General features: G+C 65.1%; 56 protein-coding genes (1 of these 56 cut by a window edge). 25 read left to right on the top strand and 31 right to left on the bottom strand.

The annotated features are described in order from the left end of the window. Positions 1-163 precede the first annotated feature (163 nt). The 8 genes from DRB17_RS16165 to DRB17_RS16200 all read right to left on the bottom strand — a co-directional run bounded on the left by DRB17_RS16165 (position 164) and on the right by DRB17_RS16200 (position 7,024). Entirely contained in the window at positions 164-502 is a 339-nt protein-coding gene (locus tag DRB17_RS16165) for a HesB/IscA family protein (RefSeq protein ID WP_114583268.1), read from the bottom strand. Between the two features lie 64 nt (positions 503-566). After that, entirely contained in the window at positions 567-971 is a 405-nt protein-coding gene (locus DRB17_RS16170; RefSeq protein WP_114583269.1) for an SUF system Fe-S cluster assembly protein, read from the bottom strand. A 43-nt stretch (positions 972-1,014) separates the two neighbouring features. Continuing rightward, positions 1,015-1,479, bottom strand: coding sequence for a Fe-S cluster assembly sulfur transfer protein SufU (gene sufU, locus DRB17_RS16175; RefSeq protein ID WP_114583270.1), 465 nt, complete (start codon positions 1,477-1,479; stop codon positions 1,015-1,017). Continuing rightward, positions 1,479-2,765 carry an aminotransferase class V-fold PLP-dependent enzyme gene (locus DRB17_RS16180; protein WP_114583271.1) on the bottom strand — a complete coding sequence of 429 codons (1,287 nt, stop codon included), beginning with the start codon at positions 2,763-2,765 and terminating at the stop codon, positions 1,479-1,481. Before DRB17_RS16180 ends, sufU begins: the two co-directional genes overlap by 1 nt. A gap of 22 nt (positions 2,766-2,787) precedes the next feature. Beyond that, on the bottom strand, positions 2,788-4,119 hold the full coding sequence (sufD, locus tag DRB17_RS16185; RefSeq protein ID WP_114583272.1) for a Fe-S cluster assembly protein SufD: 1,332 nt from the start codon (positions 4,117-4,119) through the stop codon (positions 2,788-2,790). A gap of 49 nt (positions 4,120-4,168) precedes the next feature. Beyond that, on the bottom strand, positions 4,169-4,921 hold the full coding sequence (gene sufC, locus DRB17_RS16190; protein WP_114583330.1) for a Fe-S cluster assembly ATPase SufC: 753 nt from the start codon (positions 4,919-4,921) through the stop codon (positions 4,169-4,171). A 57-nt stretch (positions 4,922-4,978) separates the two neighbouring features. Then, positions 4,979-6,439, bottom strand: a complete 1,461-nt coding sequence (sufB, locus tag DRB17_RS16195) for a Fe-S cluster assembly protein SufB (RefSeq protein WP_114583273.1) — start codon at positions 6,437-6,439, stop codon at positions 4,979-4,981. Positions 6,440-6,553: 114 nt separating this feature from the next. Further along, complete coding sequence (locus tag DRB17_RS16200; RefSeq protein ID WP_114583274.1) at positions 6,554-7,024, bottom strand: SUF system Fe-S cluster assembly regulator; 471 nt, start codon at positions 7,022-7,024, stop codon at positions 6,554-6,556. A 271-nt stretch (positions 7,025-7,295) separates the two neighbouring features. On the opposite strand from DRB17_RS16200, the gene DRB17_RS16205 reads away from it, so the two are divergent. From DRB17_RS16205 to DRB17_RS16215, 3 genes are all read left to right on the top strand, one after another. Next, a complete protein-coding gene (locus DRB17_RS16205) occupies positions 7,296-7,685 on the top strand; it encodes a c-type cytochrome (RefSeq protein ID WP_114583275.1) in 390 nt (129 codons plus the stop codon). Positions 7,686-8,504: 819 nt separating this feature from the next. Beyond that, positions 8,505-8,987 (top strand): cytochrome P460 family protein, encoded by a 483-nt coding sequence (locus DRB17_RS20250; RefSeq protein ID WP_161958861.1) that lies wholly within the window; start codon positions 8,505-8,507, stop codon positions 8,985-8,987. A 68-nt stretch (positions 8,988-9,055) separates the two neighbouring features. Then, positions 9,056-9,550 carry a tetratricopeptide repeat protein gene (locus tag DRB17_RS16215; RefSeq protein ID WP_206607921.1) on the top strand — a complete coding sequence of 165 codons (495 nt, stop codon included), beginning with the start codon at positions 9,056-9,058 and terminating at the stop codon, positions 9,548-9,550. Here DRB17_RS16215 and DRB17_RS16220 read toward each other — a convergent pair. Next, positions 9,547-10,863 carry a uracil-xanthine permease family protein gene (locus tag DRB17_RS16220; protein ID WP_114583278.1) on the bottom strand — a complete coding sequence of 439 codons (1,317 nt, stop codon included), beginning with the start codon at positions 10,861-10,863 and terminating at the stop codon, positions 9,547-9,549. The two genes, DRB17_RS16215 and DRB17_RS16220, sit on opposite strands and share 4 nt — an antisense overlap. Positions 10,864-11,126: 263 nt before the next feature. Here DRB17_RS16220 and upp point away from each other — a divergent pair, with 263 nt between their 5' ends. Beyond that, the gene (upp, locus tag DRB17_RS16225) at positions 11,127-11,768 is read left to right on the top strand and encodes a uracil phosphoribosyltransferase (RefSeq protein WP_114583279.1); all 642 of its coding nucleotides are present in this window, start codon (positions 11,127-11,129) and stop codon (positions 11,766-11,768) included. Here upp and DRB17_RS16230 read toward each other — a convergent pair. From DRB17_RS16230 to deoC, 3 genes are read right to left on the bottom strand one after another with little or no spacing between them, the layout of a single operon-like run. Continuing rightward, positions 11,753-12,919: a 3-phenylpropionate MFS transporter gene (locus DRB17_RS16230; RefSeq protein ID WP_114583280.1), complete on the bottom strand. Its 1,167-nt coding sequence runs from the start codon at positions 12,917-12,919 to the stop codon at positions 11,753-11,755. The genes upp and DRB17_RS16230 overlap by 16 nt on opposite strands. After that, positions 12,916-14,253 (bottom strand): thymidine phosphorylase, encoded by a 1,338-nt coding sequence (deoA, locus tag DRB17_RS16235; RefSeq protein ID WP_114583281.1) that lies wholly within the window; start codon positions 14,251-14,253, stop codon positions 12,916-12,918. Before deoA ends, DRB17_RS16230 begins: the two co-directional genes overlap by 4 nt. Beyond that, positions 14,250-14,999, bottom strand: a complete 750-nt coding sequence (gene deoC / locus DRB17_RS16240) for a deoxyribose-phosphate aldolase (RefSeq protein WP_114583282.1) — start codon at positions 14,997-14,999, stop codon at positions 14,250-14,252. The genes deoA and deoC overlap by 4 nt, the downstream gene beginning before the upstream one ends. Before the next feature lie 111 nt (positions 15,000-15,110). On the opposite strand from deoC, the gene DRB17_RS16245 reads away from it, so the two are divergent. Next, complete coding sequence (locus tag DRB17_RS16245) at positions 15,111-15,578, top strand: DUF488 domain-containing protein (protein ID WP_421779115.1); 468 nt, start codon at positions 15,111-15,113, stop codon at positions 15,576-15,578. A 17-nt stretch (positions 15,579-15,595) separates the two neighbouring features. On the opposite strand, the gene DRB17_RS16250 is transcribed toward DRB17_RS16245, so the two are convergent. Both DRB17_RS16250 and DRB17_RS16255 read right to left on the bottom strand, forming a co-directional pair. Then, the gene (locus DRB17_RS16250) at positions 15,596-15,835 is read right to left on the bottom strand and encodes an Lrp/AsnC ligand binding domain-containing protein (RefSeq protein ID WP_114583332.1); all 240 of its coding nucleotides are present in this window, start codon (positions 15,833-15,835) and stop codon (positions 15,596-15,598) included. A gap of 143 nt (positions 15,836-15,978) precedes the next feature. Then, positions 15,979-17,490, bottom strand: a complete 1,512-nt coding sequence (locus tag DRB17_RS16255) for a DEAD/DEAH box helicase (protein WP_114583283.1) — start codon at positions 17,488-17,490, stop codon at positions 15,979-15,981. A gap of 209 nt (positions 17,491-17,699) precedes the next feature. Between DRB17_RS16255 and DRB17_RS16260 the strand changes: the two genes are divergently transcribed. Further along, complete coding sequence (locus DRB17_RS16260; RefSeq protein WP_114583284.1) at positions 17,700-18,242, top strand: isochorismatase family protein; 543 nt, start codon at positions 17,700-17,702, stop codon at positions 18,240-18,242. Positions 18,243-18,265: 23 nt separating this feature from the next. Here the strand turns inward: DRB17_RS16260 and DRB17_RS16265 are convergent, their stop codons facing one another. Next, the gene (locus DRB17_RS16265; RefSeq protein ID WP_114583285.1) at positions 18,266-18,835 is read right to left on the bottom strand and encodes a hypothetical protein; all 570 of its coding nucleotides are present in this window, start codon (positions 18,833-18,835) and stop codon (positions 18,266-18,268) included. Next, positions 18,832-19,065, bottom strand: coding sequence for an HP1242/YdcH family protein (locus DRB17_RS16270; RefSeq protein WP_114583286.1), 234 nt, complete (start codon positions 19,063-19,065; stop codon positions 18,832-18,834). Before DRB17_RS16270 ends, DRB17_RS16265 begins: the two co-directional genes overlap by 4 nt. A 321-nt stretch (positions 19,066-19,386) precedes the next feature. Here DRB17_RS16270 and DRB17_RS16275 point away from each other — a divergent pair, with 321 nt between their 5' ends. Then, a complete protein-coding gene (locus tag DRB17_RS16275) occupies positions 19,387-20,166 on the top strand; it encodes an alpha/beta fold hydrolase (protein WP_114583287.1) in 780 nt (259 codons plus the stop codon). 15 nt (positions 20,167-20,181) lie between these two features. On the opposite strand, the gene DRB17_RS16280 is transcribed toward DRB17_RS16275, so the two are convergent. Then, complete coding sequence (locus tag DRB17_RS16280) at positions 20,182-21,057, bottom strand: LysR family transcriptional regulator (protein WP_114583288.1); 876 nt, start codon at positions 21,055-21,057, stop codon at positions 20,182-20,184. A gap of 446 nt (positions 21,058-21,503) precedes the next feature. Between DRB17_RS16280 and DRB17_RS16285 the strand changes: the two genes are divergently transcribed. Together DRB17_RS16285 and DRB17_RS16290 are read left to right on the top strand one after the other, a co-directional pair. Beyond that, entirely contained in the window at positions 21,504-21,938 is a 435-nt protein-coding gene (locus DRB17_RS16285; RefSeq protein ID WP_241503871.1) for a carboxymuconolactone decarboxylase family protein, read from the top strand. A gap of 31 nt (positions 21,939-21,969) precedes the next feature. Then, on the top strand, positions 21,970-22,329 hold the full coding sequence (locus DRB17_RS16290; protein ID WP_114583289.1) for a hypothetical protein: 360 nt from the start codon (positions 21,970-21,972) through the stop codon (positions 22,327-22,329). A 150-nt stretch (positions 22,330-22,479) separates the two neighbouring features. On the opposite strand, the gene DRB17_RS16295 is transcribed toward DRB17_RS16290, so the two are convergent. Beyond that, positions 22,480-22,683 carry a cold-shock protein gene (locus DRB17_RS16295; RefSeq protein WP_114583334.1) on the bottom strand — a complete coding sequence of 68 codons (204 nt, stop codon included), beginning with the start codon at positions 22,681-22,683 and terminating at the stop codon, positions 22,480-22,482. Positions 22,684-22,992: 309 nt separating this feature from the next. Between DRB17_RS16295 and DRB17_RS16300 the strand changes: the two genes are divergently transcribed. The 4 genes from DRB17_RS16300 to DRB17_RS16315 are packed head-to-tail and all read left to right on the top strand — an operon-like array spanning position 22,993 to position 27,166. Next, on the top strand, positions 22,993-23,487 hold the full coding sequence (locus tag DRB17_RS16300; protein ID WP_114583290.1) for a hypothetical protein: 495 nt from the start codon (positions 22,993-22,995) through the stop codon (positions 23,485-23,487). A 24-nt stretch (positions 23,488-23,511) separates the two neighbouring features. Further along, the gene (locus DRB17_RS16305) at positions 23,512-25,224 is read left to right on the top strand and encodes a KAP family P-loop NTPase fold protein (RefSeq protein WP_114583291.1); all 1,713 of its coding nucleotides are present in this window, start codon (positions 23,512-23,514) and stop codon (positions 25,222-25,224) included. 23 nt (positions 25,225-25,247) lie between these two features. Next, a complete protein-coding gene (locus tag DRB17_RS16310) occupies positions 25,248-25,670 on the top strand; it encodes a hypothetical protein (protein WP_147274932.1) in 423 nt (140 codons plus the stop codon). Beyond that, a complete protein-coding gene (locus DRB17_RS16315; RefSeq protein WP_114583293.1) occupies positions 25,667-27,166 on the top strand; it encodes a GMC family oxidoreductase N-terminal domain-containing protein in 1,500 nt (499 codons plus the stop codon). Before DRB17_RS16310 ends, DRB17_RS16315 begins: the two co-directional genes overlap by 4 nt. 35 nt (positions 27,167-27,201) lie before the next feature. Here DRB17_RS16315 and DRB17_RS16320 read toward each other — a convergent pair whose 3' ends face one another. Genes DRB17_RS16320 through DRB17_RS16330 form a run of 3 tightly spaced genes read right to left on the bottom strand, consistent with a single transcriptional unit; the run spans position 27,202 to position 32,013 of the window. Continuing rightward, on the bottom strand, positions 27,202-28,218 hold the full coding sequence (locus DRB17_RS16320; RefSeq protein ID WP_114583294.1) for an FAD-dependent monooxygenase family protein: 1,017 nt from the start codon (positions 28,216-28,218) through the stop codon (positions 27,202-27,204). Positions 28,219-28,249: 31 nt separating this feature from the next. Further along, complete coding sequence (locus DRB17_RS16325; RefSeq protein ID WP_114583295.1) at positions 28,250-30,349, bottom strand: ferritin-like domain-containing protein; 2,100 nt, start codon at positions 30,347-30,349, stop codon at positions 28,250-28,252. A gap of 17 nt (positions 30,350-30,366) precedes the next feature. Further along, positions 30,367-32,013 (bottom strand): hypothetical protein, encoded by a 1,647-nt coding sequence (locus DRB17_RS16330; protein ID WP_114583296.1) that lies wholly within the window; start codon positions 32,011-32,013, stop codon positions 30,367-30,369. A 372-nt stretch (positions 32,014-32,385) separates the two neighbouring features. On the opposite strand from DRB17_RS16330, the gene DRB17_RS16335 reads away from it, so the two are divergent. The 3 genes from DRB17_RS16335 to DRB17_RS16345 all read left to right on the top strand — a co-directional run bounded on the left by DRB17_RS16335 (position 32,386) and on the right by DRB17_RS16345 (position 36,513). Continuing rightward, positions 32,386-33,483: an ATP-binding protein gene (locus DRB17_RS16335; protein ID WP_161958863.1), complete on the top strand. Its 1,098-nt coding sequence runs from the start codon at positions 32,386-32,388 to the stop codon at positions 33,481-33,483. 94 nt (positions 33,484-33,577) lie between these two features. Next, on the top strand, positions 33,578-35,161 hold the full coding sequence (locus DRB17_RS16340) for a GMC oxidoreductase (protein ID WP_114583298.1): 1,584 nt from the start codon (positions 33,578-33,580) through the stop codon (positions 35,159-35,161). Beyond that, positions 35,158-36,513, top strand: a complete 1,356-nt coding sequence (locus DRB17_RS16345) for a radical SAM/SPASM domain-containing protein (RefSeq protein WP_114583299.1) — start codon at positions 35,158-35,160, stop codon at positions 36,511-36,513. Before DRB17_RS16340 ends, DRB17_RS16345 begins: the two co-directional genes overlap by 4 nt. A 92-nt stretch (positions 36,514-36,605) precedes the next feature. Here the strand turns inward: DRB17_RS16345 and DRB17_RS16350 are convergent, their stop codons facing one another. The 3 genes from DRB17_RS16350 to parE all read right to left on the bottom strand — a co-directional run bounded on the left by DRB17_RS16350 (position 36,606) and on the right by parE (position 41,757). Beyond that, the gene (locus tag DRB17_RS16350) at positions 36,606-37,643 is read right to left on the bottom strand and encodes a S8/S53 family peptidase (RefSeq protein ID WP_114583300.1); all 1,038 of its coding nucleotides are present in this window, start codon (positions 37,641-37,643) and stop codon (positions 36,606-36,608) included. A 276-nt stretch (positions 37,644-37,919) separates the two neighbouring features. Beyond that, positions 37,920-39,524 carry an FAD-dependent oxidoreductase gene (locus DRB17_RS16355; protein WP_114583301.1) on the bottom strand — a complete coding sequence of 535 codons (1,605 nt, stop codon included), beginning with the start codon at positions 39,522-39,524 and terminating at the stop codon, positions 37,920-37,922. A gap of 235 nt (positions 39,525-39,759) precedes the next feature. Continuing rightward, the gene (gene parE, locus DRB17_RS16360; protein WP_114583302.1) at positions 39,760-41,757 is read right to left on the bottom strand and encodes a DNA topoisomerase IV subunit B; all 1,998 of its coding nucleotides are present in this window, start codon (positions 41,755-41,757) and stop codon (positions 39,760-39,762) included. A gap of 134 nt (positions 41,758-41,891) precedes the next feature. Here parE and DRB17_RS16365 point away from each other — a divergent pair, with 134 nt between their 5' ends. Beyond that, complete coding sequence (locus DRB17_RS16365) at positions 41,892-42,293, top strand: acyl-CoA thioesterase (protein ID WP_114583303.1); 402 nt, start codon at positions 41,892-41,894, stop codon at positions 42,291-42,293. A gap of 3 nt (positions 42,294-42,296) precedes the next feature. Here the strand turns inward: DRB17_RS16365 and DRB17_RS16370 are convergent, their stop codons facing one another. After that, positions 42,297-43,439 (bottom strand): M24 family metallopeptidase, encoded by a 1,143-nt coding sequence (locus DRB17_RS16370; protein WP_114583304.1) that lies wholly within the window; start codon positions 43,437-43,439, stop codon positions 42,297-42,299. Positions 43,440-43,703: 264 nt separating this feature from the next. Between DRB17_RS16370 and ehuB the strand changes: the two genes are divergently transcribed. From ehuB to ehuA, 4 genes are all read left to right on the top strand, one after another. After that, positions 43,704-44,561, top strand: a complete 858-nt coding sequence (gene ehuB, locus DRB17_RS16375) for an ectoine/hydroxyectoine ABC transporter substrate-binding protein EhuB (protein ID WP_114583305.1) — start codon at positions 43,704-43,706, stop codon at positions 44,559-44,561. A gap of 140 nt (positions 44,562-44,701) precedes the next feature. Beyond that, positions 44,702-45,352, top strand: a complete 651-nt coding sequence (gene ehuC / locus DRB17_RS16380; RefSeq protein WP_206607922.1) for an ectoine/hydroxyectoine ABC transporter permease subunit EhuC — start codon at positions 44,702-44,704, stop codon at positions 45,350-45,352. Then, entirely contained in the window at positions 45,349-46,020 is a 672-nt protein-coding gene (ehuD, locus tag DRB17_RS16385) for an ectoine/hydroxyectoine ABC transporter permease subunit EhuD (RefSeq protein ID WP_114583307.1), read from the top strand. The genes ehuC and ehuD overlap by 4 nt, the downstream gene beginning before the upstream one ends. 7 nt (positions 46,021-46,027) lie before the next feature. After that, the gene (gene ehuA / locus DRB17_RS16390; RefSeq protein ID WP_114583308.1) at positions 46,028-46,798 is read left to right on the top strand and encodes an ectoine/hydroxyectoine ABC transporter ATP-binding protein EhuA; all 771 of its coding nucleotides are present in this window, start codon (positions 46,028-46,030) and stop codon (positions 46,796-46,798) included. Positions 46,799-46,856: 58 nt separating this feature from the next. Here the strand turns inward: ehuA and purB are convergent, their stop codons facing one another. Together purB and DRB17_RS16400 are read right to left on the bottom strand one after the other, a co-directional pair. Continuing rightward, complete coding sequence (gene purB, locus DRB17_RS16395) at positions 46,857-48,155, bottom strand: adenylosuccinate lyase (protein WP_114583309.1); 1,299 nt, start codon at positions 48,153-48,155, stop codon at positions 46,857-46,859. A 113-nt stretch (positions 48,156-48,268) separates the two neighbouring features. Beyond that, positions 48,269-48,700, bottom strand: coding sequence for a MerR family transcriptional regulator (locus DRB17_RS16400; RefSeq protein WP_114583310.1), 432 nt, complete (start codon positions 48,698-48,700; stop codon positions 48,269-48,271). Between the two features lie 157 nt (positions 48,701-48,857). Here DRB17_RS16400 and merF point away from each other — a divergent pair, with 157 nt between their 5' ends. Then, a complete protein-coding gene (merF, locus tag DRB17_RS16405; RefSeq protein ID WP_241503872.1) occupies positions 48,858-49,067 on the top strand; it encodes a mercury resistance system transport protein MerF in 210 nt (69 codons plus the stop codon). After that, entirely contained in the window at positions 49,064-49,267 is a 204-nt protein-coding gene (locus tag DRB17_RS20880) for a GDCCVxC domain-containing (seleno)protein (protein WP_114583336.1), read from the top strand. The genes merF and DRB17_RS20880 overlap by 4 nt, the downstream gene beginning before the upstream one ends. Positions 49,268-49,271: 4 nt before the next feature. On the opposite strand, the gene radC is transcribed toward DRB17_RS20880, so the two are convergent. From radC to sfsA, 3 genes are all read right to left on the bottom strand, one after another. Beyond that, positions 49,272-50,030 (bottom strand): RadC family protein, encoded by a 759-nt coding sequence (gene radC, locus DRB17_RS16415; RefSeq protein WP_241503873.1) that lies wholly within the window; start codon positions 50,028-50,030, stop codon positions 49,272-49,274. 4 nt (positions 50,031-50,034) lie between these two features. Further along, a complete protein-coding gene (map, locus tag DRB17_RS16420) occupies positions 50,035-50,868 on the bottom strand; it encodes a type I methionyl aminopeptidase (RefSeq protein WP_114583312.1) in 834 nt (277 codons plus the stop codon). A 70-nt stretch (positions 50,869-50,938) separates the two neighbouring features. After that, positions 50,939-51,640 (bottom strand): DNA/RNA nuclease SfsA, encoded by a 702-nt coding sequence (gene sfsA / locus DRB17_RS16425; protein ID WP_114583313.1) that lies wholly within the window; start codon positions 51,638-51,640, stop codon positions 50,939-50,941. A 154-nt stretch (positions 51,641-51,794) separates the two neighbouring features. Between sfsA and DRB17_RS16430 the strand changes: the two genes are divergently transcribed. Further along, the gene (locus tag DRB17_RS16430; RefSeq protein WP_114583314.1) at positions 51,795-52,145 is read left to right on the top strand and encodes a hypothetical protein; all 351 of its coding nucleotides are present in this window, start codon (positions 51,795-51,797) and stop codon (positions 52,143-52,145) included. Positions 52,146-52,180: 35 nt separating this feature from the next. On the opposite strand, the gene DRB17_RS16435 is transcribed toward DRB17_RS16430, so the two are convergent. After that, a complete protein-coding gene (locus DRB17_RS16435; protein WP_114583315.1) occupies positions 52,181-53,092 on the bottom strand; it encodes a LysR substrate-binding domain-containing protein in 912 nt (303 codons plus the stop codon). 98 nt (positions 53,093-53,190) lie between these two features. Between DRB17_RS16435 and DRB17_RS16440 the strand changes: the two genes are divergently transcribed. Then, on the top strand, positions 53,191-54,304 hold the 5' portion of the coding sequence (locus DRB17_RS16440; protein WP_114583316.1) for a TauD/TfdA family dioxygenase. Its footprint extends 41 nt past the window's final position; 1,114 of the gene's 1,155 nt are visible here — the first part of the coding sequence; the start codon lies at positions 53,191-53,193; its stop codon lies beyond the right edge, outside the window.

Raw genomic sequence — 54,304 nt, forward strand, 5'->3', positions numbered from 1 at the left:
ATAAAAAAGCCCCCTATCCCGTCAATCCGACAAAAAAACCGCCACGCGGACCGGCCAAACCGGCCCTCGTCAAACTCCTCGCCGCAAATGACCGTATCGCAAAGGTCCCCCTCAGGGGGAGACGGGCTGCCGCAAGGCAGCCCGAGGAGACCGTCGCGCGGTTCTAGACGGTGAAGCTCTCGCCGCAGCCGCAGCGGCCCTTTTCGTTCGGGTTGTTGAAAACGAAGCCGCTTTCCAGCTTGCCTTCCTTGTAGTCGATCTCCGAGCCGAACAAGAAGATCACCGAGGCCGGGTCGATGAAGATCTTCACGCCCTTGTCGTTGATCACGTCCTCAGTCGGCTTCTGGTCCTCGGCATACTCGAAATGGTAGCTGAGGCCCGAGCAGCCTTTCGTCCGCACGCCGATGCGCAATCCCTGAACCGGTCTGTCGCTCTTGGCGATCAGCGCCTTGACCCGGTCGGCGGCGGCATCAGTCAGCGAGATCATCGCGGGGCCGGGCATGGACAACCTCTCGTTACCTTGCAACCTGATTATATAAGAGCTTGAATTCGTTCTGCCAGGGTCGTCAACCCACGCCGAGGGCCAGCTTGGCGTCTTCGCTCATGTGGTCCATCGTCCAGGGTGGCTCCCAGGTGAGCGTCACCGTTACCTGACCGACACCCTCGGCCCTGGAAACCGAATCGGCCACCATCTGCGGCATCTCCCCGGCAACCGGGCAGCCGGGCGCCGTGAGCGTCATCTCGACACGGACGTCGCCAGTGTCGCTGATATCCATGTTATAGATCAGCCCCAGGTCGTAGATGTTGACCGGAATTTCCGGGTCATAGACCTCCCGCATGGCGGCGACGACTGCATCCTCGCCGGCCGGCTGCTGCTTGGAGGTATCCAACGGTTGGCCCGCCGTGGCCGTCAGGCCTTCCGTCTCGGACGGATCCAGCGGTTCGCCGAACATCATGTCCATCGGATCCATTCGCCTGGCCTCCCGCCGCCCCTTTCCGGGAGCGGTCAATCGTTCACTCGGTGGAAATCTCGTCCTTGCCGTGCACGGCAGCGTCCATCGTGTGCCACGCCAGGGTGGCGCACTTCACGCGCACCGGGAAGTCGCGCACGCCGGAGAGGACCTGCAGGCGCTCGATCGCGTCCTCGTCGACGCCCTCGGGCATCTCCGCGTCGTCCTTGGTGCACATCTCGTGGAACGCCGCGAACAGGCGTTCGGCCTCCTTGACGGTCTTGCCTTTCAGGATTTCCGTCATCATCGAGGCGGAAGCCACTGAAATCGCGCAGCCTTTCCCCTTGAAAGTGGCATCCTTGATGATGCCGTCCTCGCCAACGTTCAGGTAAATGATAAGGGTGTCACCGCACATCGGATTGAAGCCGTGCGCGGTGTGATTGCAGCCCTCGCACGACCCGAAGTTGCGCGGGTGCTTCCCGTGGTCGAGGATCACCTCCTGATAGAGCTCGCGCAGTTCATCCATCATCAGCCGAAAATCTCCCGGACCATGTGCAGCGCGTCGACCAGTTGGTCCACCTCCGCCTCGGTGTTGTAGATACCGAACGACGCCCGCGCAGTCGAGCTCAGCCCGAAGCGGTCCATCGTCGGCTGGGCGCAGTGATGGCCCGCCCGCACGGCGACGCCTGCCCGGTCGAGGATAGTACCGACGTCGTGGGCGTGCGCCCAGTCGGTGACGAACGACACGATGGCGGCCTTGTCCGTCGCCTGGCCAACGATATGCAGTCCCTCGATCTCGGACAGCCGCCGGGTCGCATAGGCCAGGAGCCTTGCGTCGTGCGCGGCGATGGCCTCACGGCCCACGGTCTCCACGTAATCTATCGCGGCACCCAATCCAATCGCCTCGACGATGGAGGGCGTCCCTGCTTCGAACCGGTGGGGCGGCTTCTTGAAGTTCGACTTCTCGAACGTCACCCGGCTGATCATCTCGCCGCCGCCCTGATAGGGCGGCATGCTCTCCAGGCGGTCGTAGCGGCCGTAGAGCACGCCCACGCCTGTGGGGCCATAGAGCTTGTGCGGGGCGAAGGCGTAGAAATCGGCACCCAGGTCCCGCACGTCGACGGGAATGTGCGGCGCGGCCTGGCAGCCATCGACAAGCACGGGCACGCCCGCCTCGTGCGCGGCGGCCACGATCTGTTTCACCGGCACGACCGTACCCAACGCGTTCGAGATATGAGTGATCGCCACCATGCCGGTCTTCGGGCCGATCAGGTCGATGACATCCTCGGCGCGGATGTCGCCGTTGTCGTCGATCGGCGCGACCTTCAGCTCGACACCGGTCTGCTCGCGCAGCAGTTGCCACGGCACAATGTTGGCGTGGTGCTCCATCGTGGTGAGCACGATCTCGTCGCCGGCCTTGAGGAACTTCCGGCCATAGCTGGCGGCGACGAGGTTGATGGCCTCTGTCGCGCCGCGCGTGAAGACGATTTCCTCCGCCTTCTCGGCGTTCAGGAAGCGCCGCACCTTCTCCCGCGCCGCCTCGAAATGATCGGTGCAGGTCTGGCTGAGGTAATGCAGGCCGCGGTGGACGTTGGAGTAATAGGTCTCGTACGCCTCATCCATGGCGCGGATGACCTGGCGCGGCTTCTGGCTGCTGGCGGCGCTGTCGAGATAGGCCAGCGGCTTGCCGTAGACTTCCTGGTGCAGCACCGGAAAGTCAGCGCGCACCGCCTCGACGTCGAAGGCGCCGCGGACGTTGTCGCCCGCGCTCAGCGGCGTCTGCTTGTCGGCGAGGGCGTTGCCGGCGTCGTTCATTGTTGACCGTATCTCCTCGTCCTCAATCCGAAGCCTGGGACAGCCAGTTGGTGATCCGCTCCATGAAGGCGGTGCGCAGCGACTCCGTCGTGATCTCCTCAACCACCCCGCCAAGGAAGGACTCGACCATGATGCGCCGTGCGACCGGGTAGGGGATGCCGCGCGAGCGCAGGTAGAACAGCGCGGTCTTCTCCAACTCGCCGGCGGTCGAACCGTGGCTGCACTTCACGTCGTCCGCATAGATCTCCAGCTCCGGCTTCGCATCGATCTCCGCTTCCTCGGAGAGCAGCAGCGCCTGGCTGAGCTGATGGCCGTCAGTGCGCTGCGCATCGGGATGGACGTGCAGCTTGCCCTGGAACACCGCGCGGCCCTTGCCTTCCAGCGCGCCCTTGTAGACCTCGCGGCAGGTCGTGTCCGGCACGCAATGCTCGATCAGCGTGGTGTTGTCGCAGTGCTGCTTTCCGCGCTGCAGGTAGGCCCCGTTCAGGCGCGCGTCCGAGAACGAGCCCTCCAGACGCAAATGCAGGTCGTTCCGCGTCAGCTTGCCGCCGACCGTCAGACCGAAGCCGTCGTAGAACGCGTTCTCGCCCACGCGGCCATGGAGCGTGTGGATATGGAAAGCCGTCGTCGCCTCGTCCTGCAGCTTGTAGTGATGCAGGCGCGCGCCCGCGCCGACGGTGATTTCCGTCACTGCGTTAGCGAAGGTCGCGCCGCCGCCCAGGCTGACGTGATTCTCCACCAGCGTGGCCTCGCTGTCGGGGTCCAGCACGATCAGGTGCCGGGGATGCCAGGACAGCGGCTCGCCGTCGGCTGCGGCGACCGAGACCACCTCGATCGGCTCCTCAACCTTCACGCCCCCGCGCACGTGAAGCACGAGGCCGTCCTGCATCAGGGCACTGTTCAGGTGATACATCGCCTGGTCGTCGTGACCCTCGGCGATCCGGCCGACATGGTCCGACAATAGGCCCGGATCCTCGTCCAGCGCCTTGGCGAAGCTGGTCAGCCGGGCGCCGTCGGGCAGCCGGTCCAGTCGCGACAGGTCAGCGTGCAGCCGACCGTTGACGAAGACGATGCGATGGCCCGCCTGCTCGCCGATCAGCGATGGCACAGTGTCCAGGCTGGGCGTCGCCGTGCCGCCGGCGGCCGGCTGGAAGGCGGTCCGCTCCAGCGCGCGGAGGTTGGTGTACTTCCAGACCTCGACCTTGGGTGTGGGAATGCCAAGCTCGCCGAAGCGCTGGATACCCTCTTCGCGCAGCCGCTTCAGCCAGGGCAGGGCATCGCCCGGCAGCGTGCCGGCGCCAGTCAGCGCCTCGTACTGTTCGGTGAAAGGCTCCAGCGCGCTTTCGCTCGCCATTGCAATCGTCCTCGTATCGTGCCTTGCGTTACTGCATTCGCGGCCGGAGTTACGCCGCAGCCTCCTCGGCGAACTCGGCGTAGCCCTGTTCCTCAAGCTGAAGCGCCAGGTTCTTGTCGCCGGACTTCACGATCTGTCCGCGCACCATCACGTGCACGCGGTCCGGCACGATGTAGTTCAGCAGCCGCTGATAGTGCGTGATGACCAGCATCGAGCGCTCGGGGCTGCGCAGGCGGTTCACGCCGTCGGAGACCGTCTTCAGGGCGTCGATGTCGAGGCCGCTGTCCGTCTCGTCCAGAATGGCCAGCTTCGGCTCCAGCGCGGCCATCTGCAGTACCTCGGCGCGCTTCTTCTCGCCGCCCGAGAAGCCGGTGTTGACCGAGCGGCGGAGCATATCCTGGGAGATGTTCAGCAGCTTGCAGCGTTCGCGCAGTTCCTTGGTGAACTGCAGGGCGTCGATCTCTTTCTCGCCGCGCGCCTTGCGGATCGAGTTGACCGCCTCCTTCAGGAAGGTGGTCATGGTGACGCCCGGAATCTCCACCGGGTACTGGAACGCCAGGAACATGCCCAGCGCGGCGCGCTCCTCCGGTTCCATCTCCAGAACGTTCCGGCCCTGGAACAGCACCTCGCCGCCTGTAACCTCATAGCCCTCACGGCCGGTGAGGACGTGGGCGAGGGTGGACTTGCCCGAGCCGTTCGGCCCCATGATCGCGTGGACCTCGCCCGGACCGATGGAAAGGTTCAGCCCCTTCAGGATCTCCTGGCCCTCGATTTCGGCGCGCAGGTTCTTGATCTCCAGCATGCTCATCGCTGCTTGCTCTCCTGATGAATCTCTGTCTTGCCGGCCCTGCGCCCTGCGTCAGCCGACGCTGCCTTCCAGGCTGATGCCGACCAGCTTCTGTGCCTCGACCGCGAACTCCATTGGAAGCTGCTGCAATACCTCGCGGCAGAAGCCGTTGACCACCAGGGCCACGGCATCCTCTTCCGACAGGCCGCGCTGGCGGCAATAGAAAAGCTGGTCCTCGCTGATCTTCGAGGTGGTCGCCTCGTGCTCCACCTTGGCGCTGCGGTTGCGGCTCTCGATGTAGGGCACCGTGTGCGCGCCGCAGGTCTCGCCGATCAGCAGCGAGTCGCACTGCGTGAAGTTGCGCGCGTTCTCCGCCTTCGGCGAGACGCGGACCAGGCCACGGTAGGTCTGGTCGGCGTGGCCGGCGGAGATGCCCTTGGAGATGATCCGGCTGCGGGTATTCTTGCCCAGGTGGATCATCTTCGTGCCGGTGTCGGCCTGCTGGTAGTTGTTGGTGATGGCGATGGAGTAGAACTCGCCCACCGAGTTGTCGCCCTGCAGGATGCAGCTGGGGTACTTCCAGGTAATGGCCGAGCCGGTTTCCACCTGCGTCCACGAGATCTTCGAGTTGTCGCCCCGGCAGGCCCCGCGCTTGGTGACGAAGTTGTAGATGCCGCCGACACCTTCCTCGTCACCTGGGTACCAGTTCTGCACGGTCGAGTACTTGATCTCGGCATCGTCGAGGGCAACCAACTCGACCACCGCGGCGTGAAGCTGGTTCTCGTCACGCTGTGGCGCGGTGCAGCCCTCCAGATAGCTGACGTAGCTGCCTTCCTCGGCGATGATCAGGGTGCGCTCGAACTGGCCCGTATTCTCCGCGTTGATGCGGAAGTAGGTGGACAGTTCCATCGGGCAGCGCACGCCCTTCGGCACGTAGACGAACGAGCCGTCGGTGAAGACCGCGCTGTTGAGCGTGGCGAAAAAGTTGTCGGAGTAGGGAACGACCGAACCCAGATACTCCCGCACGAGCTCCGGATGGTTCTGCACCGCTTCGGAGATGGAGCAGAAGATGATGCCCTTCTCCTCCAGCTTCTTCTTGTAGGTCGTGGCCACCGAAACGCTGTCGAACACGGCGTCGACGGCGACGCCGGCGAGCGCTTCCTGTTCCTTCAGCGGAATACCGAGCTTTTCGTAAGTTTCCAGGAGCTTGGGGTCGACCTCGTCCAGGCTCTTGGGTCGATCCTCATCCGACTTCGGCGCCGCGTAGTAGTAGGCGTCCTGGAAGTCGATCTCGGGGACCTTCACCTTCTGCCAGGAAGGATGCGTCATGGTCAGCCAGTGGCGGTAGGCCTTTAGGCGCCACTCCAGCATCCATTCGGGCTCGTTCTTCTTCATCGAGATGAAGCGGATGATGTCCTCATTGAGCCCTTTTGGCGGCCGCTCCATGTCGATATCGGTCACGAAGCCATACTTGTACTTCTGGCTTGTAACTTCCTGGACCTGTTCGACCGTCTCGGCGCTGGCACCTGCCATGTCGTCTCTCTCCTGCTTGCCGCGTTCGATCGGCGTTTTACGTCAGCAGATATCTTGTTTTTTTTATTCTTGTCGTGCGTTCGTCAGTCCGTATTGCCTTACGTCAGCCGGCCCTTACCGCGCACCGCTGGCCGGGGTCGCGTTCGCCCCGAACGGCCCGTCCGCGAAGGCCGCGGGAAGCGGGCCGCTGGTTATCATGTCATGCAGAGTCACGCCCTTGAGCGCGGTCTCGATCGCCTTGTTCACCTTGTCCCAGGTGCCGCGCATCGGGCAGATCGATCCAACCTCGCAGCCGCCTGCCGTGTCGACACAGGCGGTAAGCGCGATGGGCCCCTCCAGCGCCTCGATGATGTCGGACACTGGAATCTCCGTCGCCGGGCGGGTCAGCGTGTAGCCGCCCGCGGCGCCGCGATGCGAGGTGACAAGCCCTTCGCGGGTCAGTACGTTCAGGACCTTCGCCACCGTGGGCAGGGGTACGCCCGTTTCGTGGGCGATCTGCTGTGCGCTGGACAGCGGCTTGCTGCCCGCGCTCAACTGGGCCATCACGACGACGGCATAGTCCGTGAGCCGGTTGAGCCTGAACATGGGACCTCCAAATCCGGACCGATCTGGTCTGGTATCCAACAGATATATGATGGCGTGGGAAAATCAAGCCCCGGATGGGTATTCAGTGGGGTCAGACGCGCATCTTGCGGGCCATTCCTGACGCTGCCCCGGGAACAGCCCTTCACCGCAATGTGTGCCGGCGTGTTTTGCGTCCACCGGGCCTGCGCAAGACTATTATATCCGGCTCTGGCGTTGGGACGGTGTCGGAATCTGCGACGAAATAACACAAACAGCGAAAAAGGGAAGGCGGATGAGGGGCACGATTCCTGTTCTGGCGGGAACCTTCATGATTGCACTGGCGGGTATAGCGAATGGTGCGGCGGCCGAGGACGGCGACCCGGCGCGCGGGAGTCAGGTCTTCAATACCTGCGCGATGTGTCACACCCTGAGCGAGGGAAAACACCGGATCGGCCCGAACCTGAAAGGCGTGGTCGGCCGTCGGGCCGGCAGTGCCGAGGGATTCCGCTACTCCGAGGCGATGCGCGAGGCCGGGTTCGAATGGACGCCGGAGAAGCTGGACGCCTATCTGGCCGATGGTGCAAGCGTGGTGCCCGGCAATAGGATGCCGTTTCCCGGACTGTTCGATCCCAAGGACCGGGCTGATGTAATCGCATTTCTCAAAGAAGTGTCGAAACAATAGCGCGCCGCCAACAGCTTTGCCCGCGAACAGGAAAGGTTTCGACAGTAATGTCGAGATAAATGATTGCATCATGCGAATGTCATGGCGGCGGAATACAGTACGATGCAGGTGTCACGACAACGTGATGCCGGTTGATTTCAATGCCCCAACCGAAGAGTCTAGCTTGGCGTTATGTTCGAAAGCCGCGGAAAATCGCGGAATGGGGATGGCCTAAGTCACGGAGAGCAACGAATGCCCAAATCGCGTAAGCGCGCACTGCTGTCGACCACGATGATCCCGCTGATGCTGGTGGCCGGTGTTGCGGTCGGCGGGGCGGCGACCGTCGCCACGCTTCCCACGCCCGCGGCTGCATCCTGCAGCCCATGCAGCCCTTGCAATCCCTGCGCTGCGGCCAATCCATGCAACCCCTGTGCTGCGGCGAACCCGTGCGCGGCGGCCAATCCATGCAATCCGTGCGGCGCTGCGAATCCCTGTGGTGCCGCTAATCCATGTAATCCGTGTGCGGCGGCGAACCCTTGCAATCCTTGCGCCGGAGCCAATCCGTGTAACCCGTGCAATCCCTGCGCCGCGGGTGCCGGCGGGGGTGAGACGGCCTGCGCGGTACCGCGACTGCAAAAGGCGGCAGCGAACCCGTGCAACCCGTGCGCCGCGGCCAATCCCTGCAATCCATGTGCCGCCGCGAACCCGTGCAACCCCTGTGCCGCGGCGAACCCCTGTAATCCGTGTGCGGCCGCGAATCCCTGCGCGGCCAATCCGTGTAGTCCCTGCAATCCGTGCGGCGCGGCCGCGGGCCCGGCCGAATTGACGCCGGAGGAGGCCGTGGCGGTCTACGACTGCCTGCTCGACGAGCTCAAGACGTCGTACGCCAAGTCGGGCAACGAATACGCCAAGGCCTATACCAGTTGGCGCCGCTACTCGACGCGGCCCTTCATCTCGGGCACGCACGGCGGCCGCTATGTGCAGAACTACGCGAACGAGACGGCGAAGGCCTACGCGCTTTACGAGAACGCTGGCGAGATGCCAGCGGGCTCCGTCCTGGCCAAACCCAGCTTCTCGGTTTCCTCGAAGACCGGCAAGGCCAGCCTGGGCCCATTGTTCCTGATGGAGAAGATGGAGGACGGCTGGTATCCGAAGTCCGACGATTGGCGCTATTCGATGATCATGCCGAACGGGCAGATCGTCGGCGCGACCAAGGGCAAGGGTGCCGAGAACGTCGAATTCTGCATCCAGTGCCACAAGATCGGCACGCCGAAGAATATCGATTCGATGATGTTCGTGCCGAAGAACCTCCGGGTGCGCTAGCGCGCCGGGGATCATCGGGTGGGCCCGGCTGTGCGATGCGCATCGTCCCGGGCGGCTTAAGGGTGAGTATGGCGGCGGCCACCGCAACGGCGGTGGCCGCCGCCTTGTTTTCCGTCGCCCCGTTATCGCCCGCCGGGGCAGCGAGCTATGCCACGGCCTCGCAGCTCTATGACGGCGGCCAGGTCGAGGCTGCCATCGCCGAGTATCGGGAACTGGCGGAGAGCGGTCACGCCGCGGCGCAGGTCGCCCTCGCCGGGCTCTATGAAAGCGGTGAGGTCACGGGAGCGCCCGACGCGCGCGCCGCTGCCCGCTGGTATCGCCGCGCGGCGGAGCAGGGTGAGGCGGTCGCGCAGATGAACCTGGGCGATCTCTACGCACGCGGCCGCGGGGTAAAGCGGGACTGGGTACGGGCCTGGGTGTGGCTGACCCGCGCCGCGCGGCAGGGCTTCGACTGGGCGGCCCGCCGCCGGGACGAGGTCGCCCGGCGTATGACGCGGCCGGAGCTGGAGGCGGCGCGGCGCCGGCTGTCCGGCACCGCGCCCGATATTGTGGGCGGCGATTAGCCGCGGCCCAGAACTTCCTCGATATCGCCGGTCAGGTGCTTGCCCGGCAGGATCAGGTTCAAGAGTATCCCGACGATCGCCGCGAGTGCCATTCCCGACAGCTCGACCAACTCTCCCAGCGGCAGCACCGCTCCGCCGACGCCGATCACCAGGATGACCGAGACGATGGCGAGGTTGCGCTTCTCGCCCAGGTTCACCCGCCCCTCGATCATCGTGCGCAGGCCCGAGGAGGCAATGATCCCGAACAGCAGAATCGAGACGCCGCCCATGACGGCCGTCGGGATCGAATTCAGGAACGCCGCGAAGTTCCCCAGGAAGCCCAGCAGCACGGCCAGCACGGCCGCCCCGCCGATCACCCATACGCTGAACACCCGCGTGATCGCCAACACGCCGATGTTCTCGCCATAGGTCGTGTTCGGCGGGCCGCCCAGGCAGGAGGCGATCATCGTGGCGACGCCGTCACCGGCCAGGGAGCGGTGCAGGCCCGGCGATTTCACGACGTTGCGGCCGATCACCTTGGAGATCACTAACTGGTCGCCGATATGCTCGGCGATGGTGACGACGGCGACCGGCACCAGCAGCAGGAAGATCTCTGCCGGCACCTGCGTGTCGTGGGTGACGAAGGGCACGATGAAGTCCGGCGCGCGCACGGTCTCGGCCGCCCAGATTCCCGACATGTCGACAAGCCCCGCGGCCAGCGCGATGATATAACCGGCCACGATGCCGATCAGCACCGGCACCATCGCGAAGAACCCGCGAAGGAAGACGGCCGCGAGGATCGTCACCGCCAGCGTTGCCAGCGCGACACCGAAGTGCAGCGCGCTGTAGCTCTCCGTCGCCGGGTCGTTGGTCGCCATGTCGATGGCGACGGAGGCCAGCGACAGGCCGATCACCATGATGACCGGTCCGACGACGACCGGCGGCAGCAGCCGTAGCAGCCAGTTCACGCCCAGCGCGCCGATCAGCAGCGACACCACCAGATAGACGCAGCCCGCGGCGAAGGCGCCGACAAGGGCACCGTCGGGACCGGCCAGCTCCGTGCCCGCCACGATGGGCGCGATGAAGGCGAAGGACGATCCCAGATAAGCGGGAATGCCGCCTTTCGTTATGGCGATATACGCCAGCGTGCCGAGCCCGCTGGTCACCAGCGCGACCGCCGGGTTCAGGCCAGTGAGCAGCGGCACCAGGATGGTGGCGCCGAACATGGCGAAGAGATGCTGTACCGACAGCACCAGCCAGCGGTGGCCCGCCGGTCGCTCATGCAGATCCAGGCCCGGCTGTGCGCCGGGTTCGTGCGATTTGATTTCCGACATTCGCGAATCCCCCTCGCGACCGTGCCCGCCGGCGACTCGGCAGGCTGTGGATTGGCCGTGTGTCCCCTGAAGATGCGCCGGAGCCTAGCATAGATGTGACACGCGCCAAGCGGGTAGTTATCCCCGGTTTTCGCGGGCGAAAGCGTCGTGGAACGGCTGGGCGCGGCACGAAAGCGTATGCTACTGGCCGGCATGGGTGCGGGCCGTCTCGACAGGCGTCCGTCGCTTTCGTATGACTGCGCCCGCGCGGAAGGGAGGACGCCATGACAGCAAGACAGGACGGGGTCACCGTCGTCGATCACCCACTGGTCCAGCACAAGCTGACGCAAATGCGCCGGCGGGAGACGCCGACGCCGGAGTTCCGTCGGCTGGCGCGCGAGCTGTCGCTGCTGCTGGCTTACGAAGTGACCCGCGACATCCCGCTGGATTACATGGACATCGAGACGCCCATCGCGCCGATGCGCGCGCCCGTGGTGGCGGGGCGGAAGCTGTGCCTCGTATCCATCCTGCGTGCGGGTAACGGTATCCTGGACGGGATGCTCGACCTGATCCCGCACGCGCGTGTCGGCCATGTCGGGCTCTACCGCGATCCCAAGACGCTGCGGCCGGTCGAATACTACTTCAAGGTTCCCGACGCGCTGGACGAGCGGCTGACCATCGTCTGCGACCCGATGCTGGCGACCGGCCATACCGCCGCAGCCGCGGTACAGAAGCTGAAGGAACGCGGGGCCGACAACGTCAAATTCCTGTGCTTGCTGGCGGCTCCGGAAGGCGCCAAGGTGCTGCGCGAGGCGCACCCGGACGTGCCGATCTTTACCGCTGCGATTGACGAGAAGCTGAACGAGAAGGGCTATATCGTTCCCGGCCTTGGCGACGCCGGCGACCGGATCTACGGCACAGCATAGCCCCCCGCCTGCCGTTCCGCCCGCCACAGGACGAGGGCCAGCACGCCGGCCACGGCGCTCATTGCCGCCATCGCGTAAAAGGCCAGGCCGCCGACGCTGTCGTAAAGCGCCCCGGCCGCCAGCATGGCCAGTCCCATAGCGATGCCGCCCGATACTGCGCTATAGAGGCCCTGTGCCGTGCTTTGCAGACCGGACGGGGCGGTCCGCGCGATGAAGTGCATGGCGCCCAGGTGGGCCGCGCCGAAGGTCAGGCCATGCAGGACCTGCGCCGCTGCCAGCACCCCGATATCCGTGGTGACGGCCAGGGTGCTCCACCGCAGCAATCCGCCCGCCGCCGCAAGGAGCAGTAGGCCAACCGGCCCGGTCCGCGCCAGAACGGCCCCGCCGGCGGCGAACAGCAGGATCTCCGCGACCACGCCTTCCGACCACAGCCAGCCGACGGTGGCGGGCGAGATGCCGACCGACTTCCAATGCACGGCCGAGAAGGCGTAGTAGACGGCATGGCTGGCCTGCAGCAGGGCGCCGGTCGCCAGGAACAGCACGAAGCGGCGATGAGCGAGCAGGGCGGTTAGCGGTGCCGGGGCGTGACGTTCCGTCCGCCGTTCGGCCCTCGGCAGCAGCAGCGTCGTCAACCACAGCAGCGCCAGGGCGGCCATGATTCCCCAGAGGATGGAATCCGGGGAGTGGCTGCTCAGAACCTCGCCAATGCCGAGGACGGCCAGGATAAACGTTATCGAACCCCACAGCCGCAGCCGCCCGTAGTCGAGGCTGTGTGCACGGACAGCCGCCATTGCCTGACTCTCGCCAAGCGGGATGATGGAATGGAAGCTGGGGAACAGTAGCAGATGGATCGCCAGCACGCCCCAGAAGCCATGGACGAGTTGGAACGCAGCGGCGGCCAGTAGGGCGAACAGTGCGAGCGCACCCATTGTCCACCGGCGGCGCCCGGTACGGTCGGCGATTTGCCCGATAACCGGATTCACGGCCGTCTTCACCCAGGTGCCCAGCGCCAGGACAAGGCCGATCTCGGCACCGGCTAGGCCCCGATCTTCCAGGAACATCGGCCAGAATGGCAGATAGATACCCAGCGCCAGGAAGAACGCGCCGTAGAAGCTGGCGAAGGGAAGGGCGGTGCGAAGTGCCGAGGTCACAGCTCGCCGCCACTGGGCACGCGTGCCGCGACCAGCGGCAGCGGATGCGCTGGAGACTCGCTGATCGTATAGGCATCCAGAACCCGTGCCTTAGCCGCATCCGCTGCTTGTTCGTCGCGCGCATGCACGATGGCAAGCGGCGTTCCTGCCTCCACCCGGTCGCCGACCTGGGCCAGCCCACTCAAACCGACGGCCGGATCGACCGTATCCTCCGCGCGGTGGCGTGCGCCGCCCAGGTGCATGATGGCAACGCCCAGAGCGCGAGCGTCCATCTTGGCAACATAACCCGGGTGCGGGGCCGGGGCCTCGCGCTGCACCGGCGCGCGCGGCAGATGTTTGTCAGGTCGCTCGATCAGGTCGGCGGGGCCGCCGAGCGCGCCGACCATGGCCTGGAAGCGCTCGGCCGCGCGGCCGTCGGCCAGAGCCCGGTCGGCCTGCCGCCGGGCGTCCTCCCGATTGTCCGCCAGTCCAGCAAGCTGAAGCATCTCGGCCGCCAGGCGCAGGGTCAAAACACGCAAGCGGGCATTGCCTGTCCGAGCGGTAAGCTGAGCGATAGCCTCGCGCACCTCGACGGCGTTACCGGCGCTGCGCGCCAGCGGCTGATCCATGTCGCTCAGCAAGGCGACCGTTGGCAGGCCGGCTGCCTTTCCGGTGGCAACCAGGGCTTCCGCCAGGGTGCGGGCGTCCGGCAATTCCCGCATGAAGGCGCCGGAGCCGAACTTTACGTCCATCACCAGGCCGCCAAGGCCGGCGGCGAGTTTCTTGGAGAGGATGGAAGCCACGATCAGGGGGATCGATTCCACCGTTGCCGTCACGTCGCGGATGGCATAGAGCCGCCGGTCCGCCGGGGCCAGCTCCGACGTGGCGCCGACAATGGCGCAGCCGACCTCGCGCACGACCTTTCGGAAGGTCTTGAGGTCGGGCATCGCATTGTACCCGGGAATGGCGTCCAGCTTGTCCAGGGTGCCGCCGGTGTGGCCCAGGCCCCGGCCCGATATCATCGGCACTGCCCCGCCGCAGGCCGCGACGATGGGCGCGAGGATCAGGCTGACGGTGTCGCCGACCCCACCGGTCGAGTGCTTGTCCACGACCGGCCGGTCAACGTCCGGCCAGTCCAGGGTTTCGCCACTGTCCGCCATCGCCCTGGTCAATGCCGCGGTTTCACGCTGGTCCATCCCGTTGAGGCAGACCGCCATGGCGAACGCGGCGGCCTGTGCCTCGCTCAGGCTGCCGTCGGCCAGCCCCGCGACGATAGTGCCGATCTCCGTCTCATTCACAGCTTCGCCGTCGCGCTTGCGGCGGATGATCTCCTGCGGGAATGGGGTATCCGTCATGCTCCGGTCCCCTTTGCCTTGTCGATCAGATCGTCCAGCAGGCTTGAGGCGCCGATACGGAAACGCTCGGGCATGATGGCGGCTTCTCCCAGGATATCGCGCGCCAGATCCATGTAGACGGCTGCCTGCTCGTATTGCCGGATGCCGCCGGCGGCCTTGAAACCGACGGGTCGTTCCTGTTCGGCGATGACGCGCAGCATGGTTTCCGCTGCTTCCGGTGTCGCCGCCGGCTCTCGCGTGCCGGTCGAGGTCTTCAGGAAGTCCGCCCCGCCGGCAATCGCGGCGCGCGAGGCTCGGGCGATGGACGAGGGGTCCGGTAGGGCGCCCGTCTCGAGGATGACCTTCAGCGTGGCGTTCCCGGCCGCCGTCTTGCAAGCGCGCACAAAGGCTTCGCCCCTGGCCCAGCTTTCGTCGGCGGCCTTGCTGAAGGGATAGACGACGTCCACCTCCTGTGCCCCGGCGGCCACGGACTCGCGGATTTCGAAAGCCGCGCGTTTCCTGTCGGCCTGTCCGTGCGGAAAATTCGCCACGGTACAGATGCGCACGACCGCCGCGCCGAGCGTGCGTCTGGCTGCCTCCAAATGGGCCGGTGGAATGCAGACGGCCGCAACCGGGCCATACGGCGTCATCGCGCGGGCGCAGAGTTGTTCGACCGTTGCGCGGTTCGTTCGATTGTCCAGGCTGGTGAGGTCAAGCAGGCCGATAAGTTGGCGTGCGCGGGCGGTGGTGTCAGAGGCGGTTTTCATGCCCGGACGATACCGTTGACGCCGGCCTGACGAAATCGGCGTGGAAACATCTTTTCAAGCCGGCCTGAAGGTCCGATGTTCGGGGCAGGTGTGGAGATGGAGAGGTAAGACATGAACGGCGGTTCCGGACAGCACGACGGCACACGGGGCGACTCCAGCTCGCCGGTATGCTACGCCGAAGAGGCGGACCCCGACTACATGTGGGCGCGCCCGGCCACTCCGGATATCCGTTTGAAGCGGATCTACGACCCGGCGGAGCCCGATGACGGCGCGCGTATCCTGGTTGACCGCGTCTGGCCGCGCGGCATCAGCAAGACTGACGCGCGGCTCGACCTCTGGTGGCGTGATGCGGCGCCGACGCCGGAACTGCGCAAGTGGTTCGGGCACGACCCCGACAAGTTCGCCGAGTTCGCACAGCGTTATCGGGCCGAGCTGGATGCCGCGCCGGAGGCCCTGAGGCCGCTGCTCGACGCTGCCCGCGCCGGCCGCCTGACGCTGCTGTTCGCCGCAAGGGATCGGACGCACAACCATGCCGTCGTGCTGCGCGAAGCCGTGGAGACGGCTTTCGGCGCCGATTAGACGCGCAGGTTAGCAGGCTAGCCGAAGGCCTTGAAGGCGATGGTCGTGAAGGTATCGGCGATGTCCGGCTGGGTTTGGACCCGCTCAGTCACGAAATGGCCAATATCCTGGCCATCGGGAAGGTAGCACTTCACCAGGAGGTCGTACTGGCCCGAGGTGGAGTGAACTTCGGACACCTCTGGCAGATCGACCAGTTCGTCGGCGACCTCGTAGGCCTTGCCGCGTTCGCACTTAATGCTGATGAAGATCGTCTGCATGGCGCTCCTGCCCGCGACGGTGGATCCGGTGCGCGGCATGATAGCGCGCCGCACCGGCAAACCAAGGCTACAATCCATTGAGGGGCGGAACGAAAACGGACGCTCGCTTGGCTGGGCGCCCATGGATCCGCTGTCCTCCGTATTCAGGCCGTGGCCGAGGAAATCGGCACCGGGCGCAGGAGAAAGGCCGGTGTATGATCGCCGAACGGCTTGGACTGCCGGCCGTTTGAGGCCTGGCGGCTTTCGGGGGACTGCTTCGACTTCGACTTATCCTTGGCTTTCACCTGTTTGCCTTTCGCATTCTTCTTTTCTTGTTCCTCTGCCACGGCGGCGGGCTTGGAGTCGTCCCGCGGTGCGTCGTCCGGCCGGGCCTCCTCGGTTGCCGGCTGGCTTTCCGCCTTTGCCTCCGTCCCGCGAGAGGCTTGCTTGCGTCCTTCCGCTTTCGGCTTGCGCTGCCCCGATCCACGCCGGCGACGCTTGCCGGACTCGGGCTTCTCGGCGACAGCGCCTTCCACCTCTTCCGGCGGCAGGACGTTGACGGAGTCGATATCCACGGCGGGAATGCGGCCCGACATCATCGATTCGATGTCGGCCAGATACTTGCCATCGGCTGGCGTGGCCAGCATGAACGCCAGTCCCGAACGACCGGCGCGACCCGTACGGCCGATACGATGGACGTAGTCTTCCGGATGCGTGGGAACGTCGTAGTTGAAGACATGGCTGACCTCGGGAATGTCGAGGCCGCGTGCTGCCACGTCGGAGCATACCAGCAGCCGAATCTCGCCTGCGCGGAATTGCTCCAGCGTCTGCATGCGCATCGGCTGCGACATGTCGCCGTGCAGTTCCCCTACAGAGTAGTCCTGCTTGGCCAGCGCCTTCGCCAGGGCGCTGACATCCCGCTTCCGGTTGCAGAAGATCAGCCCGCGCGTGACGTTCTCCCGCTGCATCAATGTCTGCAGCGCCTTGCGCTTGTCCTTACCCGGGCAGCGCACAACGCCCTGCTGCACCGTCTCCGCGGGCGAAGCCGGCGGGGAAACCGAGACTTCCTTCGGGTTCATCAGGAACTTGTCGGCCAGCCGGCGGATTTCCTTCGGCATCGTGGCCGAGAAGAACAGTGTCTGGCGGATCGTCGGCAGCATCGACACGATACGCTCGACATCTGGAATGAAGCCCATGTCGAGCATACGGTCGGCCTCGTCGATGACGAGGATGCGGACATCGGCCAGCAGGATCTTGCCGCGCTCGTAAAGGTCGATAAGGCGGCCTGGCGTGGCGATCAGCACATCGACGCCGCGGTTCAGCACCTGTTCCTGGTCCGCGAAGGACGAGCCGCCGATCAGCAGCGCCTTCGACAGCTTGTGGTGCTTGCCGTACTTCTCGAAGCTTTCGCCCACCTGTGCGGCGAGCTCGCGCGTTGGCGCCAGGATCAGCGAGCGCGGCATGCGCGCCTTGGCGCGCCCTTCTGCCAGGATATCGATCATCGGCAGGGTGAAGGACGCCGTCTTGCCCGTACCTGTCTGGGCACAGCCAAGGACGTCGCGGCCCATCAGGACATATGGAATTGCCTTTTCCTGAATGGGTGTCGGGTCGCTGTAGCCGGCATCGCTCAGCGCGTTAAGGAGCTTGTCGCTTAAGCCCAGGTCTTGGAATGTCATACAGGACGTCTTTTTCGGCCGTCTATTCTTGGGAAGGACTGGATTACGTTGTCTACGTAGATGGGCCGGGATCATAGAGAGTCAAGCCGCCCTGTCAATCACAACTCCATGGCAGCAGCGCGGCGGGTTTACGGCTTGGCGGCGGTGGTTGCTTTCGCTAAAACATTTCAGGTTTTTCATTCCCATTACTTGCACAGGATCGCCTCCCAATGCTCCTCCGTGCCAATGACAGCATCCTTATCGTGGTGGACATGCAGGCACGGCTGGTTCCGGCCGTGGCGCATTCGGAAGAGGTGACCGGACGGGTCGCTTTCATGCTCCAGGTGGCCCGCCGCCTCGACGTGCCCGTGATCCTGACGGAGCAGTACCCCGACGGCCTGGGCGGCACGGTCGAAGCGGTCCGCACGCAGGCCCCGGATTCACCCGTTGTCGAGAAGATGAACTTCTCCGCGATGCGCGAGCCGGATTTCGCCCGGCGCCTGTCCGCCCTGCGGCGGCGTCAGGCGGTCATCTGCGGCGCCGAGACGCATGTCTGCGTGATGCAGACAGCGGCGGAGACGGCGACCACCGGCTTCGACACCTTCGTGGTTGCCGACGCTTGCGGCTCCCGGCGCGACAGCGACAAGCGGGCGGGCCTGGAGCGGCTTGCACGCCATGGCATCGAGGCGGTGACGAGCGAGATGGTCGCCTTCGAATGGCTGCACCGCGCGGGAACCGATGCCTTCCGGGACGTGATCAAGCTGATCAGATAAGCCGCGCATCGAACCAACTGGATTCACTCGAAGAAATCGTCGCCGTCGGGTCCGTTGCCGTCTTCCTTGCGCGGCTGGAAGAGGGCGGCGGTCGTATTCCGCACGAAGCGGTCGAACGCCGGATCGTCCGGCCCGCCGAGGTCCGCCCGACGCGCCCGCACGGAACTCAGGGCGCGTTCGCCGAAGCAATACGTCATCATCAGTTCAAGCCCGCCAAGGGGCTGGCGCTCCTGTTCGCGGCTGCCCGTGCAGACATCGGCGTGTCCGATGCGCGGGCTAGGCGTGAATATGGCGACCAGGCGGAAGGGGGAGCGGACTTCGCCCTCGGGATTGGCGGTAAACGCGATCCTGCCGCCGTATGCGGTGCGCCGTACGGCATTCATCATGGCCGCGTCGACCGTGGCTTTGGGCGCGGCGAAGGGGTTTCCGACGATCTCCACTGGGACCGCTTGGTATTTGCCGGCGGAGTTCAGCAGTTTGGGGCCGTAGGTCGGCGCGAAATACTCGTGCGTGATGACGGCGTTTTGCCCGGTCGCGCAAGCGACGACACCCATGGCGCAAATCATTGCCACGCGGCCCAGTCTCAGGCTCATGGACGGGATTTCTCCTGCAAGATCGACAGCATTTCCGTCTCAAGGTCCAGCTTGCGCCGCTTGAGGCGCTCTGCGTCCGGATCGCTCTCGTCACGACCTTCGCGGACTTGCTCGGCAACCTCGCCATAGCGCTTTGCCAGGTTTGTGAAGGTGGCATTGGTTTCGAGCAGGTCCTTGATGCGTTCGCGGTATTCCGGAAATCGTTCGATCAGGTTCAAATGCAACGTCATGGGTCCCGCCACTCCGTGTCCCGTGAACTGTCTGCGACGTATCGGTTGATTAACGATACTTCGCCACGTCCGGTTGCCCCGCCGGCTCGGGTTCCAAGACAAGTGTGTCGACACCTATTCGAATGAACTTCTAATTTAAAAGTATAGTGCGGCAGCGACCACAGTAAAATGTATCTACCGTCACCTCCGGGTATCGGCGATTCGATTAAATTGAAGGCATTGGCCCTTTTAATATCGAGTTGTATATTGTTGCCCTTGCATCGGGTGTGCGCAGCGGCGCGTGCGGCATCCCGGTACCGGGGTCGAGGGGCAGGGGGAGCGATGACGGATACGGAGCTTCACGAAGAGGCCGAAACGCCGCGCGAGCGCATTCCGCTCGTACTGCTGCCCGGCGTGCTGAACGACGGCGACCTGTGGGCGCATCAAACGAAGCACCTGGGCGGTGTCGCCACGTCATGGGTGGCGGATACCAGCAGCCACGACAACCTGCCGGACCTTGCCGCCGCCATTCTGGCCCAGGCACCGGCCCGATTCGCTCTGGGCGGCCTATCGATGGGCGGCTATGTCGCCTTCGAGATCCTGCGCCAGGCGCCAGAACGGGTTTTGCGCCTGGCGCTCGTCGATACCTCGGCGCGCGCCGACACGAAAGAACGCAAGCGCCGGCGCCAGGGCCTGATCGAGCTTGCCGAGAAGGGGCAGTTCCGGGGTGTGACCCCGCGCATGCTGCCGACGCTTATCGCGCATCGCCACCTCCGGAACGAGGCGTTGACCGGCCGCATCTACGCCATGGCCGAGCGTATAGGGCGCGACGGCTTCATCCGGCAGGAACTGGCGGTGATGGAGCGGCCGGACAGCCGTCCGATGCTGCCGAAGATCAAGGTGCCGACCATCGTGATCTGCGGGCGCGACGACCGGCTGACCCCGCCTTCGCGCGCGGAGGAAATGGCGGCGGCCATACCTGGCGCCGATCTGCTGGTTGTCGCCGGTGCGGGACACTTGGCACCGATGGAGCGCCCCTATGCCGTTACGCGGGCGCTGCGTGGATGGCTGCAACGCTCCTGGACGCCGGACAAGCCCTCTGAAATCGGTGCCGCGCCCTAGGCGGTGAGATCGGGTTCAATCCCCGCTATTCATGCAGGCGGGCAGGATAGTCTCGCGCAAGCCCGTGATGGCGGTATCGAAAAGTTCCTCGTCCCGCATTACTGGATAGACGACGTAAATCGGCAGCGAGAAAAGCGGCGCGCCGTCTACGAGGTCAAGGTCGCCGCGCGCAATATAGTTGTTGACAAGCGAACGCGGGAAATAGCCCGAGCCGCCGATGTTGATGACATGCTTGAACGCGAGCGTGCCGATACCGATCAGCAGGCCCGGCATCTGGAAGTCGGGGTAGCTTGCCTGGTGGTGGATACGGAACTCCCGTCCCCAGTCGACGTAGACGTAGCCCGGCGCAGGCGCCCCGCCGGCCGGCGCGCCATTGATTTCCGGCGTCTTGACCAGCAGCAGGTCTTCCTCGACCAGGAGGTCCACTTTCAGGCCCGGCCGGCTTTGCGGCGCGTAGGTGACGCCCATGTCATGCGTTCCCTCGATCAGATGAAGCATGAGCACGTCGGGCGTTCCGGCCTCGATCCGCAGGGCGACCTGGGGCACGTGATGCTGCATCCAGGGGATCCATTGGTGCAAGAGCCGCATCCACAGGCCGGCCTCGCTGCCCACCCGCAGGACCGAGGTGAAGCCCTCCGGAATGGCGATATCCTGACAGGCATGCTCCCAGCTTCGCAGGATCTGGGTGGCATGGCGCTGGAACTGCTGACCGGTCATGGTTAGTGCGGTCCCGCCCTTATTCCGCATGAACACGGGGCGGCCCAGCCTGTCCTCAAGGGCTTTGACGCGCGCGCTAACCGTCGATTGCGTCACGTTGAGACGCTCGCTGGCGGCGCTGAAGCTGCCGCAGGCGGCAACCTCCAGGAAGGTTCGCACAAGGACGAGGTCCATGACTTCGCCTAGTATGTCGGCTCAAGGGTACGTCTGTTTGTATATGATCATATAACCGATCGGGTGGCACGGTCGAGGGTAATCGCCGGCGCATGTCAAAGTTTAACAATATCCTATAACATATTGATTAAAATAAAATTATGCAGAAAACAGACGCGCTCGTCACGCTTCGCTTCACCGCCACGGCGAGTTTGATTATCGATTTCGCCGATGCCTGACCCCGAAAAGTTTCGTTTGCCTGGCGAGCCGAGATTCAGAACAATCAGATCAGGCTTGAGGGGTGAGGTAAGCCGCAGCAGGCAGCCGGCAATCGGTATTATCGCTGGTTCGAGTCGTTACGCGGCCCAGTATAGAGGCCGTTTCGCTTCACGAACGGCGAAGTTTTACCGAGACCCCGGCCGCCTGCGCCATTTGTCAGCGCGTGTGCCGCGATGTTTGCGGCATTAGTGACACTGCTGCGGCGAGCCGGAAGGCCCGATCGATCCCAGCAACGTTTAATTCCCGAGGCGATGAGCCTCTCGCTGAAATTGGTGGCGGAGCGAGAGATGGGCGACGATCTTTTTCCGAAGCCGACGCGCGAAACGGCGGAAAAACGACGGGCGGCGGCGCGGGATGTGGCCGACGCGTTCCAGGCTTTCAGCCGGGCGGCGTTCAAGGCCGGTGCGCTGGACGAAAAGACGAAGCAACTGATCGCCGTGGCAACGGCGCACGTTACCCAGTGTCCTTACTGTATTCGCGGCCATGTAAAGGCCGCCAAACGTCATGGCGCCAGCGAGGCCGAGGTGATGGAAGCGATTTGGGTCGCGGCCGAAATGCGGGCCGGGGCAGCCGTCGCACATTCGACGATCGCGCTGGACGCTCTTGCGGACGAGGATGCCTAACCAAAGAGTAGACGAACGGGAGGGAGGCGGTATGCGCTCAACGGTCCTTTCGGTCTCACTGTCGCTGGCCACCGCATTCATGCTGCATGCTGTGCCGGCGCGGGCCGATCAGACGTGGATCAAGCCGCACATCGAGGCTTGCACGCTGGAGCGCGGCGACACATGCGGAGCGGATGTGAAGTGTCCGGACAACGCGCCGTATGCGGTCAATGGTGGTGGTGGGATGCCGATGGCCGACCCAGCAGATCACCGGGTGGCGATGACCATGAACCTGCCGGTTTCGGCAAACCATTGGCGCGTGCGCTGGCGCAACCTGGGTGGGAAGGAAACCAAGGTGAAGGTTGCAATCCGCGTTCTGTGCAGCGACGACGGCAGCGCCTGGGGGGAGTAACCAGGAATCCCGGCTGTCCGGGGCACGGCCGGATTTCTCTATTAGCCGTACGGCAATAGAAAACGGCGGCATCCGTAAAGGATGCCGCCGTTTCTTTTGCGCCTGCCGCGCGTCACGTATGGAACGCGGCGGCAGGGTCAGGCAAAAGCCTTAAAGGGGGCGCAGGTTGCCGGCGGCAGTCTTGCCGCGGTCGGTAACGAGCTCGAAGCTCACCTTCTGGCCCTCGCTGAGGCTATCCAGACCAGCCTGCTGAACGGCCGTGATGTGCACGAACACGTCCTTGCTGCCGTCCTCCGGCTGGATGAAGCCATAACCCTTGGTGGTGTTGAAGAACTTGACAGTACCGGTTGCCATATCGGCCTCCATTCAAAAGCGGCACAATGCACGGCGGACCACCCGCCGCGCGTATCCAGACATCGTTGCTTCCGAGGAGACTGGGAAACCGGAACCGTCAGGCCGCGGCGTCCATTCACATGCTCGAAGTAACCAATCCAGACCCCGTCACATATAGGCGAGAGCACATGCTCCTGCAAGCAAAATTGCAAAATGTGAAAGCATCGCTCCAACGTGATTCCGGAGAAGCGGCCGGGTGGTGAAGTCGGACCTAAAGCGGTACAATTTGATACCAGTGGACGTTGGACCGGCAGTGTGAACGGGGGCCAGATGGACGCGCTGACAACGGAGGAGATGAGCCAAGCGACGGATGACGGGCCGTCTCCGCCCCATCGTGGCGCCAGCTATTCGGTGGAAAGTGCGCTCAGCGGGATCGGGAGCAAAAAGCTGGACGCGCCTCGAATGGCGGCGGCGGTTTGCGAGGTTCATCCCGAGTATATGGACAACCGGCTCGGAGAGGTCGTGCCGACATTGCGCGACCTGGAAAAGGGCGAGCCTAAGGGGGCGGACGCCTGGATCGCCGAGGTCGACCGCCTTGTCGAGCCCAGGGCGGCGCAGGTGATCGACACGCCCATGCTGGTGTTCGGCCTGGCCTTGCTCGATGGCGGCGTGTTCCGTGTCCTGCACAATGCCAGTTTAATCGACCCGCTTGTCGAGACGCTCGTTCATGCGAAGCCGTCTTCGGACGGGCAGACCGGGACAGGCTCGTCGGAAAGTGCCGCTCCAGCTGGGAAGAGCGCGAAGACGAAGCGGCGCGCCAAGTGAATTCCAACGGCTAGGGCGGCGGCAATGGAACCCAGCGAACCGGGTACGGGATTGGATGACCGCGACCGCGCGCTTGAGCGTATCCTGAGCGAGGACGGATTTCGGCTCTGGCGCAGACGCTCTCAGCAGTTCGATTCAACGCCCACGGTCAGCGATACGCCGGCGCAACAGGACGAACTCGGGCGGGCCGCCTTCGCCGAGGCTCTGGCGCGGCGGATCCGGGCAATGCGCGCGGGCGAACCCGATGCACCGCTGCTTATCCATTTGCACGGCCCCTGGGGGTCCGGCAAGACGTCGATCCTGAACTTCATGCGCGACGTGCTGGCCGAGCGTCACAAACCGTTTCCCGGCGAGGGCGGTGATGCCGTTGCGGAAGAGCCGTTCCTGACTGTCGATTTCAACGCCTGGCAGTATCAGCACGTCAATCCGCCCTGGTGGCCGTTGCTGGGCGCGGTGTCGTCGCAGGTCTTCCGCTCCCTGATCGCGCAGGGCGATGTGCTGCGCGCGTTCGGTCTCGTTTTGCGACGTTTCCTGTTCAAGATCTGGACGGTGAATTCCCTGAAGCTTCTTGCCGGGCCGGTCGCGATCCTTATTGGTGCGATTCTCGTCGGATGGGCGCTGAAGGAAAGCCCGGGCACGGAGTTCCTGAAGGATCTGAAGTCACTTGCCGGGGCGATCGGCATTGTCGGCGGTCTCTTCGCCGCTTGCGTGACATTTTTCGGGGTTCTATTCCCGAAGCCGGAAGAGGCGGCGGCGCGCTATGTCGGCGGACGCAACGATCCGTTGCTGCGCCTGCAACGTCACATCGAACGCTTTGTCAAACGCTTATCCGTGCCGGTGGTAATCCTGGTCGACGATCTCGACCGGTGCGATAGCGAGTTCGTCGTCCGTTTCCTGGAAGGCGTCCAGACCCTGTTCCGCGCGGCCCCTATCGTTTTTGTCGTGGCGGCGGATCGCAAGTGGGTGCACCGGAGTTTCGAGCGGGTTTACGAGGATTTCACGCCGAGCGTTGCGGAGCCGGGCAAGCCACTGGGCTTCCTGTTCCTGGAAAAGACCTTCCAGATGTCCGTGGCCGTTCCACCGTTGCGGCGCGAGGACCAGGAGCAGTATCTGCGGGTCATGCTCGGCCTTGCGCCGGCAGGGGAGCAGGCCAGGGAGAAAGAGAAGCAGGAGGACGCCCGCGAGAGCGTCGGTCAGTTCGCCACAGAGGGCGATATCGTCCGCAGCGTCGGCGAGCAAAGCGCGGATGTCCGCTCGGCGTTCGCCCGCGCGGCCGTGGTGCGGCTGGCCGCGCCGGACGTTGAGTTGCAGGTGACGCGCCACCGCCTGGCGAAGTTCGGCCCGCTCTTGGAACCGAATCCGCGGGCGATGAAGCGTCTCGTCATGGCCTATGGCATGAACCAGGCCACCGACCTGCTGCTTGAGCAGTTCACCGACCTGGACAAACTGGCGCTGTGGACAATCCTGTCGATGCGCTGGCCCATCCTGGCGGAATGGCTTGAAGCGCATCCGGAAGATATCGCCCGCCTGGAGATGGGGCCGGACAGCGGCGACGAAGAGGGTGTCGCGACTGGTGCTGTCGAGATCGACAAGCTGTTCCGGACGGCGGAGGTCCGCGATGTCCTGCGTGGACGCGTGCGCGACCGGACCGATCCCTCGCGCATGATCGAGGTGGTGCCCGGCGGCCTCGACCACAACACGCTGACGGCACTCAGCGGGCGAGCCTCGACACGCTGAGACGGATGCGCCAATCCGGTGAGGTGGCGATGGCGGACAATAAGAAGGTCTTCAGCGACAGGCAGGCCGCTTTCCTCCAGCATCTGGCCACGCGCATGGTGCCCGAAGCCCGGGACCTGAACGCGGCGCAGCGCCGCCGACTGCGCATGACCATCCGGTTGATGCTCCGTCGGCGAAGCGGGATGGAGCGGTTGCAGGTCCGGCTGTTCCTTTTCGTCATTCGTTGGTTGCCCGCGCTACGCTACCTGCGGCCGTTCGAGCGCATGCCCGAAAGTGCGCAGGACCGCTTTCTCGCTTTCCTGGAAGCCGCGCCGCTGAAAGTGATTCGCGCCGGTTTCTGGGGCCTGAAGACCTTGGTTTTCATGGGGTATTATGGACAGGCGGATATCGCGAAAGAAATTCACTACACTCCGTCCTTGCACCACGGCAACGAGTATCTGGGATGAACGAGCGGCACTACGACGTTCTCATCATCGGTGCCGGGGCGGGCGGAGGCACGGTTGCGCGCGAGCTGGCACCGCTTTGCCGGGAAGGCAAGCGGATCGCGGTGCTGGAGTGGGGGCCGCGGTTTCGGGATTCCGAGTTCAATGGCGACGAACTGCGGATGGCCGGCAAGGTCTACTTTGCCTCCGGTGGCTTCCTGACGGAGAGTCGCGACATGACCCTGGCCTTCGGGCGCGGTTACGGCGGCTCCACCATGGTTTACACGGGCACGTCTATCGATCTGCCCGCGCACGTCGCCGATGCCTGGGCGGTGCCGGGGCTGAGCCATGGCGACATCGCCGCGCGCACCGCGAAGTACAAGGCGGAGAACAACGTCCACGAACTGGACGACGGCCTCATCAACGAGAACAATGGCCTGTTCGCACAGGGCTGTCGGGCGCTGGGGCTCAACGTCAGGAAATTTCCGGTCAACATCAAGGGATGCCAGGGCTCGGGCATGTGCAATATGGGCTGCCCGAACCAGGCAAAGCAGGGCACCAACCGGGTGCAGTTACCGGAGGCGGAGGCGCAGGGCGTCGAGATCGTCACGCACTGCCGCGTCGAGCGCATCGGCGAGCGCTACGTCGACGCCCGCATCGAGCCGTTTCCCTTCGGCCTGCCGCCCGAGTGGGAGCCTGGTCCCTACCGCATCCACGCCAAGGTCATCGTTGTCTGTGGCGGTGCCGTCAATACCTCGGCGTTGCTGCTGCGCTCCAGCCTGCCGGGGCGCTTTCCCGCGCTGGGACGTTATTTTACCTGCCATCCGGCACTGACACTGATTGCCCAGCACGACCAACCAATCACGAACTATTACGGCTTCCCTAAAACCTACTACTGCGACGATTTCGAACGCTCGGACCACTTTATCCTTGAAACCTGCATGTACTTCCCGTTCACGACGGCGAAAAATATCGCGACCTTTGGCGAGGCGCACTCGGCCTTCCTTGAGGACTTCCGCAAGTTGCAGATGATCCTGGTCCTGGCGGGCGATCCGGCCCTACGCGAGAACCGGATCGAGGTGGACGGCGATGGCGAGCCAAAGGTCCACTACAACTTCGCGGACAGTGTGCGCGCCGGACTGGTGAAGGCCCAGAAGGTGGCGGGCGATATCTTCTTCGCCGCCGGGGCGCGGCGCATCCATTTACCCGCCGCCGCCGAGCCCATGATCGACGCCTCGATGGCCGGCGATCTCGATACGCTCGTGGGGGATCAGCACTTCGAACTGGGCCGGATTCCCATCTCCGCCGCGCACATGATGGGCGGCTGCCGCATGGGGACATCGCCCGAGGATTCCGTGACCGACGCCTGGGGACGCGTACACGGTATTCCGTGGCTGTTCTGCGCGGATTCCAGCCTGTTCCCGAAGTCCTCGGAAGTGAATCCCTACCTCACCGTCATGGCGCTCGCGGACCGCGTCGCCGAGGGGATTCGCATGGAAGCAGGCGCGTTGCTTGCCTGACGCCGCATCCTTCCTGGTCGGTGGTACGAGCGCGGCTATGCTCCGGTGCGCACAAGGTCAAGGCCGTGCAGGCGATAAGGGACTTCGTTCGGCTGACTATCCGTCCCGCTCGAACGATGGCCCGTGCGCTGCGCCATCTTGTCGAAGGCCTGCTCCAAACGCCTTTCGTAGTGCGCCAGCACGGCGCTCTCGGGCTCGCCCCGGCGAAGGGCGCGGAGGACGGCCGTTGCCAGGATGGCGGTACGCAGGCCGTTGCCGACTCCATCGCCCGTCACGGGAGGCAGCGCCATCGCCGCGTCACCGACGGCAAGCCAGCCGCTTCCCGCGCGGGGACGGCTGAGCCTGGGCATCGCCTCGAACGTTCGGGGCGTGGTGGTAAGGTTGCCGACGAGCGGCCGCACCGCCTTGCTTTGCGCCAGGTTCGCGATAACAAGATCAGTGTCCGGTTCCGGCTTATCCTGTTGTGCCTGCAAGATGGCGCTCTTCGGGCCTGTCGGCATCAAAAACAGCCAGCCGCCCGGCACCGCCTCGAAGGTGGCGCGGTCCGCTGAAAACCCGGCGCTGGGCTGAACCTCGACGGCGGCGCAGCGGGCACGGCCGACCCGCTCCACCGCGATATCGGTGCCAAGGGCGCCATCGCGCAGCGCACGGCCGGTTGCCAGCAGGTGCCAGCCGTCCGCATCCGCGTCCTCTTCGACGGCCTCGATGTTTGGGTATTCCGTGAATAGGCGTTGTTCCAGGAAGCCGCCGAGCGCCGCGCCCTCCACGACAAGGCTATGCTGCTCAACCACTGCCGGCGATTCGGGGGCGGGGGGATGAACCGCGCGATACCGAAGGCGGTAGCGGGATGGCAGGGCATCTAGCGCAATGCCCCACAACTCGCCCAGAAGGCGGCAAGTTCCGGGGTTCAGCAGCGTCGTCGGCCCACCAGCCGACGCGGGTCCCGCCAGCCGGCAGGTAAAGCCGCTGCGCGACAGCAGCCGCGCCGCCGTCAGGCCGGCCGGACCGCGGCCGTGGATCGTGACGGGCGCCGCCAAGGTTCTTGCGACCATGCGCCTCCTGCCGCAGGCGTGTGCGGCCGGCTCAGCTCAGGATGCGCCGGATGCCGGCCACCATCTCGTCAAGCGTGCTGCGGTGCTGCTCCATCGCCTTGCGGGTTTCCGGGTCGGTGCTCTGTTCCAGCTTGGCAAGCGGCGCCTCGGCCGGCTTCGCCAGCGCCTCCGTCTGACGCAACGCATCCTTCGTGCCCTCCGGGTCGAAGGGCAGGGGGGCGCCGTCGGGCGTGCGGCCGACAATGAGCCACTGCGGCAGGGTGAACAGCACGCCATAGCCGCCGCGCGCCAGCCTGTAGGCTGTGTCGTGCAGGTTGTACATCGACCGCCGCGCCTGCTCCAGCAGCACGCCCCGCGAGGCGTTGCCCTGTAGCAGGGTCAGACCGACACCCCGCAACAGGGTGTCGTAGTAGGCGTCGGCGAGGTCCTGCAGGACGGCATAGTGCTCCTCGGTTGCCCGGCGTGGCTCGGTCGTGACGGCGAGGTAGTCGGCCTCGTCGATGTCGTCCAGCGCGCGGCGCACGCGGCAAAAGCGCTCGTAGTGGCTGACGCCCTCGTCGATGATGAGCTTGATGAGTTGCAGCAGCTTTTCTTGCAGGCCGGGCTCGGGATAGTCCTGCGGCCGTTTCTGGATGCTGACCTGCATGTGCGTATAGATGCCGTCCAGGCTGGTCGGCTCCGGTTCGGCGAAGAACGGGCTGGACTTCTCCACCGAGATGAAGTCGTCGAGCTGCTTGCGGGTCAGCGGCGCCAGCTTGAAGGGGAGCTGCTGCTGCGTCGGCTGCCGTCCGATCACCTCGGCGCGGTCCATGGTCGGCTCGCCGCCCAACAGCATCAGCGCCTCATTGGCCCAGCGAAGATGGCGCATCTCCTCGACCGCGATCATGAAAATCTCGTGCGAGGCAGCGAATATCCGCGATTCCTCGTCGGCCTCGGCCAGGTCGCGCGGCAGTTCCAGCGGCGACTGCCCATAGCGCCGCTGCGCCGGGATTGGCGGCGCCTTCAGGGAGTACATGGCGTAGAGGTATTCGACGCAGAGCGCGTGCTCGGCCGTGGCAACCACCGCCAGTTCCTCGCGCACCTTTTCGCGGTCCCACGCGTCATCGATATCGGGTAGCACGGTGGGGCGGTAAACCGAGGTCTCCCGCTCGTCCAGGACGAAGGGCAGCGTCTCCCAGTGCTGCACCATGTCCGGCTGGCTCATCTCGTTCTCGTGCCATGCCTCGGGCGTGGTGGCGGGCTTGTCGGGCACCGGCTTGGAGCGGTCGCGCTGGAAATTCAGCGATTGCTGGTTCATCTGGTCGTCGGAGGGGCAGAGCGTCTCCGGGATATCCGGCCCGCTCTCCTCCTGCGGCGGCTTCACGATGTCCGGCTTGCTGCCGGCCCAGTAGTAGCAGCCGCAATCGGCGAAATCCCACTGCCAGGGCGAGCACAGGCTCTGCGTCAGTTCGCCGGCCGCGACCAGGTCGGGGTCGATCACGCCCTCTTCATTCAGGTACTTGGCGCGCGGGCCGACCAGCACGCCGATCTGCACCTCGCCGTCGTCGTCCCGCAGGATGCCGCCAAGCTCCAGCCCGTCATCCGCGCCGAAGAGCGAGTCCTTGAAGCCGTCGATCAGGCGCTTGGGATCGAGGAAGCGGCGCAGCCATACCTTGGCGCTCGGCATGTCCAGTTCGTCGGGCTGCTTGCCGAACACCACGACGATGGTGTCGTCCTCCAGGTCGGTGACGGCGCGCACGACATTGTAGCCGTCGCGGCCATAGAGGTCTTTCAGGACGTGCTTGTCCGGGTTCCCGCCGAAACGGCCGCCGATGTACCACAGCCACAGCGCCTTCTTGGCGTCCTCGCTGTCGGCGGGCACGTCCTTCGCCTCGAGGTCGTAGGGGTGCGTGAACACCTCGGGCCGGATCTCGACCAGCTTTGCGCCGATGCCGTACTGGAAATCGAATACGAGACCCGGGAAGAAGGCACGGCTCATCATGCGCTGGTCGAATTCAAGACCCGGGTGCGAGTTGTCGACGCCGCTTTCGGGGCGCGTGTTGACCGGGTTCCCGCGGACGATCTCGGCGGCGTGGGCTGTCAGGTTGCGCGGAAAGATCCTGTAGGGATTGTCTTGGCTCTGATCGCTCATCGGATGTCCCCAACCCCTTAATCGTTCTCGTCTGAATTGGCGCCGTCCGACTGAGCGGCCTTGGCATCGGCGTTCAGCTTGGCGGCCCAGGCCTTCATCTCGTCGTACTGTCGGCGTGTGATGTGGAAAGGATAGCGGTCGGCGCCGCGCATCACCGCCGGCATGCGCTTGTCGTAGAGATGCTTCGGCTCGCCCGGCGTGCGGATCCACTGCTCGATCAGGTCCGGGTTCTCGCGGGCAAGGTCGTCGAAGAACTCGGTCGCCGTGTTGCGGCGGTGCCGGCGACGGCCGATAGCGGTCAGCGGCAGGTCCTCGACCGAGGGTACGTTATCCGTGTTCCACAGCATGGCCGCCGCCTGCTCCGGCGTGACCGTGCTGTCCGGATCCTTGGCATCGGTCGAGTTCTCCTCGATGAACCAGTTGTTCCAGACGTCGATGTTGGCCAGTCCGGCGGTTTCGTAGGCGCGCTCCAGCAGGTCGTTGACGGACGCGCGGGTGGCTTCCCATCTTTCTGGGTCGGCCGTCCAGTCCGGGCTGCGCACGTCGCCGCGCATCACGCGGTCAGCCAGACCGTCGGCCAGCGACACCGGCTGCCGGCGGTCCGGGGCAAAGTGCGGCGGCGACACGGCAACGCGGGCATAGGCCTTGCCCACGCCCCTGATATGGCAGGTGATGATGCCATCGCTCATGTCGTCGACCATGCCCAAGCCGTCCTGCACGGCGTTCGGTCCGACGGTGTAGGCGAAAAGGCCCGGCGGCAGGTTGCCGACGTCCGCCGTCGGCCCGGCGACAGTGCGCAGCAGCTCGCTCTGGTCCGCCGCGCTGCTGACGGCCTTGGCCTCGCCCAGGTGCGGCAGCAGGTCGACCAGTTTCTCCGGCAGGTCGTCGAATTGCAGCAGGCCGAACTTCGGCCAAGGTGAATCCGGATTGACGATCAGTCGTTCGTCGGGAATGTCGAAGTCGCTCCAGTCACGGCCGAAAAAGTGGCCCAGCGCCTTGGCCAGCACCCACTCGCCGGGATCGCGCAGGATGCTCGGATCCTCGTCCAGGCGGTCCCAGAAGTTGCTTGGCGCGAAGGCGTGGCCCGGCGGGGCATAGAAGCGCAGGCGCAGGCCCGGAAAGTCCTCGGTGGGCCTCGTCACCTGCACGCGCCCCTGGAGGATGTGCTTGCCGTCCAGAAGGATCGGGTTATCGGCCCCCGCCGGGGGTGTGCCCTCCAGCCGCTTGATGGCGTGATCGTTGCCGGCAACCTGGATCCGGGACTCGATCTTGTCGCCTTCCGCGCCCGTCAGGTGAAAGGCCTTGTGGTTGGCCTGATGAACGTCCCAGGTGACGTCCGCGAGCGACAAGCCGTTCCGTGCCAGTACGTCGTGCGTGATCGGGCCCGAGCCGCCGTCCCACTCACCGTGCAGTTCGAAGAAAGGGCAGGCGGGGCGGATACCCTCGTCGTCCTTGAAGACGATCTCGCCGTTTTCCGGTGGCGGCACGGCGCTGACGGTCCCGTCCTCGGCGACCTCCAGGCTCTCCGCGGCGACGACGCGCGTGCGGCCTGAGCCGTGGGGCGACAGGTCTGGCGTACTCCAGTAATAATTGCGCAGCGGTGTGGACGATCCGCCGACGCGGGCGAAGGCCATGGGCTGGACCAGCCAGATCCGTTTCAGCATGCCTGCCGCTCCCCGAAGCGCTTGGGCAGGGAGCACGGACCGTACGAGTCGCGGCCCACGGACCGCACCTCCGGGCGCATAGCCTTATCGCCCATCGGACCCCCTGCATCCGTATGAGGACGTTGCCTTGCCAGCCCGTGTGTCGAGACGAACCGGCGCTGCATTGTGAAGACCCCCTGGACGGCGGCGGTACCGGACCGTCCGAAGCGCAACCACTATGATGCAAAAATGCTCTGCTCGCTACCCGATTCGCGGGAATGTGCCCGGCCCGCCGGCCTCGGTTGCGGAGGGCGGTTCGGGTTTGCGCCCCACCTGATGTATGGTGAATATCGAATATTTTTTGCACGCGCGGCCGATCCGGGAGGACACGCGATGAAGCCGACGACACTCTTCGGCTCCGACGTCTATGAGGACTATACGGCAATCTATACCTGGAACTCCAACCAGATGGCGCACGCCATGATGGGCTTCGCGGGCACGACGCTGCTGGGGCACGGCGCGATGGAGCTTGGCATGAGCCCGTGGTGGGCGCTGCTGTTCGCGGTCATTCCGGCGCTCAAGGACGCAACCGACTATGCGGTTGACCTGACCCGCGCCGGGCACATTTTCGAAATCACCGAAGCGCACGAGCGGGAGACGCGCGCCGACGGTTTTACCGACAACTACTTCTGGAACGTCGGGACGCTGCTTGCCCTGTTCCTGGCAGTCAGCACGGCGGCAAAGGACTGGCCGCTTTATGTGCTGTTCGCCATTGCCATCGCCTATGCCGTAGTGGGTATCTTCTGGCTGGGCGGACATTTCAACACGCAGAAGCTGCGCTTCGACACCGCCGCGCTGCCATACTTCTTCCGTCTGCCGAATTTTGCCGGCAATCTCGTCGGCGCGTTCCAGGTCACCGAGTCCGGCGACGGCGACGATGGCGGCCGGAAGGCGGCGATCCAGGGGGTCGAGGCTTTTACCTACGATCGCGAGGACGCCGCACGGCACGTAATTGTCTCGGGCCCGGGGCGCAGCCGCAAGACCACGCTGGCCTCGGCCATCGGGTCCGGCTTGACGGTGCGCGATACGACGGTGCGCTATCTCTCCCAGGCCGCTCTGGTGGATGCCCTCGCCATGGAGCAGAGCGGGGAGGAGCGGGCGAAGACTGAGCCGCTACCACCGCTGCTGGCGAATGTGATCATCGTCGATGACGTGGGCGCCGCGCTTCCCGATGAAAGCCTGCCTCGGAAGCTGGCAGAGAGCCGCACCGTCTGGGTGATTGCCGACCCGGCGTCGGCGGACCACTGGCGTCGGCGGCTGCGCGGGCTGCTGTCGGGGCCGATGCTGGCGGTGGAGCTGGGTCCCCCGCGCGAGGACGAACGGGTGGACAAGCGGGCAACCCCATGGTGGGTGACGTTGCTGTCGCTTGCGACGCTGGTCATCGCATCCGTGGCCACTTTGGGCTCGTTGGGCCTCGTACTTTGCGGGTAGCGTTGGTGCGCTGTGCAGCGCCCGCAGCCGGTGGTAGAGTTATCACAGTCGCGGCGACGCAGCCTGCGTACATCCGGGGGGATGGGCACCACTTATGGCGGACTACGATGCCATCGTCGTCGGCTCGGGCTTCGGCGGCGCCGTCACGGCCTGCCGCCTGGCCGAATCGGGCGCGCGGGTGCTGGTGCTGGAGCGCGGCCGGCGCTGGACGCCGGAAACCTATCCGCGCACCGTGACCGACCCCTGGTTCTTCGACGACCGCAGGCCGGACCGCTGCAACGGCTGGCTGGACATGCGGTTCTTCAAGGGCATGATGGTGGCGCAAGGCGCTGGCGTTGGCGGCGGCTCGCTGAGCTATGCCAGTGTCGTCATGGCGGCCGACGACGAGCGCTTCGAATCCGGTTGGCCGGAGGAGGTCACTGCCGGCGCGCTTGCACCCTATTACGACCGCGCCCGCCGGATGCTGGACGCGCAGACGCTGCCCCAGGGGCAGGAGACCGATCGCGCCGCCATTCTGCGGCGCGCGGCGGAGCGTCTGGGCTACGCCGAGCGCTATGAGCGGGTGCCGCTCGCGGTGGCCTTCGACCCCCACTATACCTATGACCAGCCCGATCCGATCGATCCCAGGCACGCCCGCCATTTCACCAACGCGCAGGGCGTGACCCAGGCGACCTGCGTCCACCTTGGCAACTGCCACATCGGCTGCGACGTCAAGGCCAAGAACACCCTGGACTTCAACTATCTGGCGGCCGCCGAGGCGAAGGGCGCGGAGGTGCGGCCGCTGCACACGGTCCGTCTCGTCGAACCGGCGGGCAGCGGCTACAAGGTGCACTGGCAGTGCGTCGAGGACGGCGGCCTGACGTCCGGATCGGCAACGGCGGACAAGGTCGTTCTGGCGGCCGGTTCGCTCGGCACGACGGAGCTTTTGCTACGCTGCCGCGACCAGCACGGCACCTTGCCGAACGTCAGCGAACGCCTGGGTGAGTCCTGGAGTCCGAACGCCAACTTCATGACGCCGGCCTTCTATCCGGAAAGCGTCAAGGTCAACCAGGGCATCGGGCCGCTGATCGCCTCCGGCCTCAATTTCATGGACGGCGAGATTGGCGGGCAGCGTTTCTACGTCGAGGACGACGGCTTTCCCAACGTGCTGCTGAACGCCCTGTCAGCGCGGCTTGGCGGTACCTGGTTCGCGCGCTTCTTCCGGGACCGCTTGCGGCGCGGCCTGGACGAGATGAACCCGGCCGATCGTGTCATGCTGTGGCTCGGCGAGGGCGTCGATGCCGGCGACGGACGCCTGCGGCTGGGCCGGCCCATGCTGGCCCCGTGGCGCAAGTCGGTGAAACTCGACTGGAACGTAAAGGAGTCCCGCGCGGTCTTTGATGCCATCGTCGAGACCCACAAACGATTGTCGGAGGTCGAAGGCGGGCGCGCAAAGGTCCCGCCGTTCTGGCGGTGGTTCAAGTGGCTGACCAGCGTCCACCCGCTGGGCGGCTGCGCCATGGCCGACAGCGCGACCGGCGGTGTGGTGGATCATTGCGGCGAGGTGTTCGGCCACCCGAACCTCTACGTCGCCGACGGGGCCGTCATTCCGCGCCCGATCGGCCGCAATCCGGCGCTGACCATCGCCGCGCTGGCCGAGCGCAGCGCCGCCATCATGACCGGGGAACGGCAGGCATGAGCGTGATCGAAGACCCGCTGAGCGAGGCCGCGGCGCCTGCCGCCCATGCCGGTCCCTGGCACCCGGACGCGCGTGTCGTGCGCAGCGCGGTCGGCAACCACCTTTTCGTCGTGGACGGCAGCCGGCTCTACGACATTCCCGACGATCTCGCGACGCGCCTGGAGCGTGACCTGACCGCCGGCGATAGGAGCGGCATCGAGGCGCTGTTGGACCAGGTTTCGCCCGGCCAGGCGCGCTACATCGGACCCGAGGGTGCGGAGCCGCCGCCGCTGCGGGCGATCTCGCTCAACGTCGCGCAGGCGTGCAACCTGGGCTGCGGCTATTGCTACGCTGACGAGGGTCGCTTCGGCGGCAAGCCGCGCGGGATGACGCTGGACACCGCGAAGGAGGTGATCGACCGCCTGATCGCGGAGTCCGAACCGGGCGGGCGCATCGTCGTCGGGTTCATGGGGGGCGAGCCGCTGCTGCGCCGCGACCTTGTACATGGTGCCACCGCTTACGCGGCGGAGCAGGGCGCGAAGGCCGGCCGTCAGGTGGGCTTTTCGATCACTACCAACCTGACGCTGCTGCGGGAGGAGGATGCGGCGCTGTTCCGCGATCACGGCTTCACCGTGCAAGTCAGCATCGATGGCCCGCGCGAGGTGAACAACAAGCTGCGTCCGATGCGCGGGCGAAGCGGCGACAGCTATGGCCGGGTCCGCCAGGGGCTGGAGACGGTGGCGCGCGTCGGCCGCCCGCGCCATCTCTCCGCCCGCGCGACGGTGACGCCGAAAAGCGGCGAGTTGTTGCCAAGCCTGGACCATCTACTGGACCTGGGCTTCGACGACGCCGGCTTCTCCGCTGTGACGCAGTCCCCGGACCCGAGCCTTGCGTTCGACAAGGCCGACTTCGACCGTTTCCTGGCGGAGATGATCGCCTGTGGAGAGAAGGCGCGGGACGCGGCGCTGCGGGGCGAGCGCTATCCTTTCAGCAACTTCGAGACCGCTTTGACAGAGATCCATCGTGGCACGCACCGTCCGTATCCCTGCGGCGCGGGCGCTGGCTATCTGAGCGCGAACGCTGAGGGTGAGCTTTACGCCTGCCACCGGCTGGTGGACGACGATGCCTATGCGATGGGCGATACGGCCGGTAGCAATATCGACGCGCGCCGCGCGCACCTGGCGGCGCGCCATGTGGACAGGCAGGAGCCGTGCCGAAGCTGCTGGGCGCGCTACCTCTGCGGCGGCGGCTGCTATCACGAAGTCGACAAGCGCGGACGTCTTGCCTGCGACTACATCCGGGGCTGGCTGGAATTCTGCCTTGGTGCCTACGCTACCATCTCGGAGACGGCGCCGGAGTATTTCGCGCGATAGCTTTGGCGAAAGCGGTGGTGTATCGCGTCGATACTACCCGCCGCTAGCGGCCATGCAGTCGAACGGGTCACGCCTGACCCCGCAGTCCAGTGTCAAAATATCTCGTCGGCGGCCTTGCGGTCTTCGCGTTTCAGTTTGCCGGGATCGGGTAGATTGGCTTTCAGGAGCGCTTCGATATCGAGGATGCCCCGGCTTCGCTCCGGCCAATAATCGCCGGCGACGTCCTGGCTGGTTTCGGTGAGAATGTTTCGGAACGCTTCCACGCGCTGCCAGGGTTCGGGGTACGCCTCATCCAGTTCGTCCTCGCGGCGGCGCAGCCACATCGCTGCGGCCGCCGCCACGTGGACGGTCGCGTATGAGGTACCGTCTCCGGGTCCGTTCGCATCCGGAACGACTTCTCCGTCGCGCAGCATACTGTTCGCGCGCAGGACATCGTCGGCCGGCGCCCAGATGTCGATGGAGCGCTTTGCCATCGACTTGTCGTAGCGGAACCAGACCCGCCGCTTCGGCGTCACGCCGCCGACGCCGATGGTGCGGGAGAACTTGCCGGGATAGGTGACGCGGTCGACGATCTGGCCGCCGGCGCAGACCATGATGATGCCCCGGTCATAGGCATGATCCACCGCTTCGCCCAGGTGACGCTGCGCGAACAGGCTCATCTGCGGAAAGCCGAAGCTCATGGAGATGACCTCGGCCGCGCTGATGTCGACGGCGTGGCGAATTGATTCGGCAATACGCTTGCGCGCATGCTTGGAGGAAATGACGACGTGGTTGAAGGCGCGATACGGGATCATCGAAAGACCCGGCGCAAGTCCGACGAAGCTGCCGGGCAGATTGCCGCAAAGCACGCTGGCGACACGCGTTCCATGGCCCGGCGTGCCCTCGTAGTCCAGCGAGTCCTGCGCCCGCGCGCCGCGCTCCATGAGGTTCAGCCCGTCATCGACACGGACAATCGGGCTCTTCCCCTCCTGCCACGGCCCCATCACCGGATGCTCGGTATAGCCGGTATCGATCAGCGCGACTTCGGTTTCGCCCCAATCGACCTGCCCGGAACCGTCGGATCGCCTCGGTAAAAGGGACAGCGCCTGCCGTCCCTTGACCATATCTATGTTCCAGAACTTCTCTGGCATGGCGAATTCGCTTTCCTCAGTCGAATCGGCAGGTAAGCGCGCCCAAGCGGCAAGAGCCCATCCCCTGGAATATTATAACTGATGCGCGATTGCCCTGGTATAGTAAAAAAATCGATAAAAAAGGTTTCCGACAAAGCCGCAGAAATACTCATAAGCAACAAAAGAAATGAGAAGGGGAGCCGATTTCTTGAACAGCCGAATCCGGCAATCGAGGCCACGGAAGCGATGCGTCAGCCTGCCCGGGTCTCGATAGACAGGTCAATCAGAGGGCGGCCTTCAGGGCTTCAAAGCCGCTGTGATGGAATCCGCCAGGCGAAGGGTTAACGCCACGATGGTCATGGTTGGATTGGCCCATCCGCTGGTCGGGAAAACCGAGCTGCCTGCAACGTACAAATTGTCGACCAAATGAACCCTTGCATCGACGTCGACGACCCCGCGTCGCGGGTCCGTAGCCATGCGTGTCGTGCCCATATGATGATAACCGCCGATCGGGTGGCGGCCGATCGTGGGATCGACGGGCCAGTCCACGTCGCTTTCGGCGAGCCAGTCCATGGGGTGCGCCCGGCCGAGTCGGAGCCGGCGCAGTTCGTCATCCATTGTCTCGACCAGCATCCGGAGCGTGCGACCGTCAACTTCGGAAAGTTGCCAATCAAGCGCGACTTTCGGCAGGTCGAGCGTGTCCCTCTCGCGCGTCAAGAGGACCCGGCTTTCCGGGTTCGGCGCTTGCTCGGCGCGGGCAATCAGGTAAAGGGATCCGATCCCACGATTGAGTTGCGTACGGCGTAACGGACGTTCTCCCCAGGCCTGCAGCGCGTCGTTGCCCTGACGGTAGAGGCGCCAAAGCCGGCGCATCGCCCGGTTCGGTGTGCCGTGCTTGCGAAGCGTCGTGTAGACTGCCTGGGATATCGGGACGCCTCTCATCGGCGCGCGCTGGAATTTCACCGTTGCCGCCGTGTTCAGGACACCAGCTTGGCGTTGGACGTGCTCCGACAGTCGCAGCACGGGTATCAGCTTGCGGCCGCCGCGGGCGAATTGTTTACGGAAAGTCGCCCAGAAGGTGGCTGGATCGTCCAACTCCAGTTTCGCAATGCGTGCCCGGGGATGCTCCATGAAGTACCGGCCGACGATGTCGTGATCGTTGCCGAGCCCGTTCTTGGCGACACGGTTTGAAGCAAGCAGCAGGCGGGCGTTTTCGATTCCCCCGCATGCCAGCACGTAAGCGCGGGCCCGTGCCCGGCCGCGCCGTCCGTTCAGGGAGGCAAGCCGAAGACCTGTGACATGACCGGCGGTTTCGTCGGTTTCGATTTCGACAACGTTGGCGTGGACGACAACCCGGACCCGTGCGGCACCCGTCAGGTCGCTGGAATTGGCGATACCGAAGCGCCAATAGGCGTCGTCGAACTGCCAGAATCCGGTGCGCACGCGGTTTTGGTCGAATTTTGGCGGGTCGGTGTTGAGCTCAGTCCACAGGCTTTCATCGAACGTTCTGTAAGGAAGTTCGAACGCCTCGGCGGCCCGGCGGTAGTAGTGGGCGAGGTCGGCGTGCGTGAGCGGCCATCCGGTGTCCGGAATGCCGGGCCGTTGGACGAAGTCGATCGGATCGAGAGGCGCGCAGCGTCCGCCCCATATGGCGGTGGTGCCGCCGAAGAAGCGCAGCCGGGATTCAGAGAGCGGATGGTAGGTGCGCCCCACCACGTCGCCGTCGTACAGCGACTGGGTCCTGTGATCGAAATCGAAACCGCCGCTCTCCAGGAGACACACCTCGCATCCGGTCTCCTTCAGAGCGCGCGCAAGCGTGATCCCGGCAACGCCACCGCCTACAACGCAGACATCGGCATCGAATATGGCCTCGTCCTGCACGTCATTGAAATCTACCAGCATGCGTCCGTTGTCCCATCGCTACGCCGCATCCGGTCTTCAAACCGCCAGAATCAAGGGAGCCGAATTGCTGCGCGAGGCGAGCCTGAGAAGCCTCGCGTATGGCCAGCGCGCTCAACCATGTCAAGTTCAAGCATCGGCTTGTTCAGGTATCCCATGGCCAAGGGAGCGCCGCTATGACGGGGAGGGGCTGAAGTGTGGATTTGGGAAGAGCGGCCTATGGCAGTTCGTGCAACGCCTATACGTCCAGCGCATCCTCATCCAGGAACTTCGCCCGTTCCTGAATGAATGCGAAGCGCATTTCGGGTTTGCGACCCATCAGGCGTTCGACGATCTGAGCGGCTTCGCGCTGGTCCACCTGTGGGTCCGGCGATTCGTGATCCGCGATTGTCACGCGCAGCAGTGTGCGCTTCTCCGGATTCATCGTCGTCGCCTTGAGCTGCGCCGGCGGCATCTCGCCCAGGCCCTTGAACCGGCTGACTTCCACCTTGCCGCGGCCCTTGAAGTGACTGTCGAGCAGTTCTTCCTTATGGGCGTCGTCGCGGGCATAGACCACCTGACCGCCCTGGCTGAGGCGATAGAGCGGCGGCTGCGCCAGATAGAGCCGGCCCGACTCGATCAGCCCCGGCATCTCCCGGTAGAAGAACGTCATAAGCAGCGAGGCGATGTGCGCGCCGTCGACGTCGGCGTCGCACATGATGATGATGCGCTCGTAGCGCAGCTTGTCGACGTCGAACTTGCCGCGCGTGTCCGTGCCCAGGGCCTGGATGATGTCGTTCAGCTCCTGGTTGGCGCGCAGCTTGTCGACCGACGCGCTGGCGACGTTCAGGATCTTGCCGCGCAGGGGCAGCACGGCCTGGGTCTCGCGGTTGCGCGCCTGCTTGGCCGACCCGCCGGCGGAATCGCCCTCGACCAGGAACACCTCGGTGCCGTCGGAGCGGTTGCGCGAACAGTCGGCCAGCTTGCCCGGCAGGCGCAGCCTTCGCGTAGCCGACTGGCGCTTCAGCTCCTTTTCCTTGCGCTTGCGCTGACGCTCCTCGGCGCGCTCGACGACGCGTTCCAGGAGTGCGCGGCTGCGTTCGGGATGGGCGGCCAGCCAGTGGTCGAAGTAGTCCTTGACCGCAGTTTCGACCAGCCGCTGTGCCTCCGCCGTCGCCAGCCGTTCCTTCGTCTGACCCTGGAACTGCGGCTCGCGAATGAAGACGGAGAGCAGGGCGCAGGCACCGCCCAGCAGGTCCTCGCCGGTCACCTGCTGCGCCTTCTTGTTGGAAACGATCTCGCCGTAGGTCTTGATGCCGCGCAATAGGGCGTTGCGCAGGCCGGCCTCGTGGGTGCCACCCTGCGGCGTGGGCACGGTGTTGCAGTAGCTGCTGGCGAAGCCTTCCTCGTCGGCGGGCCACGTCACCGCCCATTCGACGCGCCCGGCGCCGTCGGGGAACTCTGCCTGACCGGCAAAGGGCTCCGGCGTGATGGTCTTGCGTTCGGCCAGTTGCGCCTGCAGCGCGTCGCGCAGGCCGCCGGGGTAGTGCAGCGTGGCCTGCGGCGGGCAGACCTCGCGCTCGCTCTCGCCGATCAGTTCCGGCGCGCAGCGCCAGCGAATCTCAACGCCCTTGAACAGATAGGCCTTCGACCGCGCCATCCGGTACAGAATCGCCGGGCGGAACCCGGCGTGGCCGAAGATCGTCGCGTCCGGCACGAAGGTGACGGTGGTGCCGCGACGGTTCTGAACCGCGCCCAGGTCTTCCAACGGCCCCTGCGGCGTGCCCTTGGCGAACTGCTGGCGCCACAGGTGGCGGTCGCGGGCGACCTCCACGGCCAAGGTCTCGGCCAGGGCGTTCACGACGGAAACGCCCACGCCATGCAGGCCGCCGGCGGTGGCGTAGGCCTTGTTCGCGAACTTGGCGCCGGAATGCAGGGTGGTGAAGATCACCTCCAGCGCCGACTTGTCCTTGAACTTGGGGTGCGGGTCCACCGGGATGCCGCGCCCGTTGTCGCGCACCGTCAGACGGTTGCCGGGCTCCAACTCGATCTCGATTCGCGTGGCGTGGCCCGCGACGGCCTCGTCCATCGCGTTGTCGAGCAGCTCGGCCACCAGATGGTGCAGCGCCTTCTCGTCGGTGCCGCCGACATACATGCCGGGACGCCGGCGCACCGGCTCAAGCCCCTCCAGGACCTCGATGTCCTTGGCGGTGTAGGCGTCGTTGCTTTCGGAGACAGTCTGGAATAGATCGCTCATGGCCGCTGCATTATGGTCGTGACCTTGCCCCGTGGCAAGCAGATGCAGTAGGAGCCTTACAGGCTTCCACCATATTTTGTGAACCCACGCGCGCCGTGCCGCGCACGCGGTCCGGCCGGCACCGGAGGCTAGGGATGACCGACACCGAGACACCGCCGACGATCGAGCCGGCCCTGCGTACGCTGGCCATGCCGGGCGATGCCAATCCCAACGGGGACATCTTCGGCGGCTGGGTGCTTTCCCAGATGGACCTTGCCGGGTCCGTTCCTGCGAGCGAGCGTGCCAGGGGCCGGATCGCCACCGTGGCGATGGACGCGGTGCGCTTTCACCGCCCGGTCTATGTCGGCGACCTTGTAAGCTGTTACGCCCGTATCGTGAAGGTCGGAAACACCTCGATCACGGTCAAGGTCGAAACCTGGGCGACCCGGCGGCACGACGTCACGAACGTCAAGGTGACCGAGGGCACGCTCGTCTATGTCGCCATCGACGATGTCGGCCGCCCGCGCAGCGTGCCTTCCGACGAGGCGCGTGCGTAACGCCTACGGCGCCGGTGTGCGGGTGAGGACCTCCGCCCCCTCGTCACCCAGAAAGACGGTGTTGGAGACGAAGTAGTCGCCCTCGCCGGTTCCCATAAGCCAGGAGAGGATGTGGAACGCCATGCCGGGTTGCAGCACCAGATCGCTGTCGTGGCGCAGGCCCACCACGGTGCTGCCGCCGGTCCAGCTTGGCGGGAAGGCAAGGCCCACCAGATAGCCGCAGTGATGGCGCCTGTAGTGCGGCAGACCGGCTGCATCGACGATGTCCTGCCAGGCCTTGTAAACCTTGGCCGCCGTGGTGCCGGGCTTGATCGCATCCACCACGGCGTTGAAGGCATCGACGCACACACCCCGGATCCGCTCGGTTCCCGCCGGTGGCGTGCCGAAGTGGATCAACCGCCCCAGCGGCGCGTGATACCGCCTGACACAACCAGCCATTTCCACGAACAAGGCCTCGCCCTCGCGCAGCTCGCGGTTCCGCCAGGTGGTATGCTCCTGGTTCAGGCGCGGGGTCGGCCGGATGAAGGGCGTAAAGCCCGGGTTCTCGCCGCCGGCCAGAATCATGGCGCGGTGCACCTCGGCGGCGACCTCCCTCTCGTTCACGCCGGGCCGCGCGGTTTCCAGCGCGGCCTCCATCATCGCGTCGCTCACTTTGGCCGCCTCGCGCAGATGGGCAACCTCCAAGGGCGACTTCACCAGACGCAGTTCATCGACCAACCATGTCGTGTCCACCCACTCGGCATTGGGCAGGTTGCGTAGGATCGCTTCGTAGCGCGCCGGCGTGCAGGCGTGGCTGTCCGTTTCGATGCCGATGCGATCCCGGTTGTGGCCGCGATTGCGCAGGACTTCGGCGGTAACGGCGGCGGGATCCTCGCTGTCCGTGTGGCCAACGAACTCCACCTGCGGGATCTGGTCGGCGATGGTCACCTGTTCCATCCGCCGGGTGACGAGCGTCAGCGGTCCGTCGGGGCCGACGACCAGGCCGTGGTAGGCGAAGAAGCCCTGATGATCGAGGCCGCAGAGATAGTCGATGTTCTCCGGCTTCGTGATCAGCAGTGCCTGCAGGTTGCGGGCACTCATCTGCCAGCGCACCTGCGCCAGCCGCTTCTCGAACTCCTCGGGTGGGAATGGCGGGTCGTCGGACATGGCAGGGCGCTCTTCTTCTTTTGGTAGAAACTCTGGCAGTTTGTACATCAACGGCGTAGTATCCACGCAAAGTTGATTGGGCAAATCCGAACTTGATGCATCAGGTTATCCAGCCAGTGTCGTGAGACGAAAGAATTTTCGCACGCATGGCGGCGCGCCGCGCGTGCGATCGATCGGGACGCCGAAAACCGGGTTAGCGCGGCGGGCATCCGTGCCGCGCATCAGTGCGGCCGACAGAGAGAAACTGATGGGGAGGTTATGGCAATGAAACGGAACACCATCGCGAAATTTGCGGTCGCGGCCGTGGCAGCGCTGACGACTTCGGCGCTCGCGACGGGCGCTCAAGCGGAGAGCACGCTGGCGAAGCTCAAGGACCAGGGTTTCGTCCAGGCGGCCTTTGCGAACGAGGTGCCCTACGGCTATGTCAACGAGGAAGGGCGTCTCACCGGCGAGTCGCCCGAGGTCGCGCGCGCTGTCTTCAAGAGCATCGGTATCGACCAACTCGACGGCGTGCTGACCGAATGGGCCTCGCTGCTGCCAGGCCTGAACGCCGGGCGTTGGGACGTCGTCGCGGCTGGTATGTTCATCACGCCCGAACGCTGCAAGCAGGCCGATTTCTCCAATCCCAGCTATAAGATCGGGCAGTCGTTCCTGGTGTCCGCCGGTAATCCGAAGGGCCTGCACAGCTATCAGGACGTCGCCGACAAGGACGACGTGACCCTGGGCGTCATGGCCGGCGCGGTCGAGGCGGGCTATGCCCGGGACGCCGGCATCCCCGACGAGCGGATCAAACAGCTTCCCGACCAGGCCAGCATGCTGGCGGCGGTGCGCGCGGGGCGCGTGGACGCCGCGGCCCTGACCTCGGTGTCGATCGAGCGGATGGCCCAGCGCGGCGGCGACGCGGTCGAGCGCGTGAAGGACTTCGACACGCCGCCGGAGGCCGTGGGCTATGGCGGATTCGCCTTCCGCAAGGGCGACAGCGCGCTGCTTGAGGAGTTCAATACGAAGCTCGCCGAGTTCATCGGTACGGAAGAGCATTTGGCGCTCGTCAAGCCGTTCGGCTTCACCGAGGCGAACCTGCCGGGTGATGCGACTGCCAAAGAGCTTTGCCAGGGCGGTTAAGCCGGGACTTTTCGCGTCGACAGGTGAGCGTTCAGAAGGCCGTCGCAGCGGCGGGGGTGCTATTCCCCGCCGATGCGATCCTTGAACGTGCCTGATCATAGAGTCGGCGGCCGAGAAGGGGGACACGGCCGATGGACATCATGCGCTTCCTTCCAACGTTGCTGGATGGCGCCTGGATCACGGTGCAGATCACCGTTCTGGCGATTTTGCTCGCCCTTTTCATGGGCTTCGTCTCGGGGCTGATGCGCCTTTCCGGCGTGTGGGCGGTGAGGGCGGTTGCGTCGGTTTATATCGAGATTTTTCGGGGCACCTCGGCGCTGGTGCAGCTTTTCTGGATGTTCTTCGTCCTGCCGTTCTTCGGCATCAGCCTGGACCCCTTCACCGTCGGTTGGATCGCCCTCGGCCTCAATGTCGGGGCTTACGGCGGCGAGGTGGTTCGCGGCGCCATCCAGGCCGTGCCGCGCGGCCAGTACGAGGCGTCGATCGCGCTCAACATGTCGAAGTGGCTGGCGATGCGGCGAATCATCGTGCCGCAGGCGCTGCCGGCAATGGTGCCGCCCTGGGGCAACCTCTTCATCGAGCTGTTGAAGGCAACGGCGCTGGTGTCGCTGATCACCATTTCCGACCTGACGTTCCGCGCCAAGCAGCTTAACGACCAGACCTTCCAGACGGTCGAGATCTTCACTCTGGTGCTGTTCCTCTATCTGGCCATCGCCCTCGTCATCACCGGCGTCATGCGCATTGTCGAGCGCTGGACCGGCCGTGGCCTGGCGCGCGGAGGCATCAAATGAGCGACAACGTCTGGGACTGGGCGTTCGCCTGGAAGATACTGCCGCGCATCCTGGACGCGGCGATCATCACGATCGAGGCGACGCTGATCGGCTTTGTCTTCGCGGCCGTGCTGGGCCTTCTGCTTGCGCTGGGGCGGCGCAGCCGGAACCCGCTGCTGTCTTACCCGATTGCGGGCGTGGTGGAGTTCATCCGCTCCACGCCGCTTCTGGTACAGATCTACTTCCTGTACTTCGTGCTGCCCGAGTTCGGTGTCGTCCTGCCGGCTCTGGTAGCCGGAATCCTGGGGCTGGGACTGCACTTCTCCACCTATTGCTCGGAAGTGTATCGCGCTGGGCTGGACAGCATTCCGCGCGGACAGTGGGAGGCTTCGGTCGCGCTGAACCTTTCCACCTACCGCACATACCGCGACATCATCGTGCCGCAGGCGATTCCGCCCGTCGTGCCGGCGCTCGGCAACTACCTCGTTGCCATGTTCAAGGAGACCCCGCTGCTCTCCGCCATCGCCGTCGTCGAGATGATGCAGGAGGCCAAGATCGTCGGCTCGGAGACCTTCCGCTATGTCGAGCCGATGACGCTGGTGGGCGCGATCTTCCTGGTGTTGAGCCTGGTATCGATGGTGGGCATCCGGCGCGTCGAGGCGTGGCTGCGCCGCAAGATCATGGGATAATCCAAGAATGAGCGAACCGATCGTCCGTTTCGAGAACGTCAGCAAACGCTTCGGCGAGACCGTGGTGATGCGGGACTTCGACCTCGACATCGCGCCGAACGAGAAGCTTGCGGTGATCGGCCCCTCCGGTTCGGGGAAATCCACGCTTCTGCGGCTGTTGATGACGCTGGAGCAGCCGGATGGTGGCGTGATCTATGTGAAAGGTGAGCCGCTGCATCACATGTGGAAGAACGGCCGGCTGGTGTCTGCCGATCAGAAGCATCTGCGCAAGGTGCGCAGCCATATCTCGATGGTGTTCCAGCACTTCCACCTGTTCCCGCACATGACCGCCATCGGCAACGTGATCGAGGGGCCGATCCATGTGCTCGGCATGAAACGGGCCGAGGCCGTGGCGCGGGCGGAAGAGCTGCTCGATATGGTGGGCCTCGCCGACAAGAAGGGCAGCCACCCCTCGCAGCTCTCCGGCGGGCAGCAGCAGCGCGTCGCCATCGCCCGCGCCCTGGCGATGCAGCCGGACGTGATGCTGTTCGACGAAGTGACCTCCGCCCTCGACCCCGAACTGGTGGGGGAGGTGTTGAACGCCATCCGCAAGATCGGCCGCGAGCAGGACATCACGATGATCCTCGTGACCCATGAAATGGGCTTCGCCAAGGAGTTCGCCGACCGCGTTATTTTCATCGAGGGAGGGCGAATCGTCGAGCAGGGGCCGGGCGCGCAGGTGCTGAGCGAACCCCGCAACGAACGCACGCAGGCCTTCCTGCGCGCGGTTCTGGGGTAGGGGGGCCGCCCATCCGGCCCGGGCCAGCTTCCCGCCTGGGGCAAGCGGCCTGGTGCTGCTAATCCGTTTCGAAAACCCGCTCGAAAATCGCCCCGACGTGCTTGGTGTGATAGCCGGGGTCGAAGCAAGCTTCCAGCGTCGCCGGGTCCAGCTTGGCGGTCACATCGTCGTCAGCCTTGAGGAGCGTCAGGAAATCCGCGCCCTCCTGCCAGACGCGCATGGCGTTGCGCTGAACGAGCACATAGGCGTCCTCCCGGCTGACACCGGCCTGCGTCAGGGCAAGCAGCACACGCTGCGAGAACACCAGCCCGCCAAGGCGGTCGAGGTTGGCTTGCATGGCATCCGGATAGACGAGCAGTTTTTCCACGACGCCGGCAAGACGGGTAAGGGCGAAGTCCAGTGTGATCGTGGCATCGGGCGCGAAGACACGCTCCACCGACGAGTGCGAGATGTCCCGCTCGTGCCACAGCGTCACGTTCTCCAGCGCCGGCGTGACGGCGGCGCGGACGGTGCGGGCCAGACCCGTCAGGTTCTCGGTCAGGATCGGGTTGCGCTTGTGCGGCATCGCCGATGAGCCCTTCTGGCCCTTGGCGAAGTATTCCTCGGCCTCCCGCACCTCGGTACGTTGCAGGTGGCGGATCTCGGTGGCCAGGTTCTCGATGGAACTCGCGACGACGCCCATCGCCGCAAAGAAGGCGGCGTGCCGGTCGCGGGGGATGACCTGGGTGGAGATCGGCTCTGGCTTCAGGCCAAGTTGCTGGGCGACGTATTCTTCCACGTAGGGATCGATGTTCGCGAAGGTGCCGACCGCGCCCGAGATGGCGCAGGTGGCAATCTCCTCCCGCGCCGCTTCCAGGCGACGGCGCCCGCGCTTGAAGGCGGCGTAGTGCCCCGCGAGCTTCAGGCCGAAGGTTGTCGGCTCGGCGTGGATGCCGTGGCTGCGCCCGATGCAGACGGTGTCCTTGTGCTCGTGCGCGCGGGTCTTCAAGGCGGCCAGCAGACGGTCCAGATCCGCCAGGAGCAGGTCGGCGGCCTGCGTCAACTGCACGGCAAGGCAGGTGTCCAGGACATCCGACGAGGTCATCCCCTGGTGCACGAAGCGCGCCGGCTCGCCGACGTGTTCGGCGAGGTTGGTGAGGAAGGCGATGACATCGTGCCGGGTTTCCCGCTCGATCTCGTCGATCCGCTCGACCTCGAAAGCGCCCTTTTCCCAGACGGCCTTGGCGGCGGCCTTTGGAATCACGCCCAGCTCCGCCTGCGCATCGCAGGCGTGCGCCTCGATCTCGAACCAGATACGAAAGCGATTCTCCGGCTCCCAGATGCGTGTCATCTCGGGCCGGCTGTAACGCGGGATCATCTTGCTGGACCTCTCTGGAGGATGTGGGCTGCCTTGGCGCCGCGAAGTAAGCGGGGGAGGGCACGGGTGTCAACGGGCAAGGCGGAATGGGGGGTGGATCAACCAGCCGGGTCTCAAGCGCGGGGCTTCCCCACCAAGCTATCGGAAAGCGCATCGATGATGGGGCAATCCGGGCGCTCCCCTCTCTCACAGTGGGACGTCATATCGCTTAGAGTTGCTTCAAGGCGCTGCAATTCCGCAATCTTCCCGCGTACTTCCTTGAGATGGCCAGCGGCAAGGTCATGGATTTCGGCGCATCCATAGGCGCCGGAATCGACCAGACGCAGAAGCTCCTTTACGCCGCCAAGCGTGAAGCCGAGCGCCCTTGCACGTCGTATGAATGTAAGCCTCTTCCGGTCGGCTGTCGCGAAGACACGATGCCCGCCAGCAGTACGGGGTGGAGAGCAGATCAGCCCGATGCGCTCGTAGTAGCGGATTGTTTCGATCTTGCAGCCACTTTGGCGCGCCAGTGTACCGATACTGACCCCAGGATCCTCTTCAACCATTTAGTGCTCCCGAAATTCCTTGAACCTGTAGCGACTACAGGAATGAGGCTGTGTCCGGCATGCATTCGATGCAACGGGAAATGTGTGACGTGCGTCTTGGGCGCCGTCTCCGCGCTTCGAAGAAGGTGCTGAGCGATAGAACTCTATGAGGAGATTCATGGATATGGAGAGCACACGATTGTTGCGCACCGGCGTCATAGGAAGCTTGGTGACAGCGGTGTGCTGCTTCACCCCGCTGCTGGTATGGGGGTTGCCGGCATTGGGGTTGGCGGCATGGTTAGGCTGGATCGACTACGTGTTGTTACCTGCCCTTTCGGGTTTCATTGTCCTGATTGCGATCGCGTTGTGGCGGCGGTGGTCGGCATGAGCAAGGCGTCTGCGCGAATCACTTGCCCCGAGTGTCATGCAGTCACGGCGGAGACAATGCCCCAGACGTATTGTCTTTGGGTCTTTGACTGTCCTGCCTGTGGCACCCGGTTGACGCCGAGACCTGGAGATTGCTGCGTGTTTTGCTCCTACGGCGACCAGCGCTGTCCACCGAAGCAGGCCGAAGACGAACCGGACTGAATCTTTATAGCAGGCCCCGGCTCTTGAAGCTCGTGTGGCCGGCGCGTGCGATGATGACGTGGTCGTGGACCTGGATGCCGAGTGGTTTTGCCGCCTCGACGATGGCTTTCGTCATTTGCACGTCCGCCTTCGACGGCGTCGGATCGCCCGAGGGATGGTTATGCACCAGGATCACCGCGCTGGCGCCAAGTTCCAGCGCACGCTTCACCACCTCGCGCGGATAAACCGGGGTGTGGTCGACGGTGCCCCGTCCCTGGGCCTCGTCCGCAATCAGCTTGTTCTTGCGGTCGAGAAACAGCAGGCGGAACTGTTCCACCGGCTCTTCCGCCATGGCAACGCGGCAGTAGGAGAGAAGCTTCTCCCAGGAGGCGATCACAGGCCGCTCCATCGCCTGCTCCCGCGTCATGCGCCTGGCCGCCTCTTGCGCGGCTTTCAGCGCGGCGACTGCACCGATGCCCATCCCCTTCGACGCGCCCAGCTTGCCGGGGTCGGCGGCCAGCACCGCGGCGAACGAACCGAACTCTCGCAACAGAGCCTTCGCCAGCGGCTTGGTGTCGCCGCGCGGATTGCCGGCGAACAATAGTATCTCCAGCACCTCGTAATCGCTCAGCGCCTCGCCGCCCTTCTCGACCAAGCGCTCGCGCAACCGCGCCCGATGACCCAGATAGTGGGGCTTCGTGGCCACATCGCTCTTGCTTTGGTTGCGAGTGAGGTTGGCCGGCCGGTTGTCGGTGCTGCCCGGGTTGTTCTCGCCGGGCGCCACCGGCCTAGCCTTCGCTGGGATAGGGCGGCTTGTGCCACCCCTTCGGCGAGTAGGTGAACACCTCACAGCCATCGGCCGTCACGCCGATGGAGTGCTCGAACTGCGCGGAGAGCGACTTGTCGCGAGTGACGGCGGTCCAGCCATCCTCCAGGATCTTCACGTCGGGACGGCCGGCATTGATCATCGGCTCGACCGTGAAAAACATCCCTTCCTGCAATTCCAGGCCGGTGCCGGGGCGGCCGTAGTGCAGGACGGTTGGGGCATCGTGGAACACCTGACCCAGACCATGGCCGCAGAAGTCGCGGACGACGGAGAAGCGGTTCTTCTCGGCGTAGGTCTGGATCGCGTGGCCGATATCGCCCAGACGGGCGCCGGGCTTGACGACCTCCAGCCCGCGCATCAGGCAGTCGTAGGTGACATCGCACAGCTTGCGCGCCTTCACGCTGGGTGTTCCGGCCCAGAACATCCGGCTGGTGTCGCCGTGCCAGCCGTCCAGGATCACGGTGATGTCGATGTTCAGGATATCGCCGTTCTGCAGCCGCTTCTGCTCGGAAGGAATGCCGTGGCAGATGACCCGGTTCACCGAGATGCATGTCGCCTTCGGAAAGCCCCGGTAATTGAGTGGCGCGGGCGTGGCGCCATGATCGCCGATGTACTCGTGGCACAGCAGATCCAACTCGCCCGTCGAAACGCCCGGCTCGACGTAGGGTGTAATGAAATCAAGCACCTCTGCGGCCAGCCGGCCGGCCTTACGCATGCCCTCGAAGTCTTCGGGGCCGTGCAGGGGAACCGTGCGTCGGTCCTGGGTTTCCACGGTTGCGGGGTCGCTGTTGCTCATCTCGGCGTCTTTGGCTGCTTCGCTGTCGATCCGGGGTAACTATCCAGGCTATGTATCTGGGCCGGGCGAGCTATAGCGCAAGCGCAAGCCGGCCGTCCAACCGAATACGTTCGAGCGTAATATCGCACGCGTAGCAGTATGCCTCCACCCCGCGCGCACGTGCGTCCTCAAGAGCCTTGGCATAAGCCGGGTCGATGTCCCCGGCGATCTCGAAGCGTGTGCAATCGGTGCGCTGCACGACGTAGAGCATCACCGCCCGGTGGCCGGCCTCGACCATATTGGCGAGTTCGTAGAGGTGCTTGGCTCCGCGTGCCGTCACCGAATCGGGGAACTCGGCCGCCTCGGCCCCGCGCTTCAGGTGCACGTTCTTGACCTCGACATAGCAGGAGGGGCGGTCGGCGTCTTCGAGCAGCAGGTCGATTCGGCTGTTCCGGCCATAGCGCACTTCCCGCCGCATAGTTTGATAGCCGGCCAACTCCGGCACCCGCCCCTCGGCGATTGCCTCGCCGGCGATCGCGTTGGGCCGGCCCGCATTGATGCCGACGAGGCCGCCGTCCGCCTCGACCAGTTCCCAGGAGTATTTCAGCTTGCGTTTCGGGTCGTCGCTGACTGACAGCCAGACCCTGGCGCCCGGCGCGCTCAGGCCCAGCATCGAGCCGGGATTGGCGACGTGCGCCGTCACGACGCTGCCGTCGGCAAGCTCGACATCGCTGAGGAAGCGCTTGTAGCGGCGCAGCAGGCGGCCTTCGACAAGGGGGTGCGGGAATTCCATGGCGCCCGGTCTTACTCATTCGCGCGCGCGCTTGCAACGCGGCGCTCGCTTGTGAAGCCCTTGGGCTTGCGCTGGCGGTATCGGCGTCGCAGCATGGCGCCGGCCAGACGATACGATCTACGAAGCAATACAAAACGAACGAGATGGAGCCCACATGACCATCCCGCGCCTTGCCATTGTCGCCTGTCTGCTGCTGCTTGCCGCCTGCGAGTCGCAGCCGTTCAACTTCGGCTGGGACGAAAGCGGCCCACGCCGGACGGGTGTCTGGGTCAAGCAGGGGGGCAGCGCCGATCAGCGTCAGCAGGACATGCGCGAGTGTATGCGCACGGCCCAGGCGCAGGTCGAACGCGACCGCCGGATCGACCAGGATACCGACGACCAAGGTGCCGGGACGACGCAGGGGACCGAGGACCTGATGCAGTCGATGCAGGGCTACGGCTACGAGCAGCGCCGTGACCGCCTCTTTGCGCAGTGCATGCAGGAAAAGGGCTATCGCCGGGAGTAGCCTTCGCGCCTCGCTCTTCTCCAGCGCTGGAAGGCTTACGCGGCAAACTGTCCGGCAAGCCAGTCACGAATCCGCGCCACCGGCTGCTCGTCCGCGCGCTCTCGCGGCCACGTCAGGTAATACCCGGCTGTCGGGCTCTCCACGCTTGGCCCAATCGACACCAGGGCGCCCTGGGCGATGTGCGAATCGACAAGATGGCGCCACCCCAGCGCCACGCCCTTGCCTGTCAGCGCCTGCTGCAACACCAGTGGATAGTTGTAATAGAACACGCGCGGCTTGGGCGGACGGCCTTCGACGCCCATTGCGGCAAACCAGCCTCGCCACGTCATCCACGGTTTGTCGCCGTCGTCCATGTGCAACAGCGGAGCCCGCAGCAGGTCGACGGGCAAAGCCTCCGCCAGTTCCGGGCTCTCTTGCAGCAGGCGGGGGCTGGCGACGGGCCGGACAGCCTCGGCGCAAAGGCGCTGGCAGTCCTGGTCAGGCCAGTTTCCGGTCCCCACGCGAATCGAGACGTCGAAGCCGGCCCTGTCCGCTTCGGCGTCGGAGTCGGAGATCAGCAGCCGCACGTCATAGCCACCGAGATGCGCATAGAGGTCGGAAAACCGCGGCATCAGCCACTGCTGCGCGAAGCCGGCATGACTTGCCAGGACCACCGTTTGCCGGGCGCGCTCGGCCTTGATGGCGGAGATCGTCGCGGCGATTCCGCCCAGCCCCTCGGCGACACCGGACCATAGCCGCAAACCCTCCGCCGTCAGTGTCAGGCGATTGTGATTGCGTCTGAAGAGCGGGCAGTCGAGGGCGAATTCCAGCGACTTGATGTGCCGGGTCACGGCCGGTTGGCTCATACCCAGCTCCTGCGCGGCGCGGGTGAAGCTGGCCAGTCGCGCGGCGCTTTCGAACACCGCCAGTGCGTTCAACGATGGCAGGTCACGGCGAAGGTTTTTCATAACCTGAAGTTATCAACGAAATAGCAATTTGGCACCTTTATTTCGGTATCACCGGCGTTGCAACGTTGGGCAGAAACGACACACCGGGAGCCCGACACATGGACACGCCGCCGATAGACGTCTCACTGCTTTACGATACCGGACAGGTTCGCGTTACCGGGGATGGCGGGGGCGAGATGGTGCTGCATCCCCATTGGCTGCGCGAGCGCTCGCACGAGGCGGCCGATTTCGATCCCGTCACGCGCCAGCGCCTGTTCGAGCCCGCGCTGCTGCCGGCCGACCTGCGTGTCGTCGGGATGGAGCGGTCAAGCGAGGACGAGCTTGCGCTGACGTTCAGCGATGGCGCCCGGTGCGGGTTCTCCCTCACAGCCATTCTGCGCGAGGCCGGTTGGCTGGACGACCCGGAAACGCCGCCGGCGCCGCAGCCCTGGGGGGCCGACCTGGATGCATGGCCGGGTGCCGACTGGGCCGCGCTGGAAGCGCCGGAGGTTTTGCGCGACATGCTGGCGGGCTTTGCGCGAAGCGGCTTCTGCATCATCAGGAACACGCCCACGCAGCCGGGCACGCTGGAGAGCATCGCGAAGTTTTTCGGCCACCTGCGCGATACGAACTTCGGCCCGATTTTCGACGTCATCACGAAGCCGCAGCCGATCGATCTGGCCTATACCGGCCTGCCGCTGTCGGCCCACGCGGACAATCCCTATCGCCAGCCGATTCCCGGAATCCAGATGCTGCATTGCCTGGAGAACGGCGTCGAGGGCGGTTTATCGACGCTGGTGGACGGTTTCGCTCTGGCCGAGGCATTGTTGGCCGAAGCGCCGGAACTGGCCCGCGTGCTGGAACGCACGACGGTTCGCTTCCGATACGAATCCGACGACACCATCCTGGAGAATCGGGGTCCACTGATCGAGCGCGACGGCGACGGCCGGCTGGTCCGGGTGCGTTTCAGCTCCCGCGTCGATTTCGTTCCGCCCCTGGACCCGGAAACGCTGGACATGTTCTATCGTGGCCGAAGCAGGATGTTCGAACTTGCGGCGGACCCGCGCTTCGAGATCCGTTTCCGGCTCGATCCGGGCATGCTGGTGATGATGGATAACCACCGTCTGCTGCACGGCCGCACCGGCTTCGACCACGCGGCCGCACGCCGGCATCTGCAGGGCTGCTACATCGACCACGACGGCCCGGACACGATGTACCGCGTCCTCTCCCGCA

Origin of the sequence: Ferruginivarius sediminum, assembly GCF_003344765.1 — a bacterium.
Lineage (GTDB): Bacteria > Pseudomonadota > Alphaproteobacteria > Kiloniellales > Rhodovibrionaceae > Ferruginivarius > Ferruginivarius sediminum.

Excerpts from the sequence above, each read along its gene's own strand:
- DRB17_RS16330 (WP_114583296.1), bottom strand. The coding sequence starts at position 32,013 with ATGCTGAAACGGATCTGGCTGGTCCAGCCCATGGCCTTCGCCCGCGTC.
- ehuA (WP_114583308.1), top strand. The coding sequence starts at position 46,028 with ATGAGCGAACCGATCGTCCGTTTCGAGAACGTCAGCAAACGCTTCGGC.
- DRB17_RS16200 (WP_114583274.1), bottom strand. The coding sequence starts at position 7,024 with ATGTTCAGGCTCAACCGGCTCACGGACTATGCCGTCGTCGTGATGGCC.
- DRB17_RS16220 (WP_114583278.1), bottom strand. The coding sequence starts at position 10,863 with ATGTCGGAAATCAAATCGCACGAACCCGGCGCACAGCCGGGCCTGGAT.
- DRB17_RS16205 (WP_114583275.1), top strand. The coding sequence starts at position 7,296 with ATGAGGGGCACGATTCCTGTTCTGGCGGGAACCTTCATGATTGCACTG.
- DRB17_RS16350 (WP_114583300.1), bottom strand. The coding sequence starts at position 37,643 with ATGCCAGAGAAGTTCTGGAACATAGATATGGTCAAGGGACGGCAGGCG.
- ehuC (WP_206607922.1), top strand. The coding sequence starts at position 44,702 with ATGCGCTTCCTTCCAACGTTGCTGGATGGCGCCTGGATCACGGTGCAG.
- DRB17_RS16165 (WP_114583268.1), bottom strand. The coding sequence starts at position 502 with ATGCCCGGCCCCGCGATGATCTCGCTGACTGATGCCGCCGCCGACCGG.
- deoA (WP_114583281.1), bottom strand. The coding sequence starts at position 14,253 with ATGACGGATACCCCATTCCCGCAGGAGATCATCCGCCGCAAGCGCGAC.
- DRB17_RS16370 (WP_114583304.1), bottom strand. The coding sequence starts at position 43,439 with ATGTCCGACGACCCGCCATTCCCACCCGAGGAGTTCGAGAAGCGGCTG.
- sufD (WP_114583272.1), bottom strand. The coding sequence starts at position 4,119 with ATGGCGAGCGAAAGCGCGCTGGAGCCTTTCACCGAACAGTACGAGGCG.
- DRB17_RS16290 (WP_114583289.1), top strand. The coding sequence starts at position 21,970 with ATGCGCTCAACGGTCCTTTCGGTCTCACTGTCGCTGGCCACCGCATTC.
- DRB17_RS16255 (WP_114583283.1), bottom strand. The coding sequence starts at position 17,490 with ATGACATTCCAAGACCTGGGCTTAAGCGACAAGCTCCTTAACGCGCTG.
- DRB17_RS16295 (WP_114583334.1), bottom strand. The coding sequence starts at position 22,683 with ATGGCAACCGGTACTGTCAAGTTCTTCAACACCACCAAGGGTTATGGC.
- DRB17_RS16170 (WP_114583269.1), bottom strand. The coding sequence starts at position 971 with ATGGATCCGATGGACATGATGTTCGGCGAACCGCTGGATCCGTCCGAG.
- DRB17_RS16400 (WP_114583310.1), bottom strand. The coding sequence starts at position 48,700 with ATGGTTGAAGAGGATCCTGGGGTCAGTATCGGTACACTGGCGCGCCAA.
- DRB17_RS16435 (WP_114583315.1), bottom strand. The coding sequence starts at position 53,092 with ATGAAAAACCTTCGCCGTGACCTGCCATCGTTGAACGCACTGGCGGTG.
- DRB17_RS16335 (WP_161958863.1), top strand. The coding sequence starts at position 32,386 with ATGAAGCCGACGACACTCTTCGGCTCCGACGTCTATGAGGACTATACG.
- ehuD (WP_114583307.1), top strand. The coding sequence starts at position 45,349 with ATGAGCGACAACGTCTGGGACTGGGCGTTCGCCTGGAAGATACTGCCG.
- DRB17_RS16280 (WP_114583288.1), bottom strand. The coding sequence starts at position 21,057 with ATGGACCTCGTCCTTGTGCGAACCTTCCTGGAGGTTGCCGCCTGCGGC.
- DRB17_RS16265 (WP_114583285.1), bottom strand. The coding sequence starts at position 18,835 with ATGAGCCTGAGACTGGGCCGCGTGGCAATGATTTGCGCCATGGGTGTC.
- purB (WP_114583309.1), bottom strand. The coding sequence starts at position 48,155 with ATGATCCCGCGTTACAGCCGGCCCGAGATGACACGCATCTGGGAGCCG.
- parE (WP_114583302.1), bottom strand. The coding sequence starts at position 41,757 with ATGAGCGATCTATTCCAGACTGTCTCCGAAAGCAACGACGCCTACACC.
- DRB17_RS16345 (WP_114583299.1), top strand. The coding sequence starts at position 35,158 with ATGAGCGTGATCGAAGACCCGCTGAGCGAGGCCGCGGCGCCTGCCGCC.
- DRB17_RS16245 (WP_421779115.1), top strand. The coding sequence starts at position 15,111 with ATGAACGGCGGTTCCGGACAGCACGACGGCACACGGGGCGACTCCAGC.
- DRB17_RS16355 (WP_114583301.1), bottom strand. The coding sequence starts at position 39,524 with ATGCTGGTAGATTTCAATGACGTGCAGGACGAGGCCATATTCGATGCC.
- DRB17_RS16270 (WP_114583286.1), bottom strand. The coding sequence starts at position 19,065 with ATGACGTTGCATTTGAACCTGATCGAACGATTTCCGGAATACCGCGAA.
- DRB17_RS16325 (WP_114583295.1), bottom strand. The coding sequence starts at position 30,349 with ATGAGCGATCAGAGCCAAGACAATCCCTACAGGATCTTTCCGCGCAAC.
- ehuB (WP_114583305.1), top strand. The coding sequence starts at position 43,704 with ATGAAACGGAACACCATCGCGAAATTTGCGGTCGCGGCCGTGGCAGCG.
- sfsA (WP_114583313.1), bottom strand. The coding sequence starts at position 51,640 with ATGGAATTCCCGCACCCCCTTGTCGAAGGCCGCCTGCTGCGCCGCTAC.
- sufC (WP_114583330.1), bottom strand. The coding sequence starts at position 4,921 with ATGCTGGAGATCAAGAACCTGCGCGCCGAAATCGAGGGCCAGGAGATC.
- DRB17_RS16300 (WP_114583290.1), top strand. The coding sequence starts at position 22,993 with ATGGACGCGCTGACAACGGAGGAGATGAGCCAAGCGACGGATGACGGG.
- DRB17_RS16315 (WP_114583293.1), top strand. The coding sequence starts at position 25,667 with ATGAACGAGCGGCACTACGACGTTCTCATCATCGGTGCCGGGGCGGGC.
- DRB17_RS16215 (WP_206607921.1), top strand. The coding sequence starts at position 9,056 with ATGGCGGCGGCCACCGCAACGGCGGTGGCCGCCGCCTTGTTTTCCGTC.
- deoC (WP_114583282.1), bottom strand. The coding sequence starts at position 14,999 with ATGAAAACCGCCTCTGACACCACCGCCCGCGCACGCCAACTTATCGGC.
- DRB17_RS16365 (WP_114583303.1), top strand. The coding sequence starts at position 41,892 with ATGACCGACACCGAGACACCGCCGACGATCGAGCCGGCCCTGCGTACG.
- DRB17_RS16275 (WP_114583287.1), top strand. The coding sequence starts at position 19,387 with ATGACGGATACGGAGCTTCACGAAGAGGCCGAAACGCCGCGCGAGCGC.
- upp (WP_114583279.1), top strand. The coding sequence starts at position 11,127 with ATGACAGCAAGACAGGACGGGGTCACCGTCGTCGATCACCCACTGGTC.
- DRB17_RS16340 (WP_114583298.1), top strand. The coding sequence starts at position 33,578 with ATGGCGGACTACGATGCCATCGTCGTCGGCTCGGGCTTCGGCGGCGCC.
- map (WP_114583312.1), bottom strand. The coding sequence starts at position 50,868 with ATGAGCAACAGCGACCCCGCAACCGTGGAAACCCAGGACCGACGCACG.
- DRB17_RS16430 (WP_114583314.1), top strand. The coding sequence starts at position 51,795 with ATGACCATCCCGCGCCTTGCCATTGTCGCCTGTCTGCTGCTGCTTGCC.
- DRB17_RS16250 (WP_114583332.1), bottom strand. The coding sequence starts at position 15,835 with ATGCAGACGATCTTCATCAGCATTAAGTGCGAACGCGGCAAGGCCTAC.
- sufU (WP_114583270.1), bottom strand. The coding sequence starts at position 1,479 with ATGATGGATGAACTGCGCGAGCTCTATCAGGAGGTGATCCTCGACCAC.
- DRB17_RS16260 (WP_114583284.1), top strand. The coding sequence starts at position 17,700 with ATGCTCCTCCGTGCCAATGACAGCATCCTTATCGTGGTGGACATGCAG.
- DRB17_RS16180 (WP_114583271.1), bottom strand. The coding sequence starts at position 2,765 with ATGAACGACGCCGGCAACGCCCTCGCCGACAAGCAGACGCCGCTGAGC.
- DRB17_RS16320 (WP_114583294.1), bottom strand. The coding sequence starts at position 28,218 with ATGGTCGCAAGAACCTTGGCGGCGCCCGTCACGATCCACGGCCGCGGT.
- DRB17_RS16305 (WP_114583291.1), top strand. The coding sequence starts at position 23,512 with ATGGAACCCAGCGAACCGGGTACGGGATTGGATGACCGCGACCGCGCG.
- merF (WP_241503872.1), top strand. The coding sequence starts at position 48,858 with ATGGATATGGAGAGCACACGATTGTTGCGCACCGGCGTCATAGGAAGC.
- sufB (WP_114583273.1), bottom strand. The coding sequence starts at position 6,439 with ATGGCAGGTGCCAGCGCCGAGACGGTCGAACAGGTCCAGGAAGTTACA.
- DRB17_RS20880 (WP_114583336.1), top strand. The coding sequence starts at position 49,064 with ATGAGCAAGGCGTCTGCGCGAATCACTTGCCCCGAGTGTCATGCAGTC.